Source organism: Micromonospora sp. NPDC051006, from assembly GCF_044456245.1.
In the GTDB taxonomy this organism is placed as follows: Bacteria; Actinomycetota; Actinomycetes; order Mycobacteriales; family Micromonosporaceae; genus Micromonospora.
On record NZ_JBITFP010000005.1, the window covers coordinates 229,834 to 284,155 of the forward strand.

General features: G+C 70.4%; 57 protein-coding genes and 1 pseudogene (2 of these 58 running past the window's edge). 26 read left to right on the forward strand and 32 right to left on the reverse strand.

Features of this window, described 5'->3' with window-relative positions:
* The 6 genes from ACIBBA_RS11760 to ACIBBA_RS11785 form a co-directional block, all read right to left on the reverse strand.
* A protein-coding gene (locus ACIBBA_RS11760; protein ID WP_396696261.1) for a tannase/feruloyl esterase family alpha/beta hydrolase crosses the window boundary here: on the reverse strand, positions 1-209 show its beginning. 1,402 nt of this gene lie to the left of the window's left edge; the window shows 209 of its 1,611 coding nt (coding positions 1-209); its start codon is at positions 207-209; its stop codon lies beyond the left edge, outside the window.
* A gap of 105 nt (positions 210-314) precedes the next feature.
* Positions 315-2,162 (reverse strand): glycoside hydrolase family 15 protein, encoded by a 1,848-nt coding sequence (locus tag ACIBBA_RS11765; RefSeq protein WP_396696263.1) that lies wholly within the window; start codon positions 2,160-2,162, stop codon positions 315-317.
* 242 nt (positions 2,163-2,404) lie between these two features.
* Positions 2,405-3,742, reverse strand: a complete 1,338-nt coding sequence (locus ACIBBA_RS11770) for an MFS transporter (protein ID WP_396696265.1) — start codon at positions 3,740-3,742, stop codon at positions 2,405-2,407.
* A gap of 39 nt (positions 3,743-3,781) precedes the next feature.
* Positions 3,782-4,366, reverse strand: coding sequence for an NAD-dependent epimerase/dehydratase family protein (locus tag ACIBBA_RS11775; RefSeq protein ID WP_396696267.1), 585 nt, complete (start codon positions 4,364-4,366; stop codon positions 3,782-3,784).
* Between the two features lie 515 nt (positions 4,367-4,881).
* Complete coding sequence (locus ACIBBA_RS11780; protein WP_396696268.1) at positions 4,882-5,550, reverse strand: TOPRIM nucleotidyl transferase/hydrolase domain-containing protein; 669 nt, start codon at positions 5,548-5,550, stop codon at positions 4,882-4,884.
* A 149-nt stretch (positions 5,551-5,699) separates the two neighbouring features.
* On the reverse strand, positions 5,700-7,139 hold the full coding sequence (locus ACIBBA_RS11785; protein WP_396696270.1) for a PLP-dependent aminotransferase family protein: 1,440 nt from the start codon (positions 7,137-7,139) through the stop codon (positions 5,700-5,702).
* A gap of 163 nt (positions 7,140-7,302) precedes the next feature.
* Between ACIBBA_RS11785 and ACIBBA_RS11790 the strand changes: the two genes are divergently transcribed.
* Positions 7,303-8,232 (forward strand): SDR family NAD(P)-dependent oxidoreductase, encoded by a 930-nt coding sequence (locus ACIBBA_RS11790; RefSeq protein ID WP_396696272.1) that lies wholly within the window; start codon positions 7,303-7,305, stop codon positions 8,230-8,232.
* A 221-nt stretch (positions 8,233-8,453) separates the two neighbouring features.
* On the opposite strand, the gene ACIBBA_RS11795 is transcribed toward ACIBBA_RS11790, so the two are convergent.
* On the reverse strand, positions 8,454-10,325 hold the full coding sequence (locus ACIBBA_RS11795) for a hypothetical protein (RefSeq protein WP_396696274.1): 1,872 nt from the start codon (positions 10,323-10,325) through the stop codon (positions 8,454-8,456).
* A gap of 177 nt (positions 10,326-10,502) precedes the next feature.
* On the opposite strand from ACIBBA_RS11795, the pseudogene ACIBBA_RS11800 reads away from it, so the two are divergent.
* Positions 10,503-10,589, forward strand: a pseudogene (locus ACIBBA_RS11800) (VOC family protein); the annotation flags it as partial.
* Positions 10,590-10,657: 68 nt separating this feature from the next.
* Positions 10,658-11,155, forward strand: a complete 498-nt coding sequence (locus ACIBBA_RS11805) for a YcxB family protein (protein ID WP_396696505.1) — start codon at positions 10,658-10,660, stop codon at positions 11,153-11,155.
* A gap of 33 nt (positions 11,156-11,188) precedes the next feature.
* Here ACIBBA_RS11805 and ACIBBA_RS11810 read toward each other — a convergent pair whose 3' ends face one another.
* Positions 11,189-12,055 (reverse strand): NAD(P)-dependent oxidoreductase, encoded by an 867-nt coding sequence (locus tag ACIBBA_RS11810; RefSeq protein WP_396696276.1) that lies wholly within the window; start codon positions 12,053-12,055, stop codon positions 11,189-11,191.
* 105 nt (positions 12,056-12,160) lie between these two features.
* On the opposite strand from ACIBBA_RS11810, the gene ACIBBA_RS11815 reads away from it, so the two are divergent.
* Positions 12,161-13,183, forward strand: a complete 1,023-nt coding sequence (locus ACIBBA_RS11815) for an LD-carboxypeptidase (RefSeq protein WP_396696278.1) — start codon at positions 12,161-12,163, stop codon at positions 13,181-13,183.
* 14 nt (positions 13,184-13,197) lie between these two features.
* Here the strand turns inward: ACIBBA_RS11815 and ACIBBA_RS11820 are convergent, their stop codons facing one another.
* From ACIBBA_RS11820 to ACIBBA_RS11840, 5 genes are all read right to left on the reverse strand, one after another.
* Positions 13,198-13,638, reverse strand: coding sequence for a VOC family protein (locus ACIBBA_RS11820; protein WP_396696280.1), 441 nt, complete (start codon positions 13,636-13,638; stop codon positions 13,198-13,200).
* 149 nt (positions 13,639-13,787) lie between these two features.
* Positions 13,788-15,032, reverse strand: a complete 1,245-nt coding sequence (locus ACIBBA_RS11825) for an RNA polymerase sigma factor (protein WP_396696282.1) — start codon at positions 15,030-15,032, stop codon at positions 13,788-13,790.
* Positions 15,029-15,415 (reverse strand): YciI family protein, encoded by a 387-nt coding sequence (locus ACIBBA_RS11830; RefSeq protein WP_396696507.1) that lies wholly within the window; start codon positions 15,413-15,415, stop codon positions 15,029-15,031. The genes ACIBBA_RS11825 and ACIBBA_RS11830 overlap by 4 nt, the downstream gene beginning before the upstream one ends.
* A gap of 5 nt (positions 15,416-15,420) precedes the next feature.
* Positions 15,421-15,801 (reverse strand): YciI family protein, encoded by a 381-nt coding sequence (locus ACIBBA_RS11835; protein ID WP_396696284.1) that lies wholly within the window; start codon positions 15,799-15,801, stop codon positions 15,421-15,423.
* A 267-nt stretch (positions 15,802-16,068) separates the two neighbouring features.
* A complete protein-coding gene (locus ACIBBA_RS11840; protein WP_396696286.1) occupies positions 16,069-16,626 on the reverse strand; it encodes a DinB family protein in 558 nt (185 codons plus the stop codon).
* A gap of 94 nt (positions 16,627-16,720) precedes the next feature.
* On the opposite strand from ACIBBA_RS11840, the gene ACIBBA_RS11845 reads away from it, so the two are divergent.
* The gene (locus ACIBBA_RS11845) at positions 16,721-17,299 is read left to right on the forward strand and encodes a tetratricopeptide repeat protein (protein ID WP_396696288.1); all 579 of its coding nucleotides are present in this window, start codon (positions 16,721-16,723) and stop codon (positions 17,297-17,299) included.
* Between the two features lie 150 nt (positions 17,300-17,449).
* Here ACIBBA_RS11845 and ACIBBA_RS11850 read toward each other — a convergent pair whose 3' ends face one another.
* Positions 17,450-18,205, reverse strand: a complete 756-nt coding sequence (locus ACIBBA_RS11850; RefSeq protein ID WP_396696290.1) for an SDR family oxidoreductase — start codon at positions 18,203-18,205, stop codon at positions 17,450-17,452.
* A 111-nt stretch (positions 18,206-18,316) separates the two neighbouring features.
* Positions 18,317-18,931, reverse strand: coding sequence for a TMEM175 family protein (locus ACIBBA_RS11855; protein ID WP_396696292.1), 615 nt, complete (start codon positions 18,929-18,931; stop codon positions 18,317-18,319).
* A gap of 151 nt (positions 18,932-19,082) precedes the next feature.
* Between ACIBBA_RS11855 and ACIBBA_RS11860 the strand changes: the two genes are divergently transcribed.
* Both ACIBBA_RS11860 and ACIBBA_RS11865 read left to right on the forward strand, forming a co-directional pair.
* The gene (locus ACIBBA_RS11860; protein WP_396696294.1) at positions 19,083-19,787 is read left to right on the forward strand and encodes a sigma-70 family RNA polymerase sigma factor; all 705 of its coding nucleotides are present in this window, start codon (positions 19,083-19,085) and stop codon (positions 19,785-19,787) included.
* A gap of 159 nt (positions 19,788-19,946) precedes the next feature.
* Complete coding sequence (locus ACIBBA_RS11865) at positions 19,947-21,287, forward strand: NAD(P)/FAD-dependent oxidoreductase (RefSeq protein WP_396696296.1); 1,341 nt, start codon at positions 19,947-19,949, stop codon at positions 21,285-21,287.
* A gap of 78 nt (positions 21,288-21,365) precedes the next feature.
* Here ACIBBA_RS11865 and ACIBBA_RS11870 read toward each other — a convergent pair whose 3' ends face one another.
* A complete protein-coding gene (locus tag ACIBBA_RS11870) occupies positions 21,366-22,253 on the reverse strand; it encodes an RNA polymerase sigma-70 factor (protein ID WP_396696298.1) in 888 nt (295 codons plus the stop codon).
* A gap of 272 nt (positions 22,254-22,525) precedes the next feature.
* Between ACIBBA_RS11870 and aceE the strand changes: the two genes are divergently transcribed.
* Together aceE and ACIBBA_RS11880 are read left to right on the forward strand one after the other, a co-directional pair.
* Positions 22,526-25,219 (forward strand): pyruvate dehydrogenase (acetyl-transferring), homodimeric type, encoded by a 2,694-nt coding sequence (aceE, locus tag ACIBBA_RS11875; RefSeq protein ID WP_396696300.1) that lies wholly within the window; start codon positions 22,526-22,528, stop codon positions 25,217-25,219.
* A 193-nt stretch (positions 25,220-25,412) separates the two neighbouring features.
* The gene (locus tag ACIBBA_RS11880) at positions 25,413-26,303 is read left to right on the forward strand and encodes a universal stress protein (protein WP_396696302.1); all 891 of its coding nucleotides are present in this window, start codon (positions 25,413-25,415) and stop codon (positions 26,301-26,303) included.
* A 115-nt stretch (positions 26,304-26,418) separates the two neighbouring features.
* Here the strand turns inward: ACIBBA_RS11880 and ACIBBA_RS11885 are convergent, their stop codons facing one another.
* Positions 26,419-27,228: a peptidoglycan-binding protein gene (locus tag ACIBBA_RS11885; RefSeq protein ID WP_396696303.1), complete on the reverse strand. Its 810-nt coding sequence runs from the start codon at positions 27,226-27,228 to the stop codon at positions 26,419-26,421.
* A gap of 371 nt (positions 27,229-27,599) precedes the next feature.
* Between ACIBBA_RS11885 and ACIBBA_RS11890 the strand changes: the two genes are divergently transcribed.
* On the forward strand, positions 27,600-28,205 hold the full coding sequence (locus ACIBBA_RS11890) for a YdeI family protein (RefSeq protein ID WP_396696305.1): 606 nt from the start codon (positions 27,600-27,602) through the stop codon (positions 28,203-28,205).
* A 153-nt stretch (positions 28,206-28,358) separates the two neighbouring features.
* Here the strand turns inward: ACIBBA_RS11890 and ACIBBA_RS11895 are convergent, their stop codons facing one another.
* Entirely contained in the window at positions 28,359-29,126 is a 768-nt protein-coding gene (locus tag ACIBBA_RS11895; protein WP_396696307.1) for a VOC family protein, read from the reverse strand.
* Between the two features lie 437 nt (positions 29,127-29,563).
* Here ACIBBA_RS11895 and ACIBBA_RS11900 point away from each other — a divergent pair, with 437 nt between their 5' ends.
* Genes ACIBBA_RS11900 through ACIBBA_RS11910 form a run of 3 tightly spaced genes read left to right on the forward strand, consistent with a single transcriptional unit; the run spans position 29,564 to position 31,901 of the window.
* Positions 29,564-30,079, forward strand: coding sequence for a SigE family RNA polymerase sigma factor (locus ACIBBA_RS11900; protein WP_396696309.1), 516 nt, complete (start codon positions 29,564-29,566; stop codon positions 30,077-30,079).
* On the forward strand, positions 30,076-31,245 hold the full coding sequence (locus tag ACIBBA_RS11905; RefSeq protein ID WP_396696311.1) for a hypothetical protein: 1,170 nt from the start codon (positions 30,076-30,078) through the stop codon (positions 31,243-31,245). The genes ACIBBA_RS11900 and ACIBBA_RS11905 overlap by 4 nt, the downstream gene beginning before the upstream one ends.
* Before the next feature lie 32 nt (positions 31,246-31,277).
* Positions 31,278-31,901, forward strand: a complete 624-nt coding sequence (locus ACIBBA_RS11910) for a hypothetical protein (RefSeq protein ID WP_396696312.1) — start codon at positions 31,278-31,280, stop codon at positions 31,899-31,901.
* A 69-nt stretch (positions 31,902-31,970) separates the two neighbouring features.
* On the opposite strand, the gene ACIBBA_RS11915 is transcribed toward ACIBBA_RS11910, so the two are convergent.
* Entirely contained in the window at positions 31,971-32,237 is a 267-nt protein-coding gene (locus tag ACIBBA_RS11915) for a helix-turn-helix domain-containing protein (protein WP_396696314.1), read from the reverse strand.
* An 87-nt stretch (positions 32,238-32,324) separates the two neighbouring features.
* Here ACIBBA_RS11915 and map point away from each other — a divergent pair, with 87 nt between their 5' ends.
* A complete protein-coding gene (gene map, locus ACIBBA_RS11920) occupies positions 32,325-33,143 on the forward strand; it encodes a type I methionyl aminopeptidase (RefSeq protein ID WP_396696316.1) in 819 nt (272 codons plus the stop codon).
* Between the two features lie 139 nt (positions 33,144-33,282).
* Here the strand turns inward: map and ACIBBA_RS11925 are convergent, their stop codons facing one another.
* A complete protein-coding gene (locus ACIBBA_RS11925) occupies positions 33,283-34,491 on the reverse strand; it encodes a glycosyltransferase (protein ID WP_396696318.1) in 1,209 nt (402 codons plus the stop codon).
* Between the two features lie 152 nt (positions 34,492-34,643).
* Positions 34,644-35,282: an HD domain-containing protein gene (locus ACIBBA_RS11930; RefSeq protein ID WP_396696320.1), complete on the reverse strand. Its 639-nt coding sequence runs from the start codon at positions 35,280-35,282 to the stop codon at positions 34,644-34,646.
* A gap of 330 nt (positions 35,283-35,612) precedes the next feature.
* Here ACIBBA_RS11930 and ACIBBA_RS11935 point away from each other — a divergent pair, with 330 nt between their 5' ends.
* A complete protein-coding gene (locus ACIBBA_RS11935; RefSeq protein WP_396696322.1) occupies positions 35,613-36,590 on the forward strand; it encodes a GlxA family transcriptional regulator in 978 nt (325 codons plus the stop codon).
* A 154-nt stretch (positions 36,591-36,744) separates the two neighbouring features.
* Here ACIBBA_RS11935 and ACIBBA_RS11940 read toward each other — a convergent pair whose 3' ends face one another.
* Entirely contained in the window at positions 36,745-37,338 is a 594-nt protein-coding gene (locus ACIBBA_RS11940) for an NADPH-dependent FMN reductase (RefSeq protein ID WP_396696324.1), read from the reverse strand.
* Between the two features lie 107 nt (positions 37,339-37,445).
* Here ACIBBA_RS11940 and ACIBBA_RS11945 point away from each other — a divergent pair, with 107 nt between their 5' ends.
* Positions 37,446-38,285 carry a helix-turn-helix domain-containing protein gene (locus tag ACIBBA_RS11945; RefSeq protein ID WP_396696326.1) on the forward strand — a complete coding sequence of 280 codons (840 nt, stop codon included), beginning with the start codon at positions 37,446-37,448 and terminating at the stop codon, positions 38,283-38,285.
* 164 nt (positions 38,286-38,449) lie between these two features.
* Positions 38,450-38,809, forward strand: coding sequence for a YciI family protein (locus ACIBBA_RS11950; protein ID WP_396696328.1), 360 nt, complete (start codon positions 38,450-38,452; stop codon positions 38,807-38,809).
* A gap of 21 nt (positions 38,810-38,830) precedes the next feature.
* On the opposite strand, the gene ACIBBA_RS11955 is transcribed toward ACIBBA_RS11950, so the two are convergent.
* From ACIBBA_RS11955 to ACIBBA_RS11965, 3 genes are all read right to left on the reverse strand, one after another.
* On the reverse strand, positions 38,831-40,039 hold the full coding sequence (locus tag ACIBBA_RS11955) for an RNA polymerase sigma factor (RefSeq protein WP_396696330.1): 1,209 nt from the start codon (positions 40,037-40,039) through the stop codon (positions 38,831-38,833).
* A gap of 97 nt (positions 40,040-40,136) precedes the next feature.
* The gene (locus tag ACIBBA_RS11960) at positions 40,137-41,210 is read right to left on the reverse strand and encodes an LD-carboxypeptidase (RefSeq protein ID WP_396696332.1); all 1,074 of its coding nucleotides are present in this window, start codon (positions 41,208-41,210) and stop codon (positions 40,137-40,139) included.
* Between the two features lie 183 nt (positions 41,211-41,393).
* Positions 41,394-41,840, reverse strand: coding sequence for a zinc-binding dehydrogenase (locus tag ACIBBA_RS11965; protein ID WP_396696509.1), 447 nt, complete (start codon positions 41,838-41,840; stop codon positions 41,394-41,396).
* On the opposite strand from ACIBBA_RS11965, the gene ACIBBA_RS11970 reads away from it, so the two are divergent.
* Complete coding sequence (locus ACIBBA_RS11970; protein ID WP_396696511.1) at positions 41,721-41,969, forward strand: MarR family winged helix-turn-helix transcriptional regulator; 249 nt, start codon at positions 41,721-41,723, stop codon at positions 41,967-41,969. The genes ACIBBA_RS11965 and ACIBBA_RS11970 overlap by 120 nt on opposite strands.
* A 13-nt stretch (positions 41,970-41,982) precedes the next feature.
* Here the strand turns inward: ACIBBA_RS11970 and ACIBBA_RS11975 are convergent, their stop codons facing one another.
* The gene (locus ACIBBA_RS11975; protein ID WP_396696334.1) at positions 41,983-43,800 is read right to left on the reverse strand and encodes a glycoside hydrolase family 15 protein; all 1,818 of its coding nucleotides are present in this window, start codon (positions 43,798-43,800) and stop codon (positions 41,983-41,985) included.
* A 34-nt stretch (positions 43,801-43,834) separates the two neighbouring features.
* Entirely contained in the window at positions 43,835-44,311 is a 477-nt protein-coding gene (locus tag ACIBBA_RS11980; RefSeq protein WP_396696336.1) for a hypothetical protein, read from the reverse strand.
* Positions 44,312-44,811: 500 nt separating this feature from the next.
* Between ACIBBA_RS11980 and ACIBBA_RS11985 the strand changes: the two genes are divergently transcribed.
* Positions 44,812-45,921: a hypothetical protein gene (locus tag ACIBBA_RS11985; RefSeq protein ID WP_396696338.1), complete on the forward strand. Its 1,110-nt coding sequence runs from the start codon at positions 44,812-44,814 to the stop codon at positions 45,919-45,921.
* A complete protein-coding gene (locus tag ACIBBA_RS11990; protein WP_396696340.1) occupies positions 45,912-46,568 on the forward strand; it encodes an FtsX-like permease family protein in 657 nt (218 codons plus the stop codon). The genes ACIBBA_RS11985 and ACIBBA_RS11990 overlap by 10 nt, the downstream gene beginning before the upstream one ends.
* A gap of 50 nt (positions 46,569-46,618) precedes the next feature.
* Here the strand turns inward: ACIBBA_RS11990 and ACIBBA_RS11995 are convergent, their stop codons facing one another.
* The gene (locus ACIBBA_RS11995) at positions 46,619-48,073 is read right to left on the reverse strand and encodes an alkaline phosphatase PhoX (RefSeq protein WP_396696342.1); all 1,455 of its coding nucleotides are present in this window, start codon (positions 48,071-48,073) and stop codon (positions 46,619-46,621) included.
* 403 nt (positions 48,074-48,476) lie between these two features.
* Between ACIBBA_RS11995 and ACIBBA_RS12000 the strand changes: the two genes are divergently transcribed.
* Genes ACIBBA_RS12000 through ACIBBA_RS12015 form a run of 4 tightly spaced genes read left to right on the forward strand, consistent with a single transcriptional unit; the run spans position 48,477 to position 49,898 of the window.
* A complete protein-coding gene (locus tag ACIBBA_RS12000) occupies positions 48,477-48,773 on the forward strand; it encodes an SDR family NAD(P)-dependent oxidoreductase (RefSeq protein ID WP_396696344.1) in 297 nt (98 codons plus the stop codon).
* Between the two features lie 57 nt (positions 48,774-48,830).
* Positions 48,831-49,193 carry a DUF2089 domain-containing protein gene (locus ACIBBA_RS12005; protein WP_396696346.1) on the forward strand — a complete coding sequence of 121 codons (363 nt, stop codon included), beginning with the start codon at positions 48,831-48,833 and terminating at the stop codon, positions 49,191-49,193.
* Complete coding sequence (locus ACIBBA_RS12010; RefSeq protein WP_396696348.1) at positions 49,190-49,450, forward strand: hypothetical protein; 261 nt, start codon at positions 49,190-49,192, stop codon at positions 49,448-49,450. Before ACIBBA_RS12005 ends, ACIBBA_RS12010 begins: the two co-directional genes overlap by 4 nt.
* A gap of 22 nt (positions 49,451-49,472) precedes the next feature.
* A complete protein-coding gene (locus tag ACIBBA_RS12015; RefSeq protein ID WP_396696350.1) occupies positions 49,473-49,898 on the forward strand; it encodes an SHOCT-like domain-containing protein in 426 nt (141 codons plus the stop codon).
* Between the two features lie 92 nt (positions 49,899-49,990).
* Here ACIBBA_RS12015 and ACIBBA_RS12020 read toward each other — a convergent pair whose 3' ends face one another.
* Positions 49,991-50,746 (reverse strand): helix-turn-helix domain-containing protein, encoded by a 756-nt coding sequence (locus ACIBBA_RS12020; protein WP_396696352.1) that lies wholly within the window; start codon positions 50,744-50,746, stop codon positions 49,991-49,993.
* Positions 50,747-50,759: 13 nt separating this feature from the next.
* On the opposite strand from ACIBBA_RS12020, the gene ACIBBA_RS12025 reads away from it, so the two are divergent.
* The gene (locus ACIBBA_RS12025; RefSeq protein WP_396696354.1) at positions 50,760-51,641 is read left to right on the forward strand and encodes a DUF4097 family beta strand repeat-containing protein; all 882 of its coding nucleotides are present in this window, start codon (positions 50,760-50,762) and stop codon (positions 51,639-51,641) included.
* 154 nt (positions 51,642-51,795) lie between these two features.
* Positions 51,796-52,632, forward strand: a complete 837-nt coding sequence (locus ACIBBA_RS12030; RefSeq protein WP_396696356.1) for an alpha/beta fold hydrolase — start codon at positions 51,796-51,798, stop codon at positions 52,630-52,632.
* A gap of 124 nt (positions 52,633-52,756) precedes the next feature.
* Here the strand turns inward: ACIBBA_RS12030 and ACIBBA_RS12035 are convergent, their stop codons facing one another.
* The 3 genes from ACIBBA_RS12035 to ACIBBA_RS12045 form a co-directional block, all read right to left on the reverse strand.
* A complete protein-coding gene (locus tag ACIBBA_RS12035; RefSeq protein ID WP_396696358.1) occupies positions 52,757-53,503 on the reverse strand; it encodes an alpha/beta hydrolase in 747 nt (248 codons plus the stop codon).
* Positions 53,504-53,574: 71 nt separating this feature from the next.
* Positions 53,575-54,057 (reverse strand): nitroreductase/quinone reductase family protein, encoded by a 483-nt coding sequence (locus ACIBBA_RS12040; protein ID WP_396696360.1) that lies wholly within the window; start codon positions 54,055-54,057, stop codon positions 53,575-53,577.
* Between the two features lie 129 nt (positions 54,058-54,186).
* Positions 54,187-54,322 carry the end of a VOC family protein gene (locus ACIBBA_RS12045; RefSeq protein ID WP_396696362.1) on the reverse strand. 221 nt of this gene lie beyond the right edge of the window, so the window shows 136 of its 357 coding nt (coding positions 222-357); its start codon lies off the right edge, out of view — the gene reads right to left on this strand; it ends in the stop codon at positions 54,187-54,189.

The window sequence follows — 54,322 nt, forward strand, 5'->3', positions numbered from 1 at the left end:
GGCGGGAAGGTGACGCGTCCGCCGGGGTTGGCTACCGCCGTCACCTTCTCCACCACGGTGCCGGAGGGCGCGGAGACGGGAACGGAGGCGCATGTGGTGGCAGTCGAAAGGCCGCGGGTGTGGACGGCGGTGGCGTTCGCGGCCATCGGCACCAGCGCGGCGGCTGCCGGCACCGCCGCCGCTAGCAGGACGATCAGGCGTCGTTTCATGCCGACACCCTCACCCGCGGCATGTGTAGCTCGCCCCAGGGAACCACCCTGGGGTGAGCCCTGGCGACTGGAAGCCGTGTCGCAACCGTCTCGGGCTGCGGCGGTCTACTGGCGGCGGCGGGCGTCGGCCTCGACGTCGAGCAGGTCGTTCAGCGCCAGCGCCGAGTTGATCAGGGAGAGGTGGCTGAACGCCTGCGGGTAGTTGCCGATCTGCTCACCGGTCGCGGCGATCTCCTCGGCGTACAGGCCGAGATGGTTGCTGAAGGTGAACATCTTCTCGAAGGTGAGCCGGGCGTCGTCCAGGCGACCGGAGCGGGCCAGCGCCTCCACGTACCAGAACGTGCACATGTTGAAGGTGCCCTCGTGCCCGGGAAGGCCGTCGGGGGAGTGGACCGGGTCGTACCGGTGGACCAGGCTGTCGGAGACCAGCTCGCGCTCGATGTTGTTCAAGGTGGACTGCCAGAGGGGGTCGCTCGGCGTCACGAAGCCGACCGCCGGCATGGCGAGCAGTGCCGCGTCCAGTACGTTCTCGTCGTACGCCTGCACGAAGCTGCCGCGTTCGCGATGGTATCCGCGGGCCATGACCTGGTTGTAGATCCGGTTGCGTTGCTCGGCCCAGATGGTGGTGTCTCCGGGTCGGCCGGTGCGGGTGGCGAGTCGGATGGCCCGGTCCAGCGCTACCCAGGACATCACCCGGCCGAAGGTGTAGTTGCGGGGGTGGTGGCGGCTCTCCCAGATGCCGGCGTCGGCCTGGTCCCAGTGGTGGCAGAGCCAGTCGACGAGCCGGACGGTGCTCTTCCACACCTGATGCGAGACGCGGATGCCCTGCTCGTCGGCGAGATGCATGGCGTAGAGGGCCTCGCCGTGGATGTCGAGTTGAAGCTGGTCGGCGGCGCCGTTGCCGATCCGCACCGGTCGGGAGCCGCGGTAGCCCTCCAGGTGGTCGAGAGTCTCCTCGTGCAGGTCGGAGGAGCCGTCCACCCGATACATGATCTTGAGCGGGTCCTGGTGGTCGCCGGCCTCGCGGATCCGCTCGTCCAGCCAGTTCATGTACCGGCTGACCTCCTCGGTGAAGCCGAGGCCGAGCAGCGCGTGCACCGAGAACGACGTGTCGCGTACCCAGGTGTAGCGGTAGTCCCAGTTGCGGGTGCCGCCGACCAGCTCGGGCAGCGCGGCGGTGGGCGCGGCGATCATCGCGCCGGTCGGCGCGTACGTCATGAGCTTCAGCGTGATGGCGGAGCGCTCGACCATCTCCCGCCACCGCCCGGTGTAGCGGGAGCGCTCGACCCAGCGCCGCCAGTAGTCCCGGGTCCACTCGAACATGCCCTGGACCTCTGTCGGCGGGACGATCCGTGGCTCCGTGGCGGCCGTCTCCAGGACCACCCCGCCGGTGTCACCCTCGTTCAGGGTGCCGTACGCGACCAGGTCGCCGTCCTCCATGCGGACTTCGCCTCCCTGGGAGATCATCTGCGCCACCGGGTCGATCGGGTTGAAGGTGAGCGCCGCCGATCGGCCGCGGAAGACGTACCCGTTGCGGTGGCGCTCCAGCTGGTGCTTCTCCCGGGCGTAGTCGAACCGGGGCCGGCACTCCACCCGGAACCGCATGCTGCCCCGGACCATGTTGACCATGCGGACCAGGCGGTGCGTGTCAGTGGCCAGATCGCCGGTGACCGGCATGAAGTCCATGACCTCGGCGACGCCGTCCGCGCTGATGAACCGGGTGATCAGGATCGGAGTGCCAGGCAGGTAGAGCTGCTTGGTGACGTACCGGACGTCATGTGGGGCGATGCGGAAGTAGCCACCGCGCTCGCGGTCCAGCACCGCGGCGAAGATGCTCGGCGAGTCGAAGCGCGGCGCGCAGAACCAGTCGATCGTTCCGTCGCACGTCACCAGCGCGGCGGTCTGCAGGTCGCCGATGAGCCCGTGATCCTCGATCGCCGGATAGCTCTCCACGTCGTCCCCCGGTCTCGACAGCCTCCTGGGCAGTAACCTAAGGGACGAATTGTCGAGTTCGGCACGATTACGTGCTCCGCCACCCTCTCGCGCGCCCCGGCGCGCCTCGACTGGCCCAGAGGTGAGAGACCCGCATCCGCAATGCCGTCCGCGCCCGCGGCCGCTTCTTCAGAGGGGTCTGTGGATCCAACGGATCGCGTTCACTTGCCAGGTCCTGCGTCGGGTGGCCTACGTTGCGTCCGTCAGCCGCGGGTGCGCCGTGTGATGCGGGTCTGGGCGGCGAGGCTGACGAGCACGAGGAGCACGGTCAACGCGGTGTAGCAGACGACCGCCGGCACCTCGCCGAGAGCGCCGACGAGTTGCCCCTCGATGACGATGGGTAGCCCGAAGGCGACGTAGGAGACGACGTAGATTCCGCCGACGACTCCCGCGCGCTGGTGCGCTGCCGCGAGCGGGAAGATGAGGCGCAGGGCGGCGGTGAAGGACGCGCCGAAGCCGACACCGGCGATGGCCTGCCCGACGATCATGACCACCAGGCTTTCGGCGAACACGCCGCCGATGATGCCGACGGCCCCGACGAGGGACGCGTAGATACCGATGGTCATCGCTCGCCGCGGGTTGATGCGGGCGAAGGTCAGTCCGACGACGGCCGACACGGCCGGTGCGACGAACCCGGCCAGGCCGTTGAGCAGTCCGCTGTCCAGGTGGAAGACGCTGCGGACCATGCTCGGAGCCAGCCCGCCGGAGAGACCTGCGAGCATCCAGACCGCGGCGACCACCGGCGCTGCGGCGGCGAACTCCGTTCGAGCGGCGGGCGGGATCGCGACACGCGGAACCATCGAGCGGAGCGCACCCGAGGTGCGGGGCATGGTCTCTGGCGACAGGGCAATGACGACGGCACCGAGAATCGTGAGGGCGATGAGGGCGGTGAAGACGATGGAGTTCGCCTGGGGCGTGAGCTGGATGGCGAGGCCGGCCAGGAGGGAGCCGACGCTCAGCCCGCCGGTCAGGCCGACGCTGCCGAGGATCGTGCCCAGCCTCTTCTTGTTCGGTGGGGCGAGTTCGACGAGCGCCGCGGTGAAGGCGGCTGTCGCGGCGCCGCTGGCGACACCTTGCACGATGCGCCCGGCGATCACCCACTCGATGTCCGGGGCGACGAGGAACAGGATGTTCGACGCGAGTTGGATGACCAACGCGCCGATCAGAACCGGGCGCCGGCCGACGTGGTCGGACAGCGACCCCAGGGTGAGGACGGCGGCGAGAAAGCCGATCGCGTAGACCGCGAACGCCAGCGTGAGCAGCGACGGGGCAAACTCCCACTGCTGCCGGTAGACCACCAGCAGAGGCGTCAGCACGCCGGCCCCCAGATAGAGGCTTGTGAACGCGAGCGCCGCGCCGGTGAGTGCAAGCCCGGCGGGGAGGGTGCGCCGCCGGCTGGCCGCGGCCGGATCGATGGTTCCCAGAATCGAGGACATGACAGCTCCATAGTCGGCCGCAGCGATGCGCGCGCCGAAGAATTGTGAAGGTGGGGCGGGGAATCCGCCGCCGGGCCACTGCCGTCGGGCCGGGATCTGGTCCACGGCCGAGTTCGGCGCGGCTCGGCGGCCGGATCGTGATCGCTAGTCGGTGATGACGACGACGCCTGACGGCGCGTCGATCAGTTCCAGCGTGCGCTCGGCGGCCCGGTCGATCTGGACCCGAGGCTCGGCGGGGATCTGCGCCTCGTTGTAGGTGCCGGGCCCATAGAACTGCCCGTAGCTCAGCACCACGCCACCCTCGGCGAGGATGGAGCGCTCCAGCTCGGCGACCGCCAGGGCATCGGGCCCGTCCGGCAACTGCCAGGCGACGGTCTGGGCCAGGATCTTCGGCGAGCCGCTCTGCCGGGCCGCCTCAATCAGGTTCTGGTTGCCCTCGGTCCGGATCCGGGCGTTCAGCTCCGCGTGCTCGCCGATCCTTTCCACCTCATCCGGCAGATCGGTCAGTTCGTTCAGGATGACGTCGGGTTCGAAGTCACGAACCGCCTGGATCAAGGCGTCGCGGTCGAAGACATCACACAGGATCGGCTCGGCGCCGAGCCGCGCCAGCACCTCGGTCTTGCTGGGCGATCGAGTCATACCACCGACCACGTGCCCGGCCTGAACCAGTCGGGGGATCAGCCGCTGCCCGATCACGCCGGACGCGCCGGCAAGAAATACCCGCATCATTTCTCCCAATTATTCATAGTTCGGTAGGTCGAGCTATGTGCGCTGCCGCCGCCGGACCGGACCGTCCTCGCGACGACTGGCCGCTACAGCGGTGCCGACAGCGCCCGCGCTGCGCGCTCTGGGGGCGTTATCCGTTTGCTGGTGCTTGGTTCGTGTTCACGGCCGCAAAGTTACGCGGCGGGTGGCACGGTGATCTGGTCCAGTTCTAGGGCAGATTCATGGGCCAATTCGGCAGTGATCCGGACCACCCATGTGTGCCAGCCGTTGCGAAACTCCGGTGTGCCAAGGCCAAGCGGCCGGACCCGTCACGGCTCAACCGATACCTCTCAGGCATCGGCCCTCTGCCAGATCGATCATTGCGCCTGCGTCCCGTGAGGCGCACTGGCGTGGCGGGCGGCCAACGACTGGCCGCTCACAGCAGCGATTCATGGGAGATCGAACGTTTTCCGCCGACCGGCCGGAGCGCCGGGGCGGCGAATGGGCGGTCATCACACAGGCAGAAGCTCGTGCCCGGGTCAGACGACGGTGAGCAACGCGTCGAGCGGCCGCGGCAGGCTATCCCGGGCGACTGCCGCCTCGACGAGCAGGCGTGCGTATCGCTGGTTACGCCGGGAGTTGCTGCGCAGGAACCGCCACATCTGCGCCTCGGGCTCCCGGCCGCGCCAGGCGGGCTGGCTCTGGAACGAGCGGAACGACCGCAGGTCACCCTGCGAGTCGTAGAGTGCTTCGACCCGCGCGGCGCCCAGGGCGCGGAGTAGCTCCTCCTCCAGATCCTTGACGCAGACGTAGAACCCTAGGCGCTCCATGTCGCTGCGTGCGCGGGGTGAGCCAACGAGGGCGGCTTCCAGTCCGCGCCGGAATAGCGCCTCCTCACGCACGTCGCACAGCCCGGCGAGTCGCACGCCGGGGCCCAGGGGGGCCAACCGTGTCAGGAAGTGGCCGATCGCATGCGCCCCGCCAATCGGCACGATCACGACTCGCTCCGCCTCGAGATCCCGGCCGCGGCCCACGGCGGCAGTCTCCAGTGCGATCTGGTCGCTGATGCCCTCGACGAGCACCACGGCCACGGCGGACTCGACCTTCGCCAGAGCGCGGGCCGTCGCCCGGATCGAGGCGGCATTGCCACCCAAGTGGCCATCGAGCGCCTCGGCGGGGGAGTCGTCAGCCTGTCGGGTCGTGGCCATGGCCGCATCATCGATGATGTGCCTGTCGGCCGACCAGGGATTTAGCCACGGCCTGCCTCGATGGGGAGAGGGGCCAGGCCGCCCGAGACCCGGCCCGTGGCCGACCCTGCCGGCACCGACGACACGGCAACCCTCTGACCGGGTCTGACCTACGGCATGACCCTGCACAGTGCGTCCAGCGCTCCCGCCCATGCGCTGTCCGAGGGGGCCGCGTAGTTGACCACCAGCGCGTCCCGCTCGGCCAACTGCCATCCCGAGTCGGCCAGCTCGTGGCGGAACTCGGCCATCCGGGCCACCGCCAGGCCCTGGCGGGCGGCCGCCTGGACGACCGAAGCCTCAGTGCCGGGCGGGAGCTCGAGGACCGCTTGCAGCCCGGCGGCCATTCCGGTCACGCGGACGTGGGGCGCCCGCTGAGCCAGCGCCGCGACCAACTCGTCCCGGCGGCGCCCGTAGCGGACGCGCATCGAGCGCACCTGACGGTCGTACGCGCCCGAGGCGATGAACTCCGCGAGCGTCAGCTGCTCCATCGCGCTCGACATGTAGTCGATGCCCCCCTTGGCAGCCGCGACCTCCGGGACCAGCTCCTTCGGCAGCACCATCCAACCGAGCCGCAGCCCGGGCGCCAGCGACTTGCTCGCCGTGCCGAAGTACACCACCCGCTCCGGGTCGAGGCCCTGCAGCGCGCCCACCGGCTGGCGGTCGTACCTGAACTCCCCGTCGTAGTCGTCCTCCAAAATCAGCCCGCCGGTAGCGCGGGCCCAGTCCACCGCCGCCGTGCGCCGCTGCGAGGTCAAGGCGACCCCTGTCGGGTATTGATGCGCCGGTGTCAACAGCGCCGCGCCCGCCGCGCTCAACCCCGCCAGGTCGTCGGTGCGCGCGCCGTGCTCGTCGACCCTGAGGGGCGGGATGCGCAGGCCGGCGCTGGTCAGCAGATCGCGATAGACGTCGAGGCCGTACGACTCGACAGCCAGCGCCGCCACCCGCCGCGCCCGCAGGACCTGCGCCATCAGCGTCAGACCGTGGTGGAAACCGGCGCAGATGACGAGCCGGTCGGGCTCGGCGTGTACCCCGCGAGCCCGCGCCAGGTAGTCCGCGAGGGCGGTACGCAGCTCCACCCGGCCGAGAGCGTCGCCGTAGCCGAAGGCATCGTTCGGGGCCGCCGTCAGAGCCCGGCGAGCTGCTTTGAGCCACTGCGTACGGGGAAACTCCGCGAGGGTCGGCGTGCCCGGCAGCAGGCCGTACGTGGGACGGCGCTGGGCGGGCCTCGCACGAGCAGCGGCTGGCGCCGCGCCGCGCGGTTCGGCCCGCTTGGCCACCCGCGTTCCGGAGCCCTGTCGGGCGGTGAGCCAGCCCTCGGCGACCAGTTCGGCGTAGCTGTCGGCAACGGTGTTGCGGGCGACGCCAAGATCGGCTGCGAGTGAGCGGGACGACGGTAGCCGGGTGCCGGGCACCAGACGTCCGGTGCGGATGGCCTCCCGCAGGGCATCCGTGAGCCCGGCGCGCAGCCCGGGGCCGGTCAGATCCAGGTGCAGGTCGGCGCCGAACACCGACGGTGAGTTGCCTTCCGAATTGGCCCGCGAATCTGCCACGAAAGCGGACGATATCGCAGGCTCATGGACCACGTAGCGTTGCGGGCATGACGTTCACCGACGGCACGCTGGGAGTGATTGTCACGCCCGTGGGTAGATGGTGGTTTCGTTCTGCCGTGTTGCGGGAGGTGTCATGGTCAGGCGTGGATCGTTCCGTGACGCCGTGGTGCTGATCACGGGGGCGTCGAGTGGAATTGGCCGCGCGACCGCGTTGGCGTTCGCTGACGAAGGGGCCAGGCTGGTGCTCGTCTCGCGCAGCCAAGAAGCGCTCGCGGAGGTGGAACACGACTGCCGGGCACGGGGTGGGCAGGTGCTGGTTGTGCCGACCGACATTGCGGATCCAGTGGCTGTGGAGCGGTTGGCCAGGCTGGCGGTGCAGCGGTTCGGGAAGATAGACGTCTGGGTTGAAGCGGTGGCCGTCGGCGTTGCCGGGCCGTTGGGCTCTGAATCGGTGGATGAGCTTCGTCGGCTGGTGGACACCAACGTATTCGGCACCGTGCTGTGCACCCGCGCCGCCCTAGCTGTATTTCAGGCGCAGGGCAGCGGCAACCTCGTGCTCGTCGGGTCACTGCTGTCTGTGTTCCCGAACCCGCTTGTGCCGCTCTACTCCATGACGAAGTTCGCCATCAGAGGGCTGGCCCTGAATCTTCAGCAGGAGGTTGCCCGGCATCCTCGGATACGGGTCTGTCTCGTGTTACCCGGCCCGGTCGACACGCCGTTCTTCCAGCGGGCCGCCAACCACTCGGGCCGCCAACTACGAGCTATCCCACCCGCGTACGCACCGGAGCGCATCGCTGCCACGGTCCTCGCATGCGCCCGCCGCCCGCGCAGGCAGGTGACAACCGGGGTGGTCTCGCACCTGGCGCTGTTCGCCCACCGGGTGGCACCGCGTGTCACCGAGTCGTTGGTCGCCCGGTGGAGCGCGACGTTCTTGACCAGGCCCGCCGCAGCCGCACCCGGGTTGGGGTCGCTGTTCGATCCACCACCGACCGGGGCGGTGCACGGCGGATATCGCCGCATCCGGGTCCGCCGTCGGCTCGGCGAGTGGCTGGGCGTGGCGCAAGCACGTAGGAATCGACCGACCCCAGGCTGACCGCCAGTACGACGCCCGCCAGGACGGGCCCGCCCGGCGCGGTGCCGGTCCGGCGAGGACCACGGTCACCCTGTCCGGAACCTCGTCGGACGACGTGCGCGTCAACCGGACCCCGTCGTGCGCTGATCGTGCCTGTGGAGGGGTCGTGGGCAGTGTCTCGCTGCCACACGGCCTCGTCAGACGGAAGCGGTCCTCTGCAGCGGCGGACCCGACAGTGGAGGTCAGTCGGTGGGGTGGCGGCCGGTGGAGCGGATTGACCGGCGAGCGCTCTCCTGATCAGGCTCGTTGTTCGCCACCGGGTTGCCCAGCCGGGTCACCCAGTCGACGAACTCCGCGTCCTGCCTCGGCAGCGGCTCGCCGTCGGCCGGGGTGCCCGCGCCGTCCCCGTCGGCCCGGGACTTGTTGCGCCGGAACAGGCCCAGCCTGCTGCTGGCCCGCCCGCCGGCACGTCCCGCCTCGACGGCGGATGCCGGGGCGGCCGGCGCGGGGACCGCGGCGACCGGATCGGTCCCGGCGGGGGCGGCCGGCGCGGCGCCGGTCGTGGGCGGGGGTCCGGCACGCTGGGCGGTCGCGAAGGCGTCCCAGTTCGCGGCCTGGTTCAGGTTGGGCAGAGGCGGCCGGTGCCGAGGTGGGAGCGCCGGTTCGGGCCGCTCCTGCGTGCCGGCCGAGTGGGTCGCCTCGGCGCCCGGAGCGGGCTCGGTCGAGGGCGGCACCCGCCGCGCCGGAACGACCGGCCAGGTCGCCTGAACCGGCGTCCGGTCGGTCTTCGGCGGCTGGTATATCCGGCGGGTCCCCGGGGCGACGAGTCCCCGTTCGGGAATCCCGTCGGGTTCGGTGTTGTCGGCCGCCTCCGCCGTCCCGCAGCCGTCCCCGCCGGGGCCCGCGGGAAGGTAGGCCGCCGTCGCGGGGACCGGTTCCGATGTCTCCGGGGTGTCGTCGAGGTCGGCCGATGTGGCGGGTGCCGCGGTGACAGCCGGTGCGGCGGTCCGGGTCGCGGAGCCGGCCGGTACGGCGCTGACGTCCCGGTCGCCGGCCGGCGCACCGAAGCCCAGCGGTTCGGCCGCGGTCGGGAGCTTCGCTGCGGTCGCGCCGACGACCGGCCCCGTGCCGGCCAACTCGACGGGCTCCGGCTCGTCGGTCGTACCACTAGTGGCCGGCGTCATGGCCTGCGGCACGGCGGGGCCGGCGGACGGCGGACGGAGGATGTCGCTCGGCTCGACGACCCGCGCCTCGGCGGTGCGCGGCAGGAGCGGCCAACGGAACGACGCGACGGCGGCCGAACCGAGCACACCGGCGGCGACGGCGAGCAGCGCGCCGTAGTACGGCGTGATCTGGTACCGGTCGACGGCGTCGCCGGGACCGGCGGTCAGGTAGGCGAACGCGACCAGCACCGTGCCGGCCGCGCCGGTCGCGCCGTTCACCAGCGGCGGATGCCCGCGCCAGCGGGCCAGCCCGCCGGTCACCGCGCCGATGAGCAGGGCCACCGCCGGCAGAATCAGGATCGCCTGCCGGTGTGCCGTGTCGGCGTCGAGTCCGGCCGGCTGCAGCACGCCGAGCCGTACGGCGGGCAACGGCCCGGCGGTTGCGAGCGACGGGACGGCCGAGACGAGCGCCAGCAGCCAGACCACGCCGCCCACCGCCGCCATGTTCCAGCCCAGCGGCGGCTTCACCAGTACGGCGATCGCGGCACCCGCGCCGACGAGCGCGCCGAGCGTCGCGCAGATGCCGACGGCCCAGATCGGGTCCACAGAGAGACGCTCCGCGGCCTGGGCCGGCCGGACACAGAGCGGCGCCACGACGGTGGCGCCCAGCGCGGCGGCGGCGGCGACGGCCACCAATCTGCCCGTGCTCCCCAGAGCCCCGTACCGGCGGGCCAGGCGTGCACTGACGACGGTGCCGGCCACGGCGGCGTGTGCCGCGAACCAGCCCACCCAGACAAGCTGGGCGGGCCACTGGTTGACGGCGGCGCCGGTGGGAGCGCCGCTGAGCTGGACGATGCCGACGCTGAATGCGATGCCAAGCTGACCGGCGCCGGCGAGCGCGCCCATCCCGAGCGCTGTGAGCAAAAGGTTACGCCAGGTGCGAGAGACCATGTCGGGCACGTTACGCATTTGGTACACCGTTTTGCACCGAAATGCCGGATCCCACGAAACCGACCGGCGGCGTCGTCCACCGCGACCCGGCACCGTCCACATGCTCACCAGCGTGGGCGGTACCATCGCGTCGATCCACCGTGCTGACCCTGAGAGGCCCGCCTCTGTGGTGGGTCGATGGCGTCGGTCAAGCAGATCCAAGTCACCTTCGACTGCGCAGAACCTGAGCGCGTCGCTCGTTTCTGGTGCGAGGTGTCGGGGTACGCCTCGTGATGCAGGACATCGAGGGCAACGAGTTCTGTCTCGACTGAGTGGGGCACTATCGTTCTGGCGTGCACATCCGTTTTGACGTCCCAGCCGATCCCGCCTACCCAGGCCGCGTGGCCGCAGCGCTCAGCAGTGTCCGGCTGCGCAAGTACGGCTACATCGGCGCGGTGCTGGCGGCGGTCGGCGCGATCGGTTTCGGCGTCTCGCGGGGGTTCGCGTGGGGCGACCGGATCACGCCGTTGTGCACGGCGATGGTCGTGGGTGGCCTGCTGTCGATGCTCTACTCGCCGTGGGTGCGGTTGCGCGCCCGGCGCCGCTCCAGTCGCTACGCCGTCGAGGGCGCCTACGACATCACCGACGACAACATCATGATGCGCAGCGGCTCGGAGTCCGGCGGCATCGCCTGGGACGGGGTCGCCCAGGTGAAGGACACCCCTGAGTTCTGGATCGTGTTCGTCGGCCGGATGCCGGCGACCGTGATTCCACGCCGCTTGATGTCCGCCGAGGACGCGGAGACGTTGCGAGCCTATATGGCCGAACGCGGACTGCTCCGGCTCCGGTGAACTCCGATGACCGGGTGTCCGGCTGGCCGAACACTAGCCGACCGTCGCGGTCAAGCCTTCGCCTCCGCGGCCGTCTGCGATGAGCGCTTCGATTCTCGCCGCCACCTCTGGTAGTCCGCCATCGCCGAGCCGTCGGCCAACCCGCAGGTCGATGAGGTGGCGGACGACCGTCAGATGCTCGGTGAGGTCGGCGGGGCCGGGGGGACAGGTGGCCCGCTCCATCTCCGAGACGGTGGCGGACAGCCCAGCCACCACGTGGCCGAGCTGCGTACTCGCCGTGTGGGAGAAATCCAGCACGTCGATACCGGCGTCACGTGCCGCGTCAAGGGCTCGAAGCAGGCCGAGTTGGGCGTCGTACCACAGCCCGAAGAGGGCGAGGTCCCAGACCGCGGCCGCCTCCGGCGCCTCCCCGACGAAGCGAGGCCTGCTCAGCAGCTCGAGGGTCGTCCGGTGCTGCTCGAACGCGTGCCGCGAGCCGCTGTACAAGATTGTTGCGGCGTCGGTGCCGATCATCTCGGGCGAGGCCTGAATCCCCGCGTCGAGGTACTGCGCCTCCAGCCTGGTGACCCGCTGGGCGGCCGACCAAGCTTCGCCAGGCGTACCCGTGTACATCCCGACAATCGTCTGCCCGGACAGGTCCCTGTCGAGCTGGGTGAGGCACTGCTCCACCGCTGCGTAGTCCTTGAGGGTCAGGAAGATGAGGGTGCTGGAGGACACCGCCTCCCGGACGGACCGCGCCGGTAGCGCCCCCGCGGCGACCAACTCCGTTGCCCGACTTTCGGTGCGGTTCCACACCGTGACGTCGTATCCACCTCTGAGCAGTCGATGTACCACCGCACTGCCGATGGCCCCCGTGCCAAGGATCGCGACCCTGGGTGCTGACTTGTCGACTTCGACCATGGCGCGATCGTCCAACGTCAAGCTCGCTTGAGGTCAAGTCGGCTGCTCCATCGCAACGCCGGTAAATGCGGAGCGTGTTGCTGAGGGTGTCGGGATACTGCCTCGGTGACCCTCCCCGCACTGCCTCGACCGCTTCGCCCTCGTGCCCTGCGGACCGGAGATCTCGTCGTTATCGCATCGCTGTCCGGGCCGCTCCATGCCGTTTACGAGCCCGACCTCGAGCAGGCGGTGGTCGTGCTCGAGCGGATGGGATTCCGCGTACGTCGGGCACCGCTACTGGAAGCAGGGCGGCAGCACTGGTGGAGCGCGGGTACGCCGGCGGAGATCGCCAGGGAGTTCAACGCCCTTCTGCGTGATCCTGAGGTGCGCGCCATCATCGCCCATGACGGCGGCCAGACGGCACTCGGCTACCTCGACCTGATCGACGTTGAGGCGATCACTGCCGACCCCAAGCCGATCCTCGGCTACAGCGACATCTCGCTGCTGCACCTGGTGCTCTATGCGCGCACGGGTCTGGTCGGGTTCCACGCCGACCTGGCCACGCCTGGACTCGGCGGGGCGTGGCAGGCCGCGCCCGCGGCGCGCAGAGCGGAGCTTGAGAAGCTCTACTCGACGCTGTTGACCGGTACGGAGCCGATCGGTGCGTTGCCTGCCAGCCCGTCGTGGGAGTGCTGGCGTGCCGGTCGTGCGGAGGGCCGGCTGATCGGCGGAGTGCTCAATCGCATCATGCGGGCGCAGGCGACGCGTTTCGCGCTGCCGCTCGAATGGTTCGACGGCGCGGTGCTGTTCTGGGAGGAGATGGGCGGCTACGCGTCCTGGGTGTGGAGCGATCTGCAGGTGCTGCGGCACTGCGGCATCCTCGATCGGATCGCCGGCATGGTCGTGGGCGTCCCGCACGCGATCGATGGACTCGGCGCGCCCGACGCGTCCCCGACCCTCCCCGAGATAGTCCTCGACGTCCTCGGCGACCGTGACATCCCGGTCCTGGGCAACGTCGAGTTCGGGCATGCCGGCCCGAATCTGCCGATGCCGGTCGGCATCCGGGTCGCCCTCGATGCGCAGCAGCGGAGTTTGTCGCTGCTCGAACCGGCGGTACGCCCGATCGTGGCGACCGGACCGGGCGCCTGAGTAACGCGGATCAGTCAGCTGAGCTGTTCGGCCAGCCCGACGATGATGCCCTCCGGGCCGCGGACGTAGCAGAGCCGATAGATGTCCTTGTACTGCGCCAGCTCGCCGACGAGTTCGGCGCCGTGGGTACGCAGGCGGGAAACGACGTCCTCGATGTCGTCGACGGCGAACATGATGCGACGAATGCCCAGCGTGTTCGCCGGTGCATCCTTCGGCTCGGCGCTGATCGCCTTCGGCGTGTGGAACCTCGCCAGCTCGATCCGGCCGTGGCCGTCCGGGGTCCGCAGCATCGCGACGTCCTGTCGGACGTCGTCGATCCCGATGACACGCTCGACCCAGCGTCCCTCGATCGGCCCCTTGCCCTCCAGTTCCATGCCGAGCTCGACGAAGAACGCAATTACCGCGTCGAGATCGTCGACAACGATGAGGACGTTGTCCATCCGCTGGATCGTCATGCAGGGTCTCCTTGGACTTGTGCGGCCACGGTGGCCGCATCCAGACCTGAGACGGAGCCGCCACGCCGTTCTCGACCGGCTGTGCACCATCTTCTGCGAAACCTCGTGACGAGGCGGTGGCCAACACGCGCCAGCCGTACCGTTTCGGGTCAGCCGGCGAGCTGGTCGCGGCGGCGGGTGAGGTAGGCCCGCTCCGCGGAGTTGCCGGCGAGATCGATGGCCCGGTCGTACGCCGCCCGCGACTCGCCGCTGCGGCCGAGTCGTCGCAGCAGGTCGGCGCGCGCGGCGTGGAAGGCGTGGTAGCCGTCCAGGACCTCGGCGAGCCGGTCGATCTCGGCGAGCCCGACCCCGGGGCCGTCGACTTCGGCGACCGCCACCGCCCGGTTGAGCCGCACGATCGGCGAGGGGTCGAGCAGCACCAAGCGGCCGTAGAGGGCGACGATGGTGGACCAGTCGGTGTCCCGGGCGGATGGGGCGTCCGTGTGGACCACGTTGATCGCGGCTTGCAGCTGGTAGCGCCCGGGTGGGTCACCGCCGGTCGCCACCGCCTCGATCCGCTCGCGGACCAGGGCCGTGCCCTCGGCGATGAGGGTACGGTCCCAGGCGCCGCGGTCCTGCTCGTCGAGGGTCACCAGCTCCCCGGTGCGGGACACGCGCGCCTGCCGCCGGGCGTCGGTGAGGAGCATCAGGGCGAGCAGGCCGACTACCTCCCCGTTGTCCGGGAGGAGAGTTCGGAGCAGGCGGCCGAGGCGGATCGCCTCGTCGGTGAGGTCGACGCGCAGCGGGTCGTCACCCTCGCTGGCGAGATAGCCCTCGTTGAAGACGAGGTAGACGACCGCGAGCACGCCGGCGAGCCGCTCGCGGATGTCGTCGGCCGAGGGCACCCGGTAGGGAATGTGTGCCGCTTTGATCTTTGCCTTGGCACGGGTGATCCGTCGCGCCATCGCGTTCTCCTGCACCAGAAAGGCGCGGGCGATCTCGGCGACGGTGAGGCCGCCGAGCAGGCGGAGGGTGAGCGCCACCCGGGCCTCCATCGCGAGCGCGGGGTGGCAGCAGGTGAAGATCAGTCTGAGCCGATCGTCCTCGACCGGGCCGGTCGGTTCGGGAGGGGTGTCGTCGTACACCATCCGGGCCGCCTGGTGTTTGGCGTCGCGCTGTGACTCGCGACGGAGCCGATCGATGGCCTTGCGGGTCGCGGTGGTGGCGAGCCAGCCGCCGGGATTGGGCGGTACGCCCTCACGCGGCCACCGCTCCGCAGCCGCTACGAACGCTTCGGCCGTCGCGTCCTCGGCGACGTCGAGATCGCCGAAACGGCGCGCGAGGCCGGCGACCACCCGCGCCCACTCCTCGTGGTGGACACGCGTGATCGCCTGCTCGACGGTGGGACCAGTCACGGCTCGGGCAGCGCTCGGACGGATTCCTCGGTCCGGAAGGGACGCACCTCGACCCTGCCGCGGCACGCTTTCGACCCCTCGGCCGCAAGCGCCAGGGCCACGTCGAGGTCGGCCGCCTCGACGACCCAGAAGCCGTCGAGGTACTCCTTCGTCTCCAGGTAGGGCCCGTCGGTGAAGGCCGGCTTTTCGCCCTGCCCGTCGACGGTGGTGGCAGTCGTCGGGGGCTCCAGGCCGTCGGCGAAGACGAAGTGACCGTCCCTGTGGAGCCTCTCGTTGAAGGCGCCGGTGTCGGCGAACGCCTGCAGCGTGGCCTCCTGAGAGGGGTGGCTGCCGAGCTCGGTGCGCTCGGCCGTCCCGTAGACGGACAGCAGGTACCTGGGCACCGCGCTCACCGCTCCCGGGAGCTGATACGCCGGGCCTCCCCGGGACCTCGGAACCGGTGCACCTCCTGCGGCCAGTCGAGCACGGTCGCGAGCCTGCCAGCCCAGTATCGCGCAGCCTCGTCGTCGGGCACGTCCACGGCGGCGAAGCCGCCGAGGTGCTCCTTGGTCTCGGCGTACGGGCCGTCGGTGAAGACGGGCTTGCCGTCGACCAACTCGACACTGCACACCGTGGTGGACCGGTCGAGCCCGCCGTTGCTGAAGATCAGGACACCCTCGGCCTGCATCTCCTCGATGACAGCTCGGGCGGCCCTGCCCTTCTCGCGCAGCTCCTCCGCCGTGTGTTCGCGCACCCACTCATCGTTGAAGGAAATCAGGTACTCCGTCATGGTCGTCTCCTCTCAGTCCCCGGACGAGGGCCTTTCCCGACTCCAGGTGTCCGGCGGCCCAGCCGGGCGCCGCACACTGGTTCCACGAACGGCGACGCCTTGATACGACACCATCCCGGAAGTCGAGCAGTTCTGTGACGCGGCACGCGTGGCCGCTCATGCCGCTCCGGGCGTACGGGCGTTCATCGCCGCTGGTGACGCACGGTGATGTGTGACTGGTGCCCACCGCTGAAGTTTGGCCAGTCCGGCGCCCTCCCGGGCGGAGGTTCAGACGGTGAAGTCCGCAGGCGCACCCTCACCGACACGACCATCCACTGCTTCACGGAGAATGTCGGCGTGGCCGGTGTGGCGCGCGTACTCCTCAACCATGTCCAACAGCATGATGCGGACGGTGGGCGTGCGACCGTCCGGCCAGGTGAAGGATGCTGGTCCGTCGAGCCCGCGCTCCTTGATGACCTCAGCAACGAGCTTGCGCGACCGCTCGACAGCGTCTCGCCACACTGCGTAGACATCTTCCGGAGAGTCCAGCGCCCCGGTGCGCCATTCCCAGTCAGGATCGGCGTCGAAATCTACGGTGTCCCACGGGGCTCCGTAGTCATGTCCGGCGAGCTTGACAGCCAGCCAGCCTGCCTCGACCAGGGCCATGTGCTTAACGAGACCACCGAGCGTCATCGCACTGGCAGCCATGGTCGCGCGCATGCCCTTTTCGTCGAGTCCCGACGTTTTCCAGGCGAAGGTCCGGCGGTTGCGATCGAGGACGGACAGCAGGGATTCGACCTCGGTGGGAGCTGCTGACGGGGAAGGCTGTGGGGCCGTCTCGCTCATGACCGGGAGCGTAGCCATACTGCTCGATCATCGCTCACCGTCAGATGCGGACGACGATCGTGGTCTTCGCGACCGGTATCCGGACAGGTCGCTTGTGAAGCTGCTGGCCGTCTCGGCGGACGACGGTGATCCGGTCGCTCAGCGCACCCTCGGTTACCTGGTGCAGCACGGCATCGGCACGACACCGGACGACGCTCGGGCGACCGCCCTCTACCGGGCCGCCGCCGAGGCAGGGGACCCCCTTGCCGCCTTCAACTTCGGTGTCCTGGCCACTGGTTCTGACGAGGCGGTGCACTGGTTGCGCCAGGCCGCCGGGGCCGGCATCACCGAGGCGTACTCGCGGCTGGGTGACCGGCTCAGCGAGCGTGACCTCGACGAGGAGGCGCTGCGGTGGTACGTGCGGGGCGCCGAGGCCGGCGACAAGGCCAGCATGTTCGCGGCGGCCTGCTGGTACCGCGACGGATTCGGCGGTCCGGTCGACCTCGTGCAGGCACTTCGGTGGTACCTGGCCATGCTGAACGTCGGCAGCGGCGACGGCATCCACGAAGCGCACGAGATCGTGCCGGGAATGACCACCGACGAGATCCACGAAGCGGGCCGGCTCTCGGGACGGCTGCTGGAGGCGGACCTCCTCGTGCAGCAGCAGGCTTCCCGAAACGCTGCGGAGGCGTAGGACGCTCGCCCGGCGGGAACGCGATGACCACGGTCATCAGGTGCGCTCCCGCCGGAATGAACGGCGACTCGGCCTCCTGCAGCATGGTGAACGCCGGCCAGGCGGTCGAGCTGCGCTTCGGCTCGGCGTTGGTCGGACAGGTCCGGCGGTTTACTCGCCGGACCTGGTCCGGCCCAGCCAGTTGGCGTACGTGATCTCCCCGAGGGCTGCCCCATCGCCCGGCACCAGACTCCGCTCGCTCAACTCAGCGCCGAAGTAGCGCGCGTGCGGGTCGGTGACCACCTCACGGTGATCGCCTAGCGCCGCCAGGGCCGTCCGGAAGAACTGGTCCATCCAAACCTGCTCGGGCCCGGCCACCTCGACCCGCCCCTTCAGCGGCGACCCCACCGCCACCCGGACAAGCGCCTGGGCCACCTCGTCGCCAGCCATGGGCTGGAAGAGCACCGGTGCCATCCGCACCGTGCCACCGTCCGCGCCGGCGTCGGCGATGCCCTTGACGAACTCGAAGAACTGCGTCGCGTGCACGATCGAGAACGGGATCGACGATTCCTCGATCAGCTTCTCCTGCGCAGCCTTTGCCCGGAAGTAGCCGTTCTCGGGCAGCCGCTCGGTCCCCACGATCGACAGCGCCACATGGTGGCTCACACCGGCCACCGCCTCCGCCGCAAGCAGGTTGCCGGTGGAGGTCGTGAAGAACTCCATCACCGCGCTGTCCTCCCACGAGGGGGCGTTCGACACGTCGACCACCACGGACGCCCCGCTCAACACCTCGGCCAGGCCCTCGCCGGTGAGGGTGTTGACGCCGGTATTCGGTGCCGCCGGCACCGCCTCGTGGCCGTGCTCGCCGAGCTTCGCCACGACCTTCGACCCGATCAGGCCAGTGCCGCCGATTACCACGATCTTCATGACGAACCCTTCTGTTGGCCGGGGCACCGGTTGCCGTCCGGTCACCAGCTAAGACCGGGAACCCCCCTGGCCTGTGACATGTGAAGCGACAGGAGAACCGGCCTCGCGTCCTCAGCCCGAAGTCCCGTACTGGCGGACCACCCGGTCGATGCGGCGGTCGGGGACGACCCACATGATCACGATGGCGACGAAGCACGCCAGGGCGATCCAGACGCCGACACGACCGCCCCGGTCGATCGTCAGGGCGCTGAGGATCCCGATGACGTCGAACACCACGGAGATCTTGCCCTTGCGGTCAGCGCCGACGGCGCGGCGCAGCGGCGACTCCGGCCCCTGCTGCCGGATGATCACCCGCTGGAGCACGAGGTAGGCGACGGCCGCGCTGAGCAGGTTCAGGCCGTAGATGACGACGGGGATCTGCTCGAACCTCGACTCGGACACCCAGGTTGTCGTGAACGGGACCAGCGACAGGCAGAAGAGCAGCGCCAGGTTCGCCCACAGCACGCCACCGTTGACCCGCCGAACCAGGTGGAACATGTGGTGGTGGGTGTTCCAGTAGATGCCCACATAGACAAAGCTGAGGAGATACGTCAGCAGCCCGACGCCGGTCGTGTGGACGAGGTCGGAGAGACGGTGCCCCTCCGGCACCCTCAGCTCCAGCACCATGATCGTGATGATGATGGCGAGCACCCCGTCACTGAATGCCTCCAGCCGACCAGGCCTCATCGCGCCACCCCTCTGTGTTCTCCTGGCGGGTTTCGGTTTCTCCACCAGCCGAGACAGCGCAGCCGCGGGATCTGTGACAGGCATGTGCGTGCTGTCACTCCACGGGCCCGGACGTTGGGCCGTACGGCATGTCCGACCCACCATGGGCCTGGTGGCAGCCGCGACGTCAGCAGAACGGGGGCGAGGGATGGTGGATTCCGGTGGGGATTCGCACCCGGTCGGCACGGATGATCTCGAGGAGGCCGCGGCGGTCTTCACGACCGTGCGGCCGCGCCTGTTCGGGATCGCGTATCGCATGCTCAGCAGCGCCGTCGAGGCCGAGGATCTGGTGCAGGAGGTGTGGCTGCGGTGGCAGACGTGCGACCGCGACGCCGTGATCGACCCGGCTGCGTTTCTGGCGACGACGACGACCCGACTAGCCATCAACGCGCTGCAGTCCGCGCGGGTGCGGCGCGAGACGTACATCGGATCGTGGCTGCCGGAACCCGTCGACCCGAGCGCGGACCTGAACCTGGCGGCCGAGCGCAGCGAGGCCCTGAAGCTCGCGGCCCTGCTGCTGTTGGAGAAGCTCACGCCCAGCGGGCGCGCCGCGTATGTTCTGCGGGAGGCGTTCGACTACTCGTATGCGCAGATCGCCGACATCCTGCAGTCGACCGAACCCGCGGTGCGCCAGCTGGTCAGCCGGGCGCGTCGAGACATGGCGAGTGAGCGGCGTACGCCGGCGGGCGCAGCCGCGCACCGGCGGCTGCTGACCACGTTCATCGCGGCCGCTCGCTCCGGCGACATGACCGCGGTGGAGCAGGCGGCCGCGATGACCGTACGCCAGCGGGTGCGACCGCGCAGGCGCAGCTGCTGACCGCACGCGCCGGCGAATGCCAAGAGATCATCGTGTGCCTGGTCGAGGCGCTGCACGTCCGCCGATCCGTGGTCGTGTGCCCGATCACGATCGGGCGCCGCGTGGCACAAAGCCCGGCCCCACCTGGTTGTAGCTGGTAGCGGTTCGTTGGAGGTTGCCATGCGCAGGATCCTGATCGTGGGCGGCGGCTACGCCGGTTTCTACACCGCCTGGGGGTTGGAGAAGAAGCTCCGTCGCGGCGAGGCCGAGGTCACGCTCGTCGATCCCCGGCCGTACATGACCTATCAGCCGTTTCTGCCCGAGGTCGCCGCGGGCTCGGTCGAGGCCCGCCACGTCGCCGTCTCGCTGCGCGGTCACCTCCGTCGCACCACCGTCATCACCGGTAGTGCTACCGAAATCGACCACGGGCGCAGGACGGCGACCATCCGGCCGCTGGACGGCCCCGACCGCCAGGTCGAGTACGACATCGTCGTGGTCACGGCGGGCGCGGTGACCCGTACCTTCCCGATCCCCGGGGTCGCGGAGGGCGCGATCGGGCTCAAGCACGTCGAGGAGGCGGTCGCGATCAGGGACCGGCTGCTCACCGCATTCGAGCGCGCCTCGGCCCTTCCACCGGGCCCGGAGCGCACACGGCTGCTGACCGTGACCGTCGTCGGCGGCGGGTTCACCGGAGTCGAAGGCTTCGGCGAACTGCTCTCGCTCGCGACGGCGCTGCTCAAGCGGTACCCGGAACTCACCTTCTCGGATCTCACCTTTCACCTCGTCGAGGCGCAGGGCCGGATCCTCCCCGAGGTGACCGACGACGTGGGGCGGTGGGTGGTCCGCCACCTCGAGGAGCGTGGCGCCCACATTCACCTCGACACGCAGCTCGTATCGGCCGAGGACGGGCACGTCGTGCTCTCGACCGGCGAGGAGTACGACACCGAGCTGTTGATCTGGACCGCGGGCAACGGTGCCAATCCCGTCGTCGCGAAGAACACCGACCTGCCGGTCGACGAGAGGGGCCGGCTGCAGGTGCGTGCCGACCTGCGGGTCGGCACGGCGGACGCCGTGATCCCCGACGCCTGGGGCGCGGGCGACAATGCCGCGGTTCCGGACCTCGCCTCGGCGGTCCCGGGCGCCCAGACGGTGCCGAACGCGCAACACGCCGTCCGGCAGGGGAAACTGCTGGCCGCGAACCTGGTCGCCGACCTCCGCGGGCGGCGGGTCAAGCCGTACACGCACCACAGCCTCGGTGTGGTCGCGACCCTCGGTCTCGGTCGCGGGGTGTTCCAGTACCGCCGCCTGGTCGTCAAGGGATTCACGGCCTGGGTGATGCACCGCGGATACCACGTGCTCGCCGTGCCGACCTGGGAACGCAAGGTCCGCGTCCTGCTGGTCTGGCTCACTGCCGTGCTGTTCGGCCGTGACACCGTCTCGCTGCAGGCGGTGCAGCAACCCCGGGCCGCGTTCACCGCCGCCGGCGCGCCCCGCCCTGCCACCGGTGGCGCCCCACGATAGTCGAGGGGGAGCGGGCGGCACCCGTCTCCTGCGGCGCTGGGTCGCCGGTCGGCTGCCCAATTGGACTGGGTGGGATCACTACCTGGCATCAGACGCACCGAACCGGGCGACTTTGCTCGGGTTGAGCACGATCAACACCCGTGCGATTCCCGCCGGGGAGGCATCGATCGCGCACAGCGCGACGACGGATCCTGCCCGGCGGGCGAGGACGGTCTGCTGCCCGTTGGACTCGACGAAGTCCAGCGAGACATGCGTACCGAACTTTGCCACGACGCCGAGGACGTAGCGGGCGACCTTGGCCCGGCCGGTCACCGGTACCCGGGCCGCGCTGACCACGCCCCCGCCGTCGGAGTAGGAGACGGCATCCTTGGCGAGCAGTTCTTCCAGCTGGCCAAGGTCACCAGAGCGCGCGGCGGCGAGGAAGGCGTGGAGCAGCCGGTCGTGGTCGGCGGGGGCGACCGGTGCGTGCCGTTCTTCCACGAGGTGCGCGCGTGCCCGGCGCCCGAGTTGCCGCGCGTTCACCTCGGTGATCTCGAGGATCTCAGCGATCTGCCGGAAGGGGTAGTCGAAGGCCTCGTGCAGCACGTACACGGCGCGCTCGGCCGGGGTCAGCCGCTGCAGGAGGAGCAGCAACGCCAGTCCGAGCGCTTCGCCCTGCTCGGCGCGGGTCGCCGGGTCGGCCGAGGTCTGGATGGGCTCGGGCAGCCACGGGCCGACGTAGGACTCGCGCCGGGCGCGGGCCGATGTCGCCGCGTTCAAAGCGAGCCTGGTTGTCGTGGTCGCGAGGAAGGCTGCCACATCCCGTACCGCGCTCCGGTCCGCCTGCTGCCACCGCAGCCACGTGTCCTGGACGATGTCCTCGGCGTCGGCGACGCTGCCCAGCATCCGGTAGGCGATGCCGAACAGCCGGGGCCGGACGGCGTCGAAGGCCCGCACGGCATCGCTCGGGGCCGTGAGGTCGGACATGACGTCTCTTTCCTCCCGTTGGTACTGCCTGTCGCTGTTGTCGGTGTCCGGCTGCCCCTGGGCGCGGCTCGCCGCGCCACGGGCCGGCATACCCGTTTCTCCCAGCCCTCTTCCCTTGCTCCTGCGCAGCTGGGGCCGGCTGAGCCACGCCGATCGTGGCAAGCCCCACTGTCCCGGGTCGGCTGTCACGAATCCCCGGGCTACCTGGTCGTTAGTGGGAACCGGCGGGACAGCTCGCCGACGTCCGGAACCATCGGGGAAGGCGGCCCAGCATGACCGACATCGGGCGAAAGCAGCCAAGCGCACTCGATCAGATCCCGGACCGCGACCCCGAGGAGACCGCCGAGTGGGCGGCCTCTCTTGACGCCGTCACCGCGGCAGCCGGGCCGCACCGCGCCTCGTATCTCTTGCGCCGCACGCTTGAGCACGCGGAGGGCTCCGGCCTCGCGCTGCCGACGTTGCTGCAGACCGATTACATCAACACCATTCCGACCGCCGCCGAGCCGGAGTTCCCCGGCGACGAGGAGATGGAGCGGCGGATCACCGCCTGGAACCGCTGGAACGCCGCCGCGATGGTGACTCGCGGCAGCCGCCACGGCCTCGGCGGGCACATCTCCACCTTCGCGTCCGCCGCCTGGCTGTACGAGACCGGCTTCCAGCACTTCTTCCGGGGTAAGGAGGCGGGCGGTTCCGGCGACCAGCTCTACATCCAGGGTCATGCGTCCCCTGGCATCTACGCCCGCGCCTTCCTGGACGGGCGGCTCACCGAGGACCACCTCGATCGGTTCCGGCAGGAGGCGGGCGGCGACGGCCTGCCCTCCTACCCGCACCCGCGCCGGCTGCCGTGGCTGTGGGAGTTTCCGACCGTGTCGATGGGCCTGGGCCCGCTGTCGGCGATCTACCAGGCGCGGTTCAACCGCTATCTGCAGCACCGTGGCATCAAGGACACCTCCGCCTCGCGGGTGTGGGCGTTCCTGGGCGACGGCGAGATGGACGAGCCCGAGTCGACCGCCGCGCTCGCTCTCGCCGGTCGCGAAGGCCTGGACAATCTCACCTTCGTGATCAACTGCAATCTGCAGCGGCTCGATGGGCCGGTGCGCTCCAACCTCAAGATCGTCCAGGAGTTGGAGGCCCAGTTCCGCGCGGCGGGCTGGAACGTCGTCAAGTCGCTCTGGGGTTCGGCGTGGGACGACCTGTTCGCGCTCGACACCACCGGGGCGCTCGTCCGCCGGCTGCGCGAGGTCCCCGACGGGCAGTTCCAGACGTACGCGGTCCGGGATGTCAGCTACATCCGCGATCACTTCTTCGGCGCCGACCCGGCGCTCGTCGAGATGGCGAAGGTGCTGACCGACGCGAAGATCGCCGATTGCTTCCACGCCTCGCGCGCGGGCCACGAGCCCCGCAAGGTCTACGCCGCCTACCGGGCTGCGGTCGAGCACAGGGGCGCGCCGACCGTGATCCTCGCGCAGACGATCAAGGGCCACACGCTGGGCGCCGGGTTCGCGTCGCGCAACGCCAACCACCAGATGAAGAAGCTGACCGGCAGCGAGTTCCGCGCGCTGCGCGACCTGCTCGAACTTCCCATCCCCGACAGCAAGCTCAACGACGAGCTGGTGCCGTACGTCCACCCCGGCGCCGACTCGCCGGAGGTCCGCTACCTCCACGAGCGCAGGGCCGCGCTGGGCGGGCCCGCCCCGGCTCGCCGGGTCCACCCGGTGGTACTGCCCGAGCCGCCCGCCAGTCCCTTCGAGACCTTGGCCAGAGGGTCCGGTAGTCAGGAGATCGCGACCACCATGGCCTTCGTCCGCCTGGTCAAGGATCTGATGCGGGATCAGGAGACCGGCAGGCGTTGGGTGCCCATCGTTCCGGACGAGGCGCGTACCTTCGGCATGGAGTCGCTCTTTCCCACCGCCGGGATCTACTCGCCGCACGGTCAGACCTACGACCCGGTCGACCGCGACACGCTCCTGTTCTACAAGGAAGCCAGCAACGGCCAGATCCTCCACGAGGGCATCACCGAGGCCGGCTCGATGGCCGACTTCACGGCCGCCGCCACGTCGTACGCCACCCACGGCGAACCGATGATCCCCTTCTACATCTTCTACGCCATGTTCGGCTGGCAGCGGACCGCCGACCAGATGTGGGCGCTCGCCGACCAACTCGGCCGCGGCTTCCTCATCGGTGCCACCGCCGGCCGTACGACGATGACCGGCGAGGGCCTGCAGCACGCGGACGGCCATTCCCACCTGATCGCGTCCACCAACCCTGCGGCGATCGCCTACGATCCGGCCTTCGCCTACGAGGTCGCCGTGATCGTCCGCGACGGCCTCCGCCGGATGTACGGGCCGGACGCGGAGAACGTCTTCTACTACCTCACGGTCTACAACGAGCCGAAGGTCCAGCCGCCCATGCCGCCGGGCGCGGCTGTCGAGGAAGGCATCCGCAAGGGCCTCTACCGGTTCCGGGAAGCCAACGCCCAGGAGTTGGCGGCGGACGCCCCACGCCTGCAGTTGCTCGCCTCCGGCACCGCCATCCACTGGGCCCTGGAGGCCCAGCGACTCCTCGCCGGCGACTGGGGCGTGGCGGTGGACGTGTGGTCCGCCACCTCCTGGAGCGAGCTACGCCGCGACGCTCTGGAATGTGACGCGGCCCAGCTCAGGGGCGAGGACCGGATCCCGTACGTCACCCGGGTGCTGGACGGCGCCCCCGGCCCGGTGCTCGCCGTCAGCGACTGGATGCGGGCGGTCCCGGACCAGATCAGCCAGTGGGTGCCGCAGGACTGGCACTCGATCGGCACCGACGGCTTCGGCCTCTCCGACACCCGCGAGGCCGTCCGCCGCCACTTCGGGGTCGACCCACAGTCGATCGTGGTCGCGGCGCTCGCAGCCCTGGCCAGGCGCGGCGAGGTCAAGCCCGAGACCGTTCAGCAGGCCCGCCAGCGCTACGGGATCACCGACGATCACTGACCCGGGTTCGGACGCCCCGTGACCCGCTGAAGACGGAGGTCGGCACCCGGGCTGCTGGTCGGCCGGCTCACTGCCGCCGGGGGATCGCGTCACCTGCTCCGGCGTTGGTGTCACAAACTGCGGCGTGCTCCGGTCTTAGCTGTTAGCTCGCGAAGGCCGGACCCACCGTGAGCGATGCACGAAGGAGGATGTCATGACGAGCAGGACCGGTGCCCCCGTCGTGGTGGGCGTGGACGGTTCCGCCGCTGGGTTGGACGCGGTGCGGGTGGCGGCTCGGGAGGCGGCGCACCGGCGCCGTCCGCTGCGGGTCGTGCACGCCTTCATCTGGCCGCTGATGAACGTACCGGTCGGCCCGGCCCCCGGCGGGCCGGTCGACGGCGGCCTGCGCCACCAGGCCGAGCGGTACGTCGCCGAGGCGGTCGCCGAGGCCGGCAAGGTCGCCCCGGAGGTGCCGGTCACCGGGGCCGTCGTCGACGGCGCGGCGACCCCGGTGATGCTGGCCGAGTCTCGGGAGGCCGCACTGGTGGTGCTCGGGCACCGTGGTCTGGGTGGCTTCGCCGGGCTGCTGATCGGCTCGGTCACTGTGCAGGTCTCCGCCCAGGCACAGAGCCCGGTGCTGGTGGTACGGGGTGAGCCGCGCGCCGACGGCCCGGTGGTGGTGGGCGTGGACGGCTCGGAACTGTCTCTCGAGGCGATCGGGTTCGCGTTCGAGGAGGCCGCCTATCGGGACGCCCCGCTGGTCGCAGTGCACGCGTGGCTTCACCCCACGCCCGCCGGCCCCGGCGACATCCTGCCCCTGGTGTACGACGTGGACGAGTTCGGCGACGAGGTGAACCGGGTGCTCGCCGAGTCGGTTGCCGGCTACACCGGGCGCTACCCGCAGGTGCCCGTGCAGCACCGGCTGGTCCGGGGCGGCCCGGCCCACGTACTGGCGGAGGAGTCGAAGACCGCCCAGTTGGTGGTCGTCGGCGCACACGGACGCGGCGCCCTCGGCGGGCTGCTGCTCGGTTCGGTCAGCCACGCGGTGCTGCACCACGCGCACGCCCCGCTCGCCATCCTCCGGCACCGGCCCGAACGGCCCTGATCCTCTCAAGCGTCCGCGCCGGGACCCTGCCGGGGCGTGTGAGGTCTGGCCGTCGCACACGGTGTCCGATGAGCGCTGGTTGCTGCCGCCGACGGGCGTTCACGACCACCTGCGGTCAGGTCGCGCGGAGGTACTCCTCCCAGGACAGCTTTGGTGTGACGGCGGGGCCGTCGTCGGCCGCCCGGTTGGCCAGTCCGTTGAAGCCGAGGTAGTAGTCGCCGGCCTGATGCTGAGCGCCGATCGACTGGTCCGTGTCGGCCAAGGCGATGGCGTGGATGTGATAGGGCCAATCTCCCTGCGACGGGGTGCGGAGCCACGCCGCGAAACCCACCCGGCGCAGCTGCCTGACGACGTTGGTCCGATAGGTGGAGGACATGCCGCTCACCGAGAGGTCCAGCGCTCCGCCGCCATCATGGGTGCCGGCCGAGGCCGGGGTGCTGGAACTGTAGGAGCCCTGTGTGATCGTCAGCTGTGCGCCGAGGAGTCGTTCGGCTTCGAACAGCATGCTCCTGGTGCGTGTGTTCACCTGTGCACCGCGTAGCGTGACCACGCTGCCGGGGGAGAGCGACCGCGTGATCGTGAACCGCTGCTCGCCCAACAGTCGCAGCGAGGTTGGTCCGGGCAGGCCGGTGGCGTCGAGCCCCGAGTATCCCAAGGACCGCTGGTAGGCGGCGTACGCTGCGATGGTGCTGGTGCCGAAGTGGCCGTCGACGTAGGTGGCCGTGAGCAGGCCTCGCGCCTGTAGCGCACGCTCCACCTGAAGCACGCTGTCCTTGCTGCCCGAGGTGATCGCCGTGTCCGCTCGGCGCGGGTCGATCTGTGCTGCCTTGATGAGCGCCTCCATGTCGACCACTGGGAGAGCCGCGCGAGCGCTGTGGCCGATGAGAGTCGAGCCCGTCACGGCGGCCGTGGCGGTGATCAGCAATTGTCTCCTGGTGAGCACTGTTCCTCCGTGCGATGCGTGACAGGCCGATGATCCTGAGAGGCCGCGTGGGCAGGTCGAGGCGCGGCGCACGCGAAGGTGTCAGCCGCGGCGTGCGCCGAGGATGTAGCCGTCGTGGCTGGCGTAGACGTAGGCGTCGGAGACGGATCGGCCGCTGCCTGTGCGGCTCCGATGCAGGGACTTTTCGATGTTTCGATGGACCGTGGCAGAAAATTTCACGTTGCGGAAGAGTCCTGATCGCCGCAGGTCGGCGCGGACGCGTTCCGCAGGGCGCCACCTCATCGGCGCCCGGCGCCTCGGTGGATGGCACTGGCGAAGAGGCTGTGGCAAGGGCACAGCGATAGCCTGCCGTCATGGGGAGCGCCGAACTGGATGAGTTGATCGTCGCGGACGCCGAGGCGCTGCGCGCGTGGTTGTCGGCCAATCACGTCACGTCGCCCGGTGTCTGGCTCGCCCTGACCAGGAAGGGCGGCACGGTCACGACGCTGACCTGGCAGCAGGCGGTCGACGAGGCCCTGTGTTTCGGCTGGATCGACGGGCAGGCCCGCAAACGGGATCAGGAGACCTCCTGGATCCGGTTCACCCCGCGCCGGCCCCGCAGTTCCTGGTCACAACGCAACGTCGCCCACGTGGCCCGGTTGGAGGCGCAGGGGCGAATGCTGCCCCCAGGCCGCGCCGCGGTGGAAGCCGCGAAGGCGGACGGGCGGTGGGCGACCGCCTACGCCCCGCCGTCGGAAGCCGAGGTGCCGGCCGACCTGCTCGCCGCCATCGCCGCCGACCCCGCCGCCCAGGCCATGTTCGACGTACTCACCAAAACCAACCGGTTCGCCCTCATCCACCGCCTCAATGCCGTCAAACGAACGCAGACCCGCGAGCGGAAGATCGGCGAGTTCGTCGCCATGCTGGCCCGTCACGAGACGATCTACCCGCAGAAGGCCAAGCCTCCGATCTCGCCGTGATCGGGCACCTTCACGATCACGCGCACGCGTCTGCCGTCGAGTGGCACCACGTTCCGCGGTGGGGGCGGCCACCCGGTCGCGTCGAATTGAGTGTGCGCGGCCGCGCTCATCGGTCAGGCCACAGCCCTCCACTCAAGGGACGCCCCCGTACGGTCAGGGCGGAGTAGTCCCGAGGACCGAGAAGAACGCCCCCTGTGGATCGGTGAGCACCGCGAACCGGCCCCGCGTCAGGTCCGTCGGCTGGACGGCGAGCGTCGCGCCCATCCGCAGCGCCTCGGCGACGACCCTGTCGGTGTCGGTGACCGCGAAGTAGACCATCCAGTGGGACGGGAGGTCGCCCCAGTCCTCGCCGAGCATGGGCATCATCCCGGCGACGGGACGACCGTCCAGTTGCCAGGTGGTGTAGGTGATCGGGCCCATCGGTTGGTCGTCCGCCGTCCAGCCGAACACCGACCCGTAGAACTCCTTGGCCCGGTCCGACTCCCGGGTGGTCAGCTCGGGCCAGGTCAGCGAGCCGGGTACGTCGAACACCTCGGCCCCTGGCATGCCGAGCGACTGCCACACCCCGAACGGCGCCCCGGCCGGGTCGGCGAAGAGCGCCGTCCGCCGGGAGCCGGGGACGTCGACGGGCTCGGTCAGGATCCGGCCGCCGGCGTCGGTCACCCGCTGGCAGGCCCCCGCGGCGTCGTCGGTCGCCAGGTAGGGCGTCCAGGCAGGCGGCCGTTGCGGGCCGGTCCCCAGCCCGGCACCGGCCACCGGTTTGCCCTGCTGGTGGAAGACGAGGTGACCGTCAGCCGCGGGTTGCCGGTCCGCCTCGGCGACGGCCCAGCCGAACAAGGGCGCGTAGAAGCGCGCCGCGCCGGGGAGGTCGGTGGTGACCAGGTCGACCCAGGCGGGTGCCCCCGGTGGAATATCTGTCATGGCTTCGGCTTCGCTTCCTCTCCTCGGGCAACTCTCGGCGGGATGGCGGCGGGCGGGCCCGACAGCCGACGACCGTCAGCCGGCAGCGGTGCGGGCGGCCGCCCACCGCCCTGCACCCGATGAAAAGGCCGGGGTAGCCGCCCGGCGTGCCCTGCGGACGGTGCTCACGTCGATCCCTCTCGACTGGGGGCGGCCACCGCCGGCACGCCCTGCCGGCATCGTGGCATTGTTCGCGCGTCGTACGGGCCGGATCGGGCGAATCGTCAGCTGAACCGTCGTGCGGATCTGCCGCCAGCTCCGGGTGGAAGCGCCGCGTGTCGGCGAGGTCCGGGGTGGCCAGGTCGGCCCAGCAGGGCGTGCCCTGCGGAACCTCCGCGGCTGATGACGCAACCTGATGCTCGTCCGGACCCGTCGAGCTTGCGGAGGAGGGAGCCCGAATGGTGGATGCCGAGGGTCAGTTCGTGGAGTACGTCTCCGCGCGACTGCGGAGCCTGCATCGGACCGCGTTTCTGATGTGCGGCGACGCCCACTTGGCAGACGACGTGGTGCAGCAGACGATCACGGCGCTGTACGTGAACTGGCGCCGGGTCAGCCGGGCCGACAACGTCGACGCGTACGTGCACCGGATGCTGGTCCACAAGCTCGTCGACGAGAAGCGATTGAGCTGGTCGAAGGTCCGGCTGCTGGGGTCGACGCCGGAGCCCGAGCGCTCACCGGTCACGCCGCACGACGAGCTGGCCGAGCGGGACAGCCTTGTCGCCGCGCTCGCCAACCTCCCACGCGGCCAGCGCACGGTACTGGTCCTGCGGTTCCTGTGCGACCTGTCGCTGGCGGACACGGCCGCCGCCATGGGCTGCTCCGAAGGCAACGTGAAGTCGCAGACGGCTCGGGCCCTGGTGGCGGTCCGCCACGTGCTCGGCGTCACCGAGATGTCGGGGAGGAATCCGAGATGACCACGTCGGACGACCAGCGCATCGCCGTACTGCTGCGATCGGTGCCGGTTCCCGAGCCGAGGGTCGACGTGGGCCGCGCGGTCCGCGACGGCCGGCGACGCCGGCGGCGACGCCGCCTCGGCGGCATCGCCGCGGTGACGGCGATGGCCGGGCTCGGCGTCGTCGGCGCCGTCCAGCTCGGCGGGCCCGCCAGCCGGCCGGCTCCGGTGACGCCGGCCCTCGCGGTGTCACCGACCGGAACCGTGTCGACCCCGCCGGGCTCGCCGGTCGCCTGTGAGGCGTCGTGGTTGCCGCGGCCGGTCGGCGGTCCGGTCGCGGTGGCGAACGGCGTCGACCCCACCGGGCGGTACATCGTCGGCGACATCGGAACCGGCCAGGAGGATGGGCGGGTCGTGCTCTGGACGGACGGCCGGGCGGGCGTCCTGCCGCCCGGCGCGCGGCACGCGGCCGCGGTCAACGCCGGCGGCGACGTGGTTGGCACCAACGGCGACGGCACCGGCTGGGTCTACCGCGACGGGAAGCTGCGCTACCTGGCCACCCCGCCTGGCTACGACGCGGTCCTCGTGTACGCGGTCAACGGCCGGGGGGACATCGCCGGCACCGCCAGCGGAGCCGGCGACTCGCACCATGCCGTGCTGTGGTCGGCGGACCGCCCGCAGGAGTACCGGCTGGTCGGGCAGTCCGGATCCGCCGCGACCGGGATCACCGAGGACGGCACGGTGGTCGGCACGATGGGCCAACTGCCGTACCGGTGGACGCCGCAGGGCGCCGGGGCGGCCCTGGCACTGCCGGACGGCTACCCGCGCGCCTCGGTCGACTCGGCGCACGGCGAATGGGCGATCGGCATGGTTCCCGGCGACAGACAGGGCGGGGCCGTGCAGATGCTGCCGGTGCGGTGGAATCTCACGACCGGGGCGGTGAGTCTGCTGCCGTTCCCGGGCGCGACCGGGATCGCCGGCAACGGCGACCTGCTGGTCGGCGACGGCGCGCCGCTGGTCGTCGCCCCGGACGGCACGTCCCGACGGTTGCCGGGCCGACCCGAGGTCCGGGCGACCAAGGCGGGCACCTACACGGCCAATGGGATCAGCGACGACGGTCTGACCGTGGTCGGCGCCGTCTACGAGAACCAGGTGTACCGACCGCTGGTATGGCGCTGCCACCGCTGAGGGTCGCCGCCCGCCGTACTAGTCTTCGCCGCATGGCCTTGCGACCGGACGAGTTCTATGACCACGCAGTCGCCGTCGCGGACAGCGAGCGCCGGCTCCCGTTGGCACGCATGACGGGTTGGGAGATCAGTCCGTTCGAGCCGGACGGACTGCGCGTAGCGCCGTTGCGCCCACCGGTCCTCCCGGAGCCCGCGCGGCACGGCGAGGATCCGTCGGACTGCAACGCCTGCCGCGACCGGGACAAAGGGATCTGGTTCAACGATCACTGGCGGCTGGCCCGGATCTCGGGAGTGGGCGTCCCGCTGGTGCTCATGCTGTATCCACGAGATCACTACGACATGGCGGATCTACCGGACGAGCTGGCCGCCGAACTGGGGCTGTTGAGCACTCGCATCGTCCGCCACGTGCAGGCACTGCCGCACATCTCGCGGGCGCATGTCTACCGCATCGGAGATGGTGGCGCCCACCTGCACGTCTGGTTCTTCGCTCGGCCGGAGGGGCAGGCCCAGTTGTACGGGTCGTGGCTGGTCGTCTGGGACGACCTGCTGCCGGAGTACCCAGCGGACGTCGCAGAAGCTGACGCTGGAATCGTGGCGGACGCGCTGGTCGCGTGCCACGGAGGCCACCGGTCGCCCACCAGCGAACCGGCCGCCTGACCGGTAAGCAGCCGTGCGAACCGTTCGGCGGGCCCGGATCTCCTGCTGGAGTGCTGCGGCCGCCGGCCTCTAGGACGCCTGATGGATGGGCATGTCGGCCTGCCAGACGTCGGCCAGGTCGCTGAGGGGGACGTCGAGGGCCTGGCTGAGGCAGACCACGGTGCCGAACGCCGGTGCGGGGAGGCGGCCGGCCTCGATCTTGCGCAGCGTCTCGGGGGAGATGCCAGCTGCCAGGGCCACCTCGACGAGGCTGCGGCCGGCCCGCGCGGCCCGGAGAGCGGCTCCGAGGCGCTGGCCCGCTGCGATCTGTTCGGCGGTGAGGGGTTGGCGAACCATGGCAGCAGGATATCCCTCCGGAGCACCCCGACCTACGTGGTATAAAAATAACGGTATAAAAATACCGAACGGGAGGGGGAGGCTGTCGTGATCGAGCTCAAGTCCGCCGAGGAGATCGGCCGGATGGCGGTGACCGGCCAGTTCGTCGGCGAGCTGCTCGCCGAGCTGAGCGGTGTCGCCGCAGTCGGCGTCAACCTGATGGACCTCGAACACCACGCCCGCCGCCGGATCAAGGAACGCGGCGCCGAATCCTGCTACTGGGACTACGCCCCATCGTTCGGCCGCGGCCCGTTCCGCAACGTGCTGTGCCTGTCGGTCAACGACGCCGTGCTGCACGGTCTGCCGCACGACTATGTACTGCGGGACGGTGACCTGCTCAGCATCGACATGGCGGCCGGCATCGACGGCTGGGTCGCCGACTCCGCGCTCTCCGTCGTCGTCGGCACCCCCGACCCGGCCGACCTGAAGCTGATCGAGGCAACCGAGGTCGCACTGGAGGCCGGCATCACCGCCGCCCAGCCCGGCGGCCGCCTCGGTGACATCTCCGCCGCGATCGGCGAGGTCGCCCACTCCTACGGCTACGGCGTCAACGCCGAGTTCGGCGGCCACGGCATCGGCCGCACCATGCACGAGGCCCCGCACGTCTCCAACAACGGCCGTGCCCGCCGTGGCATGAAACTTCACCCTGGCCTCACCATCGCCATCGAACCCTGGTTCTGCCGCTCCACCGACAAAATCAAGTTCGACAAGGACGGCTGGACGATCCGCTCCGCCGACGGCTCGCGTACCGCCCACTCCGAGCACACGGTCGCCATCACGGCTTCCGGCCCCCAGGTCCTGACCCGCCGTCCCACTCACGGAGCCACCTCGGCCGACCCCACCAGAAAGCCCGCCACAACCTCCTGACCCACTGCCCGCCTGGGGCGTGACCCAGGGCGGGGGCCTGCCGCAGCGTCGTGGGCTCACCGCCGACGCCGTACCGGGCCGGAGGATCGGTGGTCTCACGACCTTCGCCGGCGGCCTTTGCCTTCCCCGTTCGTGGTTTTCAGCGGCGAGCCGTCACTTCGACGATTTCGGCGATCGCTTCGAATGGGTCGTACTGGCCGATCTCCTTGGCCATGATCCCGGCCTGGGAGCGGTAGCCCGGTTCGTGCAGCACCGTCTGCACGGCGGCGCGCAACTCGGTCATCGCCGGGGTGCCGGTGCGCAGGTTGACGCCGGTGCCGCTCCACTCGACGCGGGCGGCCACCTCCGGCTTGTCCTCGCTGGCCCCGGCGACCACCAGCGGCACTCCGTGATACAGGGCGGTCTGCACCCCGCCGTAACCGCCGTTGGTGACCAGCGCGTCGGCGTGTGGCAGCAACCGGTCGAACGGCACGAAGCTGGCCAGCCGCACGTTCTCCGGGACACCGGCCAGGGCCTGGCGTACCAGGTCCGGCCCGTCCTCGCGTACGGTGGCGGCCACCACGAGGACGTCGAGGTCGGCGAGGGCACGCACCGTGGGGATGACCAGTTCGTGCAGATCGGTGTTGGCGACGGTGCCCTGGGTGACGACCACCACCGGCCGGCTGGCCGACAGTTCGGGCCACCATGCCGGCTCCGCGTAGTCGCCGCTGGGGGCTGGAGGAAGCGTACCGACGAACTGCAGGTGCTCCGGAAGGTCGCCGCGGGGGTACTCGAAGCCGGGCACGGTCAGCTGCAGATAGTGGTCCGTACGGTGGAAAGGCGCGTCGAAGAGGTAGTCGGGCATCGTCACGCCCAACGACTCGAGCGTCGCCTCGCCGAATCTCTGCAGCTCGGCGAAGACCTGGCGCACCTGAGCATTCATCGCTCGGTTGCGGGCGCGTGCCTCCTCGCCCGGCGTTGGCAGGATGCCGGCGCCGAACGCGGGAGTGTCCTCGCTCTGGATCAGCAGGGGGACAGAGCCCAGCGTCACGAGCGTCGGGCGTTCCTCCGGCGCGGCGGAGAGGCTGAGCACCGGTATCGACCAGAACCCAAGCTCACCGAGCACCACATCTGCGGGGAACGTGGCCAGCAGCGCCCGTAGACCCCGCACCTGCGCGGGCAGTTGGCCGAGGAAGAAATGCTCGAAGTCGAACGACAGCTGGGCCGGTCCTGGTGGCAGTGTGGCCCGCACCGGAAAGAGGCTGTCCAACTTCCGGTCGTCGAGGTCGGCCTCCGGCGGCAGGGCCTGGAATCGCGCTCCGATCGCCAGAGCGCGCTCCTCGAAGCGGGATCCGGTGTATACGACCACCTCGTGACCACGCCTCACCAGGTCCGCCGCGATCGTGAGGACCGGGCTCACGTGCCCCTGAAAAGGGGTCGCTCCAACTATCACCTTGGCCATTCAAGTCTCCTGCCGCACGGGGTCGAACGGTTCGTCGCGTGGCCTCGTGAGAGGTCCGATCAGCTCGGCCAGGGCGAACCGATGATGCGCTCGACCGTGGTCACGCGCTGGAAGCCGGGGATGAAGTGTTCGAGCACGTCGGAGTTCACGGTGCCGTTCGTGGTTTCGGGACGGTTGCTCAGCCCCTCGACGTAGGCCCGCAGAAACTCGTCCTTGAAGTTCCCTCGTGGATGGACGGCCAGAATTTCGTCCAGCTGATCGCGCTCCACCGCGTCCAGGCCGAAGCCGAGTACGTCGGTCAGTACACCGAGGTACGTGGTCGCGATTTCCGGCGCCATCCGGTCGGGGATGCCCGGGGTGGTGTGCAGCGCGATCGCCGTCCAGACGGTGTCGGCCGCGGCCGTCGAGAAACCCCGGTCCAGGAGGAACTTGCGTGCGTGGTCGGCGCTGTCGACTTCGAAGCGCTGCTCGACGTCGGAAAAGGGAGTCAGGAGGCCGGTGTCGTGGAACATGGCCGCCAGATAGAGCAGCTCCGGGTCCGGTTTCACGCCAATCTTCTGAGCGTGGATCAGGCTGAACAGGAAAACGCGTCGGGAGTGGTGGTAGATGAGAGGGCTGGTCGTCTCCCGGATGCGCCTGGTCGCTTCGGCGACCGCCGCTGTCTCCGGAATCTCCAACCCTGCGATGACCTCGGACATGATTTCTGACCTTCCGGGAGGGGTGTGCGGACCGTATGTCCGGCCTCCATGCTGCCCACCAATCGTCGCCCAGCGCCGCCTTCGTCCGGCCAGGAATCACCGATATCCGGACAGGTCGCCGTGCACAAATTCAGCCGAAGATCATGGATAGTTCGCTCACCTGCGATAGTCGTGACGTGGGTAACCCCGCCCGCGGGGATTCGCGTCATCTCCGGTAATTGCGTGCTACCAATAGACGGTGTCCGTGCCTTCCGTTTCGCCGATCCGACGGCGGTCAGCGCTGCCGGGTCCGGCCGCTCACCACGCGCATCCGGCTCCGAGCGGCCCGGAGTGGTGAAGGCTGGCCCCCATCGCGTCGCGATCTTCGTGTACGACGGAGTGACGTTGCTGGACGTCGCCGGTCCCGCGGAGGTGTTCAAGGAGGCGAACCGGTTCGGTGCCGACTACCGGATCATGCTGCTGTCGCCCACCGGCGCGGAGGTCATGTCGAACCTCGGGGTCCGGGTCGCGGTCGATAACGCCGTCTCCTCGCAGCCGGCCGTCGACACGTTACTGGTGGCCGGGTCCGACCTCTATCCACGCGCCCCTGTCCCCGGCCACTTGGCGGACGCCGCGCGGGTGCCGGCGGCCGTAGCCGGCCGGGTCGCGTCGATCTGCACCGGGGCGTTCGTCCTTGCCGCCGCCGGCCTCCTCGACGGCAAGCGCGCGACCACGCACTGGCAGGTCACGCACGAACTCGCCGCCCGGTGTCCGACATGCCGCGTCGAGCCCGACGCGATCTACGTTCGCGATGGAACCACGTACACCTCGGCAGGAGTGACGGCCGGCATCGACCTCGCGCTCGCTCTCGTCGAAGAGGACCACGGGCCCGACCTGGCGCGCGAGGTCGCGCGCGCCCTGGTGGTGTACATGCAGCGTGCGGGCGGCCAGTCCCAGTTCTCGGCGCCGTTGCAGGGACCGCCGCCCCGCTCGCCGGCGCTCCGCAGGATCACCGACGTGGTGACGGCCAACCCACGCGGCGACCACTCCCTCGGTGAACTCGCGAAACACCTCAACGTGAGCACCCGGCAGCTCACGCGGCTTTTCCACGACGAGCTGTCCACGACACCGGCCCGCTACGTGGAGAACATCCGATTCGACATGGCCAGGGCACTGCTCGACCAGGGACACACCGCGACGCAGGCCGCTACCCTCGCCGGGTTCCCCAGTTACGAGAGCATGCGCCGGGTCTTCGCCAGGAAGCTGTCGATCAGTCCCGCCGCCTACCAACGCCGGTTCAGCACGGCCCGCCGCGCCACCGCGGATTAGAGCCTTTCGGCTCGCCTGACGATCGACTGGTGCCGTCGAGGTGGGGCGGACGGTCGCGAAGGTCCGCCACACGCGGCGCGGACTCGGTCGACCCGCTGAGAAGGGCGTTGGCCAGCCTCCTGGCTGGCCGACGCCACAGTTGTTCGAGGGGCTCTCAGGCCGGGTACGGGACCGAGTTCCGTGCCGCATGCAAGGCGGCGGCCCACCAAGCGAGCTGGTCCAGCAGGGTCTTGGCAAATCCGGGAGCTTCCGGGTCCAGCGGTCGACCGTCTTCCCACGCCCTGAAGTAGTTCGGGAAGGCCAGACCATCGCGGATGGTCACCGCGTGCAGTTCGGTGAGCACGTTCTCCAGGTGGAGGACAGCGTGGCGGCCGCCAGCTGCCCCGCCGTAGCTGACGAAGGCGACGGGCTTGGCCCTCCACTGGGTGAAATGCCAGTCGATGGCCGCCTTCAATGACGCAGGGTAGCTGTGGTTGTACTCGGGCGTGACCACGATGAACGCGTCCGCGTCCCGCAGGTGGGACGTCAGGGACGCCATCCCGGCGGGGCGCGGGTAGGACTCGCCGGCGAACCTGGGGGAGGCTGCCGGCAACGACAGCGGGACCTCGACGTCGGCGAGATCGACGACGTCGATGTCGAACCCGCCGTGCTCGCGCGCTTGCTCGGCCACCCAGGTGGCTACGACAGGCCCGAACCGGCCCTCTCGAACGCTCCCGACAATGATCACCAACTTGTGCTTCTCGCTCATGCCTTCACGGTCCTTTGCCGGGACGATGGCAACCAGACCGGGCTTAGGCTGGCCCCCGGGGGGCCACCCTGCGGGTTCGCGGCGGGAGACCGACCTAGACTCGTGACATGGGCACGCCCCTGGGCGACTTCATCCGCGCCAAGCGCGACAACATCCAGCCGGAGTCGTTCGGGCTGCCGGATCACGGCCGCCGCCGGTCCCCTGGGCTACGACGCTCAGACCTCGCCACGCGTGCGGGAATCAGCGTCGAATACCTCACCCGCATCGAGCAGGGACGAGACCGCAACCCGTCCTCTGCCGTGCTCAGTTCACTCGCGAACGCCTTGAGCCTCGACGCCGCCGAACGCGATCACCTGCGCCACCTCGCGAAGATCACCGGCGGAGCGTGTGCGGGGCGCGGGCAGCCGGTGCCACCCAACCGCCATGTCCGGCCCACCGTGTTGCAGACCCTCCACCTTCTTGAGCCCGGTGTCGCATTCGTCACCAACCGCCTCGGCGACGTGCTCGCGTACACGAGTGCGTTCGAGGTGCTGATGCGTGGGATCGGGCTGCTCGAGAGCGGCACGCCCAACCTGACGCGCTACGTGTTCACCGATCCGCGCGCCCGGACGTTCTTCCCCGACTGGGACCAGGTGGCCGACGAGCGAGCCTTCGACCTGTGGCTCGGGCCGTCCGCGGAGACCTCTGAATGGTTCAGGGCCGAGCTCGCCCCCCTGGCCGGCAAGCAGTTCACCCGACGACTCAACCGCCACCTGCCCCCACCGCACGTCCCGCTCCGGCTCAACCACCCCATCGCGCACGAACTTCGGTGGCAGCGAGAGAAGCTCGAGTTGCCGAGAACCGACGCGCAGGAGCTGGTCGTTCTCCTGCCCGCCGATGACGCGACGGCACGGGCCATGCAACGGCTGCGCCGCGAACCCGGCCGCATCCTTCGCGCGGTCACGTAGCTCACGGCTACCGCCCTCCCGCCAACAACCCGCTACCGACTGAACTTCAGCAGGAGGCGGCGGCCGTCGGAACTTCGGCAGTCAATTCGGCGGGACCTGTCGAGGATTGGTGCCGGTCGTTCGTCACATGGACGACGCAGCGCTTCCAACCACGAGGAGCAACGATGAAGTACGCGATGCTGATCTTCGGCGACGACCGCGACTGGGCGACGCTGTCCCCGGCCGACGAGCAGGACGTGATGAAGCAGGTCTACGAGTGGTTCGAGCGGTGGCAGCCGACCGGCAAGATCGCCGACGGCGGCGCCGAGCTGCAGCCCAGGGATGCGGCAAAGACAGTGCGCGCCGAGGCGAACGGCCAGCCGGTGATCACCGACGGGCCGTACCTGGAGCTCAAGGAGGTCATCGGCGGGATCGTCATGTTGGAGTGCGACGACATTGACGAGGCGGCGCGGATCGCGGCGACCTGGCCGCTCGCCGCCGGTATGAGCGCGCTGGAGGTCCGGCCGGTGATGAGCCGCGAATAGCGGTGACGCGGGGCGCCGGTCTCACAGCCGGCGCCTCAGCTCACCCACCCGACGCGACATCAGCTCCCGTTCGGCCGGGTTCGTCGCCAGCTCCAGAGCCCGCTCCGCCGCCGTCAGCGCCTCGCCCGGACGGTCGAGCGTGCCCAGCAGGTCGGCCCGGGCGGCGTGCCACAGGTGGTAACCGGCAAGCCGGTCCCCGAGCGCGTCGACCTCATCGAGGGCCGAGGCCGGGCCCACCGCGAACCGCGTGGCCACCGCCCGATTCAGCAGCACGATCGGCGACGGGTCCAACGCGTGCAGCCGGTCGTACAGCGCCCGCACGTCGGCCCAGTTGGTGGCCTCGTACGAGGGGGCCAGGGCGTGGAGGGCGGCGATGCCGGCCTGCACCTGGTACGGCCCGGTCCGGCCCTGGCGCACCGCCGCCCGCAGCCGCAGCGCGGCTCGTTCGATCGCCGCCTTGTTCCACAGCCGCCGGTCCTGCTGGTCGAGCAGCACGATGCGGCCCCACGAGTCGAACCGCGCGTCGGCGCGGGCGTGGTGCAGCTCCAGCAACGCCGCCAGGCCGGCGGCCTCCGGCTCGCGGGGCAGCAGCTCGGCGAGTTGACACGCCAGCTCGACCCCCTCGCGGGCCAGCTCGCGCCGCTGGGCGGACCGGCCACTGGACAGATACCCCTCATTGAAGACCAGGTAGATCACCGCGAGTACGGCCGGTAGCCGGCCGGCGTACTCGTGCGGCTGCGGCACCTCGAACCGGACGCCGCGCTCCCGCAGCTGGCGCTTGGCCCGGGAAAGCCGCTGCGCCATCGTCCGCAGCGGCACCAGGAACGCGGCGGCGATCTCGGCCGTGCTCAGGCCGCTGGCGGCGTACAGCGTCAGTGCGACTCGGGCCGGCTCGGCGAGATCCGGGTGGCAGCACCCGAAGACCATGGCCAGTCGATCGTCGACGCCCGGTTCCGGCGGCGCTTCCGCGGCCAACTGTGCCACCTTCCCGCGGCCGACGGCGTCGCGGCGCAGCCGGTCCAGCGCCTTGCGCCAGCCCGTGGTGACCAGCCAACCGGTGGGGCTCTCCGGCAGACCCTCGTCGGGCCAGCGCTTGAGCGCCTCGGCCAACGCGTCCGACAGCGCCTCTTCGGCCCGGTCGAAGTCGCCGAGCCGGCGGCTGAGCGCGCCGAGCATGCCGGCCGCGTCCGTCCGCCAGATCCGGTCCAGCAGTTCTGCCACGTCGTCCACGGCACCAGGGTGCGACACCAGCGGGGCCGAGGCATCCCCGTCCGTACGTGTCGCGCTTGCCCCCCCGCCGCGCTGCCGCGTCACGTTCCGGGGCTGACTACCGGACGCCAGCCTCCACGGTCAGCGTCCCGGCCTCGGCGTCGATCGTGGCCCGGGCGCCGAGCGGGACGGTGAGCTGGCCGTTGCCGTGTCCGAGGCGGAGCCCGCCGAGCACCGGGACGCCGAGGTCGTAGAGACGGTCCCTGAGCACGGCCGCCGCATCCCACTCGCCGGGCTGGCCGACGCTGTTGGTGATCTGGCCGATCACCACCCCGGCAACCCGGCCCAGTACGCCCACCCGGCGCAGCTCGGTCAACATCCGGTCGTAGCTGTACGGTGCCTCGTCCACGTCCTCGAAGAACAGGATGGCGTCGTCGAAGTCCGGAACGTCCTTGGCGCCCAGCGAGGTCGAGATCAGGGTCAGACACCCACCGAGCAGCCGGCCGGTCGCCCGACCCGGCACCATGACCGAGGCGGCGGTCTCGGTCGGATCCCGGTTGATGGTGATCGGCGCGGTGGTCATGACCGACCGGCGCAGCGCCTCGGCCGACTCCGGACCGGTCCGGCTGTCCGTCCAGTTGACCATCGGGCCGTAGAAGCTGACCAGGCCGACCTCCCGCCACAGTCGACCGTGGATGCTGGTGATGTCGCTGAATCCGACGACCACTTTCGGGTCACGACGCAGGGCGGACACGTTCATCTGGTCCACGATCCGCTGGGTGCCGTACCCGCCACGGGCGGCGAAGACGGCCCGCACGCCAGGATCGGCGAACGCGGCGTTCACGTCGGCCAGCCGCTCGGCGTCGGTGCCGGCCAGGTAGCCGTACCTGGTGAAGACGTGCTGGCCCAATTCCACCTCCAGCCCCCAGCCCCGGAGGATCTCGATGCCGCGGTCCATGAGGGCCGGGCTCGGGGTGCCGCCCGGCGACACCACCCGAACGCGGTCACCGGGGACCAGGGCGCGGGCCCGGACCGGAGTACGCCCGCGCGGCGCCGCCTGAGCCGTCCCGGCGGTGCCGACCAGCAGCGCGCCACCGGCCGCCGCTGCCGCCCCGGCGTGCAGCACGCGCCGCCGGGACAGGGCCGCGGCGCCAGGTCCCGTCGTGGCTACACCCTCGTCAGAATTTCGCATCGGCGTCCTCTCCATCGTGCCGGGACCGGCGTTCCGGGCCGGCGACCCGTCAGGTGAGACATCGATGCTACTGATCGTCTGCAAGCGATCTGGATACCTTGGCGAGGGCGCTTCCGAGCCGTGGTCGGACCCCGGTCCAGGGTCCGACCACGGTCGCCGAGGCTGGCGGGGCTCGGCCTGGGCTCAGGGAACCAGCACCACCTTGCCGCCGGCGTGACCGCCGTCGCTGAGCCGATGCGCCGCCGCAGCTTCTGTGAACGGGAAGACGGCGGCGACGGTGGCGATCAGTTCGCCGCGGGCGAGCCGGTCGACGACCGCCGCGAGATCGGCTGCGGATCGCTGCTCCGGGCCGGCGGTGAAGACGACGCCGAGCTGCTCAGCTGCGCCGTCGGCGATGGTGACGATCCGGTCGGTGCCGCCGCGCAGTTCGATGGAAGCTGGCAGCGCGCCCTTGCCCGCCAGCAGCGGCAGGTCGACCTCGCCGTCGAGTTCGGCACCGACTCGGCAGGCATGACCCGAATCGTGCAGCGCCTCGAGCGCGCAGGCTACGTACGCCGTGTGCCGGATCCCGATGACCGCAGGGCTACCCGGGTCGAACCCACGCCGGCCAGCCTCGCCCTGCGCAGTCAGGTGGAGCAGATCTGGACGGACCTGGAACAGTTCACCGTCGGCGACATGACCGCCGAGGAACAGCGCGACGCCATCCACACCATGGAGCGGCTGGAGGGCAATCTGCTGGTAGCCCCCGCGGCCGAGTAGCGCCGCCACGGAATCACTGGTCGGCGGGGGCGTCCCGAATGGCGAGTGCGGCCTGGACGAGCGCGGCGTGGGTCAGCGTCTGGGGGTAGTTGCCGACCTGGGCGCCGGTCGCGGGGTCCAGTTCTTCGGCGTAGAGGCCGAGTGGGCTGGCGTAGTTGAGCATGCTCTGGAACATCTCGACCGCCTCCACGCGGCGCCCGGTGCGGGCGAGGGCCTGAACCAGCCAGAACGAACAGGGCAGAAATGCGCCCTCGGCCCCCGGGAGGCCGTCACGTCCCGGCGGATAGCGGTAGAGCAGGGAAGGGCCGGCGGAAAGCCTGTCCCGAACGGCGTCGATGGTGCCCCGCACCCGGGGCGACTCGACGCTCTCCAGGTCCAGCAGCGGCAGGACGAGCAAGGCCGCGTCCAGCTCAGCCGAGCCGAAACTGCGGACGTAGCTGGCCGCCGTCGGGTCGAAGCCGGATGCCCGGACCTCGGCGGCGATGGCGTCTCGTGCTTCCCGCCAGCGTCGGCGTTGGCGGTCTGGCAGGCGGTGAGTGTCGGCAATGCGCAGGGCCCGGTCCAGGGCGAGCCAGCCCATGAGCTTCGAATGTACGTGTTGGGCAGGTTGGCGGACCTCCCAGATGCCGGCGTCGGGCTCCTGCCAGCAACTTGCGACCACGTCGGCGAAGCCGCGCACCGCCCGCCACGTCTCGGTGTAGAGGCCCTGCCCAGCCTGCACGAACGCCCAGGCGGCGTCGATCACCCAGCCGTAACCGTCGAGTTGGTGTTGCCCGGCGGCAGCGTTGCCGATCCGTACCGGGACGCTGCCGAGATAGCCGGGCCAGCCGGGCAGTTCCCGTTCCGCTGGTACGTGGCGGCCGTGCAGGGTGAGCAGTGCCGGCAGGCGTGGCCGCTGCAGCCGGCTGGCGTGCAGCAGCCAGGCGAGGAAGCCGCGGGCCTCGTCGGGCTTGCCGACACTGAGGAACGCGCTGACGCCGATGCTGGCGTCGCGAGGCCAGACGTAGCGGTAGTCCCAGTTCCGTACCCCGCCGGGATCTTCGGGTAGCGACGTGGTGGGTGCGGCCACCGGCGCTCGCGACGGCGAGTAGGTCAGCAGCCGCATAGTCAGCAGGCTTCGTACGACGTGTTCCCGGAACGGCAGTGACCCGTCGATCTCGGCGGTCCAGGCCCGCCAGCGGTCCTCGTCCTCGGTGAGCAGGTCCCAGGCCCACGCGGGATCGACGTGGATCAGCGGTTCGCGGTAGGCCACGGCCAGCACGAGGGTGACCGGCCGGCCCGGTCTGACCCTGACCAGGGCGGGCCGGCCTGGCTCGATGGCGAGATCGGGTGCGCTGCTCAGAGAGACCGCGAGCGACCCCCACTGACACACCGGGGCCGGGTGCCGATGGCGCACTCGGGGCCGGCGGTGCCGTACGCCGAGGCGGGGATCGAACTCGACGACGGCGTCCACCTCCGCATCCTCGGTCGACAGCCGCCGCACGATCAGGGTCGTGGGCAGCAGGCGGCCGCTGACCTCGGCCACCATGGCCTCGGTGAGGGTGAGCCGGCCGCTGCCCACCGCCCAGGTCGTCTCCAGAGTGGCGGTGTACTGCCGGTAGCGCCGTTCGACGACCGTAGCCGGTCGGGCCGGGCCGACCCGGAACGTTCCCGCGTCAGGGCCCCCGATCAGCCGGCCGAACAGGGGCTCGCCGTCGAAGCGGGGCACGCAGAGCCAGTCGATTCCGCCGTCACTGGCTACGAGGGCAGCGGTGCGGGTGTCACCCAGCAGCCCGTAGTCGCTGATCGGCGCTGGGGGCGGGGGACGCGTCGGGTCGGACCCACCGGTCATGGAGATCGCTTCCTGACGAGTCGTGGGGCGCGGGTCAACGAGCTTGAAGGAGCATTCCGAGGACCACCCCGTAGATGACGTGGACGACAGCCACGACCGCGGGGGTCTGGATGCCGTAGTTGACGGCGAACAGGCCGGGCGGCTCCAGCACGGCGGTGCTGGCCGGGCCCGCCCGCTGGGAAGCCATGCGCGGGTGGACACCCGGAAGCAGCGGCAGAAGCACCGTCAGCGCGATCCCGACGTGGACGGTCCCGAGCAGCGCGCCGGTCCACCAGGTCGAACGGTTCAGCAGGGCAAACGTGGCGGCGTAGCCGAGGGCGAAACCCTGACCGGCGCAGAGGTGCATGAAGAACCCGACGACCCGGGCCCGATCGGGATCCTCGGTGACGAGAGTCCCGAGCACCAGGGGAAAGTCGAGACGAGTGAGGCCGGCCAGTTGAGCTGTGATCAGCGCTGCGGTCAGCGCCGCGGTGGCGACCAACCCGAACAATGCCCATCCGGCCCAGTCCATCTCAACGGTGCTGGACGCCGCGCGCGTTGTCGATCGGTGATGTTCGCTCGGTCATCGGTCCGTCCTTCGCCTGAAACATGAAGGCTGGCGGCCTGATCAGAACGCCCTCGTCGTACCTCGACGGCAGTGGCCGCGCCGATTTTTCACCCTAGGCCCTCGGGCTGTGAGATGCGGCCTGCTCGCCGACATACGACCGTCGCCGGGACGGCGCCCACCAGGTGGATGATCGCCGGCCTGGTTGGGGAGGAGCCCGAGGCTACGGTGCCGCAGCAAGGGCTTTCGATGCGCGTCGGGTGCCGGTGACCTTCGGATGACGGCGTGGATAGAGAAATTGACCGGTGGTCATGTAGCTTCATATTTCGTGCCGAGCAATACGGGGGCTGGGCGATGAGACATCCGCTTCTTGTTTCACGGATTCTGCACGGTCTGCCGTTGTCCACTGTCCAATGAGCGCCGGCGGCGACGGCCCGATCGGGCGCGGCGCTCCACAAATGCTGCGGATGGTCTGGTCACAGCTGCGGAACACGCCCGGCCGGAGCATGGCGGTGTTCGCCGCCGTGCTGGTCGCGACCACCGGGTTCACCGTGCTCACCGGTGCCGCCAGCACCTCCCGGCTGGTCGCCCAGGGCTCCGTGGACGGGCAGTTCCGGCCGTCGTACGACATCCTGGTCCACCCCTCGGCGCCGGTCACCGGCCTGCTCGACCAGGCCCGACCCGCCGCGGCCTACGGTGGCATCGAGCTGGATCAGTGGCGGCGGATCGAGCGGATCCCCGGGGTCGAGGTGGCCGCCCCGCTGGCGGTTCTCGGGCTCGCCGATATCCGACCAGAGCTGCTGGTGGACCTGACCGACCAGCTCGACCGGTCGGCCGAGCGGCAGGTCATCGAGGTCGCACCCCGGATCAGCGGGGACCGCAGGCTGAGCACCCTGACCGCCGCGCCGACCTACGTCTACGTGTCCCGCCGGCCGCTGGTGCCGCTGTCCAGCACCAGCGGTTCCTGGTTCGTCTACACCGACGGCACCCGGGTCAGGCAGTCCTCCTCCGCCGCCGAGTGCCCCGGCACGGGTGGCGGTGGCAGTCTGGAGGTGCAGCCCGACGGCCGGCGCCGGCAGGTGTGCAGTTCCGCGATGGGCAGCTTCGACCCCGACGATCGGCGGACCCAGGTCAGCGAGGTGCAGGCGTACCAGTCGCTCCCGGACGGCACGTTCCGGATGGCCTCCGTCTTCACCTCCGGCCGCCCGGCCTCCGTGGTCCGCGCCACCGCGCGGCTGCAGGTCCGACTGCCGGCGGTGCTACCGGTGCTCGTCGCCGGGATCGATCCGGCGGCCGAGGCGCGCCTGGTCGGCCTTGACCGGGCAGTTCGTCAGGGCCGCTACCTGACCGGCACCGACCAGGTCGCCCCGGCGGCCCGGAACACCTCGCTCTCCCCGTTGCCGCCGACCGGTCCGGCCGGCCGGACCCTACCGGTGCTCGCCGCCGCCGACCTCGCCGTGGACGAGCGGATCGACCTCGCCGTGTCCCGGCTGACCGGCCGGACCGGCGGCCGGGTGCCCGGGGCCGCGACGAAGGCGCTCTGGCCACGCTGTGCGTACCGATCGCGGTGTTGCTGACCGCGGCGGCCAGCGCCCTGCCCGCGTTGCGGGCCGCCCGTACCCGCTCCGCGGAGGCGCTCCAGGCGAGCGCGGCGCCCGCCCGCCGGGCCCCGGCACGGAGCTTCGCCGGGCTCACGGTGGCCAATCTGGTACGGGCACCGGCGCGCACCCTCGCCGGGGCGGTGAGCCTCGCGGCCGGCGTCGGCGCGGTAACACTGATCGCCGCCGCGCTCTGGGCGTTCGACGACGGCATGGTCGGCTCGCTGCTCGGTCAGGCGGTCTCGGTGCAGGTGCGCGGGGTGGACCTGGTGGCGGTCGGCGGAGTGCTGCTGTTCGGGGTGCTCGGCGTGGCCGACGTGCTCTACCTCAACGTGCGGGAACGGTCGGCCGAGTTCGCCACGCTCCAGGCCGTCGGCTGGCCGTATTCGGCGCTCAACCGGCTGCTGGTCTACGAGGCGCTCGGCGTCGGGGCGCTCGGCTGCGTTCTCGGGGTCGCCGCCGGCCTCGGCTCGGCGGCCCTGCTGGTCGGCGGGGTGGACGGCCGGCTGGCGGTACTGGCGCTGGCCGTGACCGCGGCGGCGCTGCTGCTGACCGTGCTCGCCGCACTGGCCCCGGTGATCCTGATCCGGCGGCTGCCGACCGCCGCGCTGCTAGCTGACCAATGAGGACCCGGTGGGGGCCAGGCGGATCGCCTGACCCCCAGTCGGTTCGGCTGTCAGCCCAGGTACTTCTCCCACGGGCCGGTGATGGCCAGGGTGAGGCCGGGGTCCTGCATGTTGACGAAGAGCACCTTGCCGTCGGCGCTGAAGGTCGGCCCGCAGAACTCCGAGTCGTTGAGCTGGTTGCGGGCGATCGCGTAGGTGGGGCCGCCCGGAAACGCGCTGAGTACGTGGGAGGCGCCCGAGCCGTCCTCGGCGAGCACGAGGCTTCCCCACGGGGTGACGGTCACGTTGTCCGGGCCGTCGAAGGTGAGGTCGTTGTACTTGACCGGCGTGCCCTCCTCCGACGCGGTCTGGTGCGGGAAGTACGTCACCAGCTGGATGGTCTGGGCCCGGTAGTCGTAGAACCAGACCATGCCGTCGTGCGGAGCGGCGTCCGCCGGGAGGTCACCGTCGTCCCACGCGTAGGAGTTGACCACGTAGACGCCCTCGTCGGTGCCCCACACGCCCTCGAACTTGCGTCCGCGGGTGACCTGGCCATCGGCGAACTGCTCGCGCACCGTCGTGGTCCGCGCGTCGCGCTCAGGCACCTCGATCCACCGCACGGGGAAGGGGCGGCCCAACTGAGCGGAGGTCAGGTAGGCGACGTCCGGCAGCACCGAGCCGTCGTCCATGATGATCTGCATCGCGGCGAGGACGCCGGCGTTCGGGGCGAGGCGGGTGAGCACACCGGGACCGAGCTTGACGCCGCGGGGCGCGGTCCAGCGGTAGAAGAGGCCGTTAGGCCCGTCGGCGTCCTCGGAGAGGTAGATCTTGGTGCGGTCCTTGTCGATCGCCAGGGCCTCGTGGGCGTAGCGGCCCAGGCACTTGATCGGCCTCGGGTCCGCGCTGCCGTCGGCCCAGACCTCGAAGACGTAGCCGTGATCCTTCTGGAAGACGCCGGACCGGCCGTCCTCCTCCCAGTCGTCCCCGGCCCGGTCCTCGGTCTCCTCGCAGGTCAGCCACGTCCCCCACGGGGTGGGCCCGCCCGCGCAGTTGCCGACGGTGCCGGAGAGGGCGACGAACTCACCGAGGTTGCGACCGGCGCGGTCGGTCCGGATCACGGTGCAGCCGCCGGCGTCGACCGCGCCCGGGTCGTAGACGGTGCCCTTGACGTGCGGTACGCCGAACTCGGCGCCCGGGTCGATCTCGTGGTTCTGGATGAGGGTGTAGCGGCCGTGGCCGCCGTCGTAGACGGCCATGCCGTCGTGGTCGGCCGGGGTCACGCCCTGGCCGCGGTCGAGACGGGTGACGCCGGCCCGGGTAACCACCGTGTAGCTGAAGCCCTCGGGCAGGGCCAGGACGCCCTTGGGGTCGTCCACGAGCGGCGGGAAGGGCACGTGGCCGGCCCCGGCCGGCGGATTGGGCCGGCTCGGGTGGGCCTGGGCCAGGGACGGGAAGCCGCCGGCGACGGCAAGCCCCACGCCGGCGGCGGCACCGCCGGCGAGGAAGGTACGACGAGAGGAAGGCACGTAGATCAGCTCCTGGTCAAGACAAGTGTGACGGTGTGACAGCCAACTCCTGCGGTCGGACACCGACGCGTCACTCATGGGATCGATCGGTGACATCCGAGTGAAGAGTCAGGGCTACTCACGCGTCGCCCAGGCGGCGGCGTCAGGGTGCGGCCACGCTCCAACTGCCTTTCTGGCCTGCTCGCCGAGTGATGCGCCGCCCGGTCGCGGGCACGCCTGCGGCGGCACGGCGGGCGCTTGCGCACTCCGGCCGGCTGGCCGCCGTCGCACCTCTCGACCGATACCCCTCAGGTATCGGTCCTTGCCGAATTGATCATTGTTGCCGCAGCTCCCGCGAGGTGCACTGGCGTGGCGGGCGGTCAACTGACCGGCCGATCACCGCAGCAAATCATGGGAGATTGAAATGGGTCAGCTCGACGGCAAGGTCGCGGTGGTGACGGGTGCCAGCGAAGGCATCGGGTTCGCCAGCGCGTTGCGTTTCGTCGAGGAGGGTGCATACGTCTGTCTCCCCGGGCGGCGCAAGCCGGAACTCGACGAGGCGGTGGCGCGGATCGGCGCGGCCCGCGCCACCGGGGTGCAGGGCGATGTGACGGACCTGGCCGACCTTGACCGGCTCTTTCGCACGATCGACGCCGACGGACGCCGGGTCGAAGTCCAAGGTCAGCTTATGAAAATTAAGGTTTATGCGTTGACACCTTGAAAAAATCAAGTTAGAAATGAATGGCAGGCAGGTAGTCGAGGGTGAGGGGAGCCGAGCGTGGACTGGCAGGAGCTGACGGACCTGACGCGCGGGCAGCCGTTCGTGGTCGAACGGGTCCGCCTCGCCGGCAGCGGCGTCGTGGTCGAGGGTCAGTTCGAGCCGCCGCAACTGGCTCAGCTCAGCGTCGACGACCAGGTGTTCGTTGCCGCGTTCGTACGGTCGCACGGCTCGATCAAGGAGATGGAGCGGATCTTCGGGGTCAGCTACCCGACGATCAAATCGCGGCTGAACCGGATCGCCGCGCACCTCGACTTCGTCGACACCGACCCGGCGCCCACCGGCGCCGACGTCGTGGATCGCCTGCGGCGGGGAGAGATCAGCGTCCAGGAGGCGCTGGCCGAGCTGGGGAGGTCCAGGTGATCCCGCAGCTGGTGACGTACCGCCAGCGCCGTCGCGACGGCCGCTGGCTGCGGCTGTACGTCCCGGTCGTGCCGGTCGTGCTGCTGCTGTCGCCGCTGCTGCTGGTGGCCGTGCTGGCCGGACTGGTCGCCTGCCTCGTCTTCCGGGTCAGCCCGGTGGGTGCGCTGCGCGGCACCGGGCAGCTGCTGTGGGCGCTGCCCGGCACCCGGTTCGAGATCCAGCAGGGCCGAATGGCCGTGCTGGTCAGTGTCAGGTGAGTCAGAAGGAGGAGGGGCGACCATGCACGAGCAGCGCCGCCAGGTCCTGGAGATGCTGGCCGAGGGCAAGATCACCGCGGATGAGGCCGAGCGGCTGATCGACGCCCTCACACGGGAGCAGCCCGAGTCGCCGCCGGGAGCCGCGTCCCGTCCGAAACCTCGACCCAAGTACCTGCGCGTGGTGGTCAACTCGGAGGACGACTTCGACGGGCCGGGCCGGATCAACATCCGAGTCCCGCTGCAGCTGCTGCGCGCCGGGGTCCGGCTCACGAGCCTTATTCCTCCGCAGGCGCTCACCAAGGCCAATTCGGAGCTGAACAAGTCAGGGGTGCCGATCGATCTCACCCAGCTCAAGCCGCAGCACATCGAGGAGCTCATCGACCAGCTCGACGACGTCACCGTCGACGTCGACCAGCCCGACGCCAAGGTGCAGGTGTTCTGCGAGTGACACCGCGCCACTGCCGGACGCTCGCCCGGACCACGGGGTCGGGCGGCCGTCCGGCCGCGGGCGTCTTTCGCCGGGTGCAGTTGCGGGATCGCCTAGCCGTGGTCTGCGCCTCGCTGGGTGATGTCGTTTGAGGCTGCTGCGGGTCTGGTGTGGAGGACTTCGCGGGCCTGTTCGGCGGCGCGGGTGACGCTCTCGCTGATGAAGTCGAGGAACCGAGCAATGTTCTCCAGGCGGGTCGCGGCGGGGGTGTGCGGGCCGAGGACGGCGACGCCTTGGCGTGCGGTTTCGACGAGCTGGTCGTTGGATCGGGCGCTGGCGATCGTCGCCTGGTAGAAGAGTTCGTCGTCGACGACGTAGCGGTCGCGGCGGCGTTCGTCGCGTTCTCGGCGGACGAGGCTCTGGCCCTCCAGGAAGGCGATCGCCTTCGAGATGGACGCCGGGCTGACCTGGAGGCGCTGGGCGAGTTGGGACGCGGTGAGGCTGCCCGCGTCGGTGGTGAACAGGCAGGTCAGCACCCGGGCTGTCATCTTGGTCAGGCCTGAAGCCATGAGGACGGTCGTGAGCGTCTCCTCGTACTCGGCCACGGCCTCGGCGTCGCGTCCGTGCGGCTGAGGGAGCGACTCCGGTCCTCGGGACGAGGCGGGCCGGCGCCGGTGAGCGCGACGTTCGGTGGCGCGGTGGGCCAGGTCGGCGCGGTAGGCGGTGGGGCCACCGTTGCGCATCACCTCACGCGTGATCGTCGAGGTGGGCCGGTCGAGGCGTCGGGCGATCTCGGCGTAGGGGAGGCTGTCGGCCAGCCCCAGCGCGATCTGCTGGCGTTCCTGCTGGGTGAGCCTGCCTCCCGGCATCACGATCTCCTTGGTGATCCTTCTGATGGTCTCTGACCCTCAGAAGATAGCGTTCACGCTCATCCATTGCAACGTTCGGAGCCTCGTCGTTGCGTTGCATTCAGAGCCGTTGCAACAGTTGCAGCATCTTGACCTGCATAGACACCACATCAGCGCAACGAATGTGTTGCCGCATTCTGGAAAGCAACGTAGCTTTTCCGGTGTCAGAAACACCAAGCGAGCACGGGAGAGCGCGATGCAGAAGTTCGACACCCCCGCCCCGATCTCCGCCGTCCTGGCCATCCCCGCCGGACGCATCCAGTTCATCGCCGCCGACCGGGCCGACACCACCGTCGAGGTCCTGCCCGCCGACCGCTCCAAGAGCCGCGACGTCAAGACCGCCGAGCAGACCACCGTCGACTACGCCGACGGCGTGCTGCGTATCCGCACCCCCCAGAACCAGCTCTTCGGCCCCTCCGGATCCCTGGAGGTCACCGTCCAGCTGCCCGCCGGCTCCCACGTCGAGGCCAAGACCGGCGCCTGCGAGCTCCGCGGCGTCGGCCGCCTCGGAGACGTCGCGTTCGAAGGGGCGTACCGACAGACCAAGATCGACGAGGCGGCGAGCGTCCGCCTCGCGGCGATCGACGGCGACGTCGAGGTCGGCCGGCTCAACGGCCCGGCGGAGATCAGCACCACGCGGGGCGACATCCGGATCGCCGAGGCCGTGCGCGGCGCGGTCGTGCTCAGCACCCAGTCCGGCGACATCTCGATCGTCGCCGCCGCCGGTGTCTCGGCCGCACTGGACGCCGGCACCGGCTACGGCCGCGTCAGCAACGCCCTCAAAAACGATGGAACCGCTGAACTCGACATCCGCGCCACCACCTCCCACGGCGACATCAGCGCCCGCAGCCTCTGACGAGGCAGGACCAGGACCATCGGGCCGGGCCCACCGCGATCGAGATCCTGTCGGTCCTCGCCGACGACGCGGCCGCCCGTCCCGATGGCCCTGCGATCCACGTGCAGGGCCCGGAGAAGTCGTACCAGACGCCCAACCCGACCAGGTGGAGAACATGACGAAGAAGAGCACTTCCTCGACCAGTTCGAAGTGGACCGGCATGGTGCCGGTGGACGACACGGCCCTGGCCGTCACCGACACCGGCGGTCCCGGTGTCCCGGTGGTCTACCTCAACGGCCAGTTCGCCACTCAGGGGTACTGGCGGCGGGTCATCGCCGAGCTGGGGACGGGGTGGCGGCACATCACCTACGACGAGCGGGCTCGCGGCAAGTCGAAGCGCTCGGCGGACTACTCCTTCGACGCCGCCGTCCGGGATGTCGATGCCGTTCTCGCGGCCCGGAGCGTGGACCGGGCGTTGCTGGTGGGCTGGTCCTACGGAGCATTCGTCGCGTCGCACTGGGCCAGCCGGAATCCGGACCGTACCGTGGGCGCGGTCCTGGTCGACGGCGCGTTCCCGCACGACTGGCTCGACGAGGCGATGGAGCAGCGGATCCGGAAGCTGTTCCGGCGGATGGGCTGGTTCCTGCCGCTGCTGCGCCCGACGGGCCTGACCCCGCGGATGACCGCGGAGCAGCAGGCGAACAGCAACATCGAGATCGGCGTGATCTCCCGCGAGCGCGAGCTGGGCCCCGTGCTGGACAACATCACCGTCCCGGTGCGGTACGTGGTTGCCTCGGGGACGTCGTTCGGAAGCCGCGGTGATGAGCAGGAACGGATACGCGCCAGCCTCGACACGGTGATCGTCCGCAACCCCAACATCAAGATCAGCGCGAAGCTCGCCAGCAACCACGGTGCGATCCTGCGCAAGGGCTTCCCGGCCATCGCCGAGGCCGTACGAGAGGTCGCCGCCCTCGACCGCGAGGCGGCGCGGAAGACCCGACCAGCGGACTGACGACCACAGCGGTCCTCGCCACCGTCGTCCAGCTCAACCGCGTCCGGGTCGTGTCAGGGCAGCAGCCCTTGGCGCGAGCCGGACGCGGTGAAGCTGTAGCGGCCGAGCCCGTCGAGATCGGGTGTCATCCGTGGATCAGGGTTTTGATGTCGTCGAACAGCCGGTCGTGAGCGGCGGCCGCCGCTGGGGAGGTCAAATCCATGTCCTGGATGAAGCCGTGCTCGAGTCCGGGCTCCTGCCGGTGGATCACACGTACCCCGGCGTGCGCCAGTCGCTGCCCATAGGCGTTGCCCTCATCGCGCAACGCGTCGTGCTCGGCGGTCACGATGAGGGCGTCCGGCATGCCGCGCAGGTCCGCCACCAGCAGCGGGCTGCCGAGCGTCTGGTCGGCGGGATCGGGAGTCCACTGCGAGATCGCCCAGGTCAGGAAGTCGGCGTCCAGCGCGTAGCCGGACCCCTTCTCCGCGATGCTGGGCTGCGAGAGCGTCAGATCGGTGTTGGGGCAGATCAGGACCTGGACGGCGGGTAGGACATCACCCGCGTCCCGTAGCCGCAGGCAGGCCATGGTGGCCAGGTAGCCGCCCGCGCTATCTCCGGCCACCGCGAAGGGCCGGGCCCAGCGCAGCACCGCCGCCACATCCTCAGTGGCGATGGGGTAGCGATACTCGGGCGCGCGCCGGTAGTCCACGGCCAGCACCTCGACATCGCAGGCATCGGCGATACGGCGGCAGGTCCGGTCATGGGTGTCCAGGTCACCGAGGACGAAGGCGCCGCCGTGTGCGAACACCATCAGCGGCCGCGCCTGCTCGCAGGGCCGGTAGTGGCGCAAGAGAAGCCCGTTCGGACCGGCGAGATCTTCCACGCGGGTCATCACGGGCCCTCGGGGTCGGTCTGCGGCTCGCCGACGTGAGCCTTCGCGCAGTTCCGACACATCGGGCAGGCTCACGGTGCGGCATCTCGTTTCCGGGGCTCCAGGACCACCACCGCGGTCTCGGACGACCGCAGCGCCGCGAAGGCGTCGAGGTTCGTGTCGATCTCGCGCCAGCGGGCCCACAGCCGCAACCGCTCGTCGCCCGTTGCGGCGCGTCCACGTACCAGCCGCCGCCCGCCGACCATGTCGACGGTCGCATCCGGATGCGTCTGCAGGTTGAGCCACCAGGCGGGCTCACCCTCGCCCCAGCCATTCATGGCCAGGGTGAACAGGTTTGGCCCGTCGTCCAGGTACGCGATGATGACGCTGCGCTGCTGGCCGGTGCGGCGCCCGGTGGTGGTCAGCCGCAGGGTGCCCCAGCGGTTGGCGCGGGGCCGCCAGAGTCCGACCCGGCCGCCGGAGACCCGGTACAGGCGCCGGTGCACCCACCAGGCCGACCGGATGAACCAGCGCGGCGGAAGCTTCGGTTTCTCCGCTCGATTTTCGTCCGACATGACGACCTCCCACGCCTACCAGGCGATCGTACGAACAGGGTGCCAGCCGCTGGAACCCGCTGGCGCGCTTCGCTTCCCCCGCGTTCCACCGCAAGTCTGGTCGATGAGCGCGCCCCCTGTACGCCCCCGTCAGCCGTAGTACTGCACGAGGCAGAACTCGTGGTCCTCCGGGTCGGCCATGACGACGACCACACCCTCGTCATAGTCGTGCCGTTCACCGGTGAACCGGCCTCCGAGACCGACGACCATCATCATGGCCTCGTCG

Bases quoted from the DNA above. Each gene is read 5' to 3' on its own strand.
- ACIBBA_RS11950 (WP_396696328.1), top strand. From the start codon at position 38,450: ATGAAGTACGCGATGCTGATCTTCGGCGACGACCGCGACTGGGCGACG.
- ACIBBA_RS11960 (WP_396696332.1), bottom strand. From the start codon at position 41,210: ATGCGAAATTCTGACGAGGGTGTAGCCACGACGGGACCTGGCGCCGCG.
- ACIBBA_RS11975 (WP_396696334.1), bottom strand. From the start codon at position 43,800: ATGACCGGTGGGTCCGACCCGACGCGTCCCCCGCCCCCAGCGCCGATC.
- ACIBBA_RS11895 (WP_396696307.1), bottom strand. From the start codon at position 29,126: ATGACAGATATTCCACCGGGGGCACCCGCCTGGGTCGACCTGGTCACC.
- ACIBBA_RS11915 (WP_396696314.1), bottom strand. From the start codon at position 32,237: ATGGTTCGCCAACCCCTCACCGCCGAACAGATCGCAGCGGGCCAGCGC.
- ACIBBA_RS11850 (WP_396696290.1), bottom strand. From the start codon at position 18,205: ATGAAGATCGTGGTAATCGGCGGCACTGGCCTGATCGGGTCGAAGGTC.
- ACIBBA_RS11795 (WP_396696274.1), bottom strand. From the start codon at position 10,325: ATGGTCTCTCGCACCTGGCGTAACCTTTTGCTCACAGCGCTCGGGATG.
- ACIBBA_RS11905 (WP_396696311.1), top strand. From the start codon at position 30,076: ATGACCACGTCGGACGACCAGCGCATCGCCGTACTGCTGCGATCGGTG.
- ACIBBA_RS11940 (WP_396696324.1), bottom strand. From the start codon at position 37,338: ATGAGCGAGAAGCACAAGTTGGTGATCATTGTCGGGAGCGTTCGAGAG.
- ACIBBA_RS11985 (WP_396696338.1), top strand. From the start codon at position 44,812: ATGGTCTGGTCACAGCTGCGGAACACGCCCGGCCGGAGCATGGCGGTG.
- ACIBBA_RS11870 (WP_396696298.1), bottom strand. From the start codon at position 22,253: ATGTCCGACCTCACGGCCCCGAGCGATGCCGTGCGGGCCTTCGACGCC.
- ACIBBA_RS11840 (WP_396696286.1), bottom strand. From the start codon at position 16,626: ATGAGCGAGACGGCCCCACAGCCTTCCCCGTCAGCAGCTCCCACCGAG.
- ACIBBA_RS11910 (WP_396696312.1), top strand. From the start codon at position 31,278: ATGGCCTTGCGACCGGACGAGTTCTATGACCACGCAGTCGCCGTCGCG.
- ACIBBA_RS12040 (WP_396696360.1), bottom strand. From the start codon at position 54,057: ATGTCGGACGAAAATCGAGCGGAGAAACCGAAGCTTCCGCCGCGCTGG.
- ACIBBA_RS11835 (WP_396696284.1), bottom strand. From the start codon at position 15,801: ATGACGGAGTACCTGATTTCCTTCAACGATGAGTGGGTGCGCGAACAC.
- ACIBBA_RS11810 (WP_396696276.1), bottom strand. From the start codon at position 12,055: ATGGTCGAAGTCGACAAGTCAGCACCCAGGGTCGCGATCCTTGGCACG.
- ACIBBA_RS11855 (WP_396696292.1), bottom strand. From the start codon at position 18,931: ATGAGGCCTGGTCGGCTGGAGGCATTCAGTGACGGGGTGCTCGCCATC.
- ACIBBA_RS11775 (WP_396696267.1), bottom strand. From the start codon at position 4,366: ATGATGCGGGTATTTCTTGCCGGCGCGTCCGGCGTGATCGGGCAGCGG.
- ACIBBA_RS11865 (WP_396696296.1), top strand. From the start codon at position 19,947: ATGCGCAGGATCCTGATCGTGGGCGGCGGCTACGCCGGTTTCTACACC.
- ACIBBA_RS11930 (WP_396696320.1), bottom strand. From the start codon at position 35,282: ATGTCCGAGGTCATCGCAGGGTTGGAGATTCCGGAGACAGCGGCGGTC.
- ACIBBA_RS11880 (WP_396696302.1), top strand. From the start codon at position 25,413: ATGACGAGCAGGACCGGTGCCCCCGTCGTGGTGGGCGTGGACGGTTCC.
- ACIBBA_RS11890 (WP_396696305.1), top strand. From the start codon at position 27,600: ATGGGGAGCGCCGAACTGGATGAGTTGATCGTCGCGGACGCCGAGGCG.
- ACIBBA_RS12020 (WP_396696352.1), bottom strand. From the start codon at position 50,746: ATGCCGGGAGGCAGGCTCACCCAGCAGGAACGCCAGCAGATCGCGCTG.
- ACIBBA_RS11900 (WP_396696309.1), top strand. From the start codon at position 29,564: ATGGTGGATGCCGAGGGTCAGTTCGTGGAGTACGTCTCCGCGCGACTG.
- ACIBBA_RS12015 (WP_396696350.1), top strand. From the start codon at position 49,473: ATGCACGAGCAGCGCCGCCAGGTCCTGGAGATGCTGGCCGAGGGCAAG.
- ACIBBA_RS12030 (WP_396696356.1), top strand. From the start codon at position 51,796: ATGACGAAGAAGAGCACTTCCTCGACCAGTTCGAAGTGGACCGGCATG.
- ACIBBA_RS12035 (WP_396696358.1), bottom strand. From the start codon at position 53,503: ATGACCCGCGTGGAAGATCTCGCCGGTCCGAACGGGCTTCTCTTGCGC.
- ACIBBA_RS11980 (WP_396696336.1), bottom strand. From the start codon at position 44,311: ATGGACTGGGCCGGATGGGCATTGTTCGGGTTGGTCGCCACCGCGGCG.
- aceE (WP_396696300.1), top strand. From the start codon at position 22,526: ATGACCGACATCGGGCGAAAGCAGCCAAGCGCACTCGATCAGATCCCG.
- ACIBBA_RS11780 (WP_396696268.1), bottom strand. From the start codon at position 5,550: ATGGCCACGACCCGACAGGCTGACGACTCCCCCGCCGAGGCGCTCGAT.
- ACIBBA_RS11970 (WP_396696511.1), top strand. From the start codon at position 41,721: ATGACCCGAATCGTGCAGCGCCTCGAGCGCGCAGGCTACGTACGCCGT.
- ACIBBA_RS11945 (WP_396696326.1), top strand. From the start codon at position 37,446: ATGGGCACGCCCCTGGGCGACTTCATCCGCGCCAAGCGCGACAACATC.
- ACIBBA_RS12000 (WP_396696344.1), top strand. From the start codon at position 48,477: ATGGGTCAGCTCGACGGCAAGGTCGCGGTGGTGACGGGTGCCAGCGAA.
- ACIBBA_RS11820 (WP_396696280.1), bottom strand. From the start codon at position 13,638: ATGACGATCCAGCGGATGGACAACGTCCTCATCGTTGTCGACGATCTC.